Raw genomic sequence first — 57,671 nt, forward strand, 5'->3', positions numbered from 1 at the left:
CCTGCGCATCCTCGCCGACGAGGACAGCGGCCGAGGCGTCGTCAGGGAGGCCAACAAGGCCCTCGACGGCACCGTGGAGGACATGCGCGCGTTCCTGAAGACGGGCTACCGCCTCGCCCAGGCCGAGGACGACCGCGTCGCCATCTTCCGCATCCTCGCCGACCCGGACTCCGGCCGAGGCGTCAAGCGCGAGGCCACCAAGGCCCTCGACACCAACACCCCGGAAGCCCTCCGCGCCTTCCTGGAGACCGGCTACCGCCTCGCCCAGGCCGAGGACGACCGCGTCGCCATCGCCCGCATCCTGGCCGACCCGACCATCAGCCCGGCACTCCGTGCGGCCGCCGAGGAAGCCATCGACGGCACTCCGGAGGAGCTGCGGTACTTCCTCGAGGTCGGACGCTACGAGGTCGACGGCTGACGCGCCGGAGCGGGCCGGAGGCCCGGCGCCGGCCCGCTCCGTCACCCGGTTCTCAGTGGAAGAAGTGCCGCGTCCCGGTGAAGTACATCGTGACGCCGGCCTTCTGCGCGGCCTCCACGACCAGTTCGTCGCGGACCGATCCGCCGGGCTGGACCACGGCCTTCACCCCGGCCGCGGTGAGGATCTCCAGGCCGTCGGGGAAGGGGAAGAAGGCGTCGGAAGCCGCGTAGGAGCCCTGCGCACGCTCGGCGCCCGCCCGCTCCACCGCGAGCTTGGCGGAGTCGACGCGGTTGACCTGCCCCATGCCGACGCCGACCGAGGCACCGTCCTTGGCGAGCAGGATCGCGTTGGACTTGACGGCCCGGCAGGCCTTCCACGCGAAGGCCAGCTCGCTCAGCTCCTCGGCGCTCAGCGCCTCACCGGTCGCCAGCGTCCAGTTCGCCGGGTCGTCGCCGTCGGCCTGGAGCCGGTCGGTCACCTGGAGCAGGGCGCCGCCGTCGATCGGCTTGACCTCGACGGGCGCCGACGGCCCCTCGGGGCAGCGCAGCACACGGATGTTCTTCTTCTTGGTGAGGGCCTCCAGCGCGCCGTCCTCGTAGTCCGGCGCGACGATGACCTCGGTGAAGATCTCCGCGACCTGCTCGGCCATCTCCTTGCTGACCGGCCGGTTGGCGGCGATCACGCCGCCGAACGCCGACAGCGGGTCACAGGCGTGGGCCTTGCGGTGCGCCTCGGCGACGTCCGCGCCGACCGCGATACCGCAGGGGTTGGCGTGCTTGATGATCGCGACGGCCGGCTCGGTGTGGTCGTACGCGGCACGGCGGGCGGCGTCCGTGTCCGTGTAGTTGTTGTACGACATCTCCTTGCCGTGCAGCTGCTCGGCCTCGGCGAGGCCGCCGGTGCCGGACACGTACAGGGCCGCGGGCTGGTGCGGGTTCTCGCCGTAGCGCAGGGTGTGCTCGCGCTCCCAGGTGGCGCCGAGGAAGTCGGGGAACTGCGACTCGTCCACGGGCGCGTAGGAGGAGGCGAACCAGGAGGCCACGGCCACGTCGTAGGCGGCCGTGTGCTGGAACGCCTCGGCGGCGAGCCGCTTGCGGGTGGCGAGGTCGAAGCCGCCGCTCTGGACGGCCTTGAGCACGTCGGCGTACCGGGCCGGGCTGGTGACGACCGCGACCGACGGGTGGTTCTTGGCGGCGGCCCGGACCATCGACGGCCCGCCGATGTCGATCTGCTCCACGCACTCGTCGGGCGTGGCACCGGAGGCGACGGTCTCGCGGAACGGGTAGAGGTTCACCACGACGAGGTCGAACGGCTCGACGCCCAGCTCGGCGAGCTGCCGCTGGTGGTCCTCCAGGCGCAGGTCGGCGAGGATGCCCGCGTGGACCCGGGGGTGCAGGGTCTTGACGCGGCCGTCCAGGCACTCGGGGAAGCCGGTGAGCTCCTCGACCTTGGTGACGGGGACGCCGGCAGCGGCGATCTTCGCGGCGGTGGAGCCGGTGGAGACGAGCTCGACCCCGGCCTCGTGGAGCCCGCGCGCGAGGTCCTCAAGCCCGGTCTTGTCGTAGACGCTGACGAGCGCCCGGCGAAGGGGCCGCTTGTTGCTCTCGGCGGTCACTGGATAACTACCTTTCGTCCCTCAATGCGATAGCCGTTGCGGGCGAGCCGCCCCACGACCTCGACGAGCAGCCTTCGCTCGACTTCCTTGATGCGCTCGTGCAGAGCGCTCTCGTCGTCCTCGTCCCGGACCTCCACCACGCCCTGCGCGATGATCGGGCCGGTGTCGACGCCGTCGTCGACGAAGTGGACGGTGCAGCCGGTGACCTTGGCGCCGTACGCGAGCGCGTCCCGCACACCGTGGGCTCCCGGGAAACTGGGCAGCAGGGCGGGGTGGGTGTTGACGAACCGCCCGCCGAACCGCGCGAGGAACTCCTTGCCGACGATCTTCATGAACCCGGCGGAGACGACGAGGTCGGGCTCGTACGCCGCGACGGCCTCGGCGAGGGCGGCGTCCCACTCCTCGCGGCTGCCGTGGTCCCTGACCTTGCACACGAAGGCCGGCAGTCCGGCGCGCTCGGCGCGGGCCAGTCCCTCGATGCCCTCGCGGTCGGCGCCGACGGCCACGATCTCGGCCCCGTACGCCTGCGCGCCTACGGCGGTGATCTCGTCGAGCAGCGCCTGCAGGTTGGTGCCGGATCCGGAGACCAGCACGACGAGGCGCTTGGCGCGCTGGGCCACGGGCTTGGCGGCCACGGTGGGGGCCTTTCTCGGGGGAGCGTCTGTCCAGGCGGCCGACGCTTGACGTGCGGCATGGCGTTTGTGCATTCATACGAATGCTTCGCGCCCCCGGATACGGGGAAGCCTACGAACCGGTCGGCCGTCAGCAACGATACCGGCACTCCGGACGGCCCCCACGGGACGGGGGCGCGGCCGGAAGGTAGCGTCTGGGCGGAGCCGGTTCGGGAACGTCGTCCGGATGTGGTGCGTTCAGAAGGTGACGGACCCGGATCCGACACCTTCCAGTCCTGTCCACTCGTTCCTACTCACCAACGGGAAGACGCTCACTTGATGCCGGACCGCAGCCTGCGACTCCTCACGTTCCCCCCGCTGTCGGCACAGGGAGGGAAGCGCGGCGCCGTGCTGCTGCGGGAGCGCCCCAGCTCGCCGCCCGACGCGCCTTCCGACGGTGACAGCCGCCGCGGGCGCGGCCCCCAGGAGGACAACCCGTTCGCCCCGCCGCCCGAGGGCACCCCGGACCGGCCCTGGCAGCCGCGGCACCCGTCGGGCGACGACTCCGGGGACGGCGGAGGTGGAGACGGCTCCCGGGGTGACGGCGAGGGTGGCCGCTCGCCGTGGGGCGGTCAGTGGAGCGACCGCCAGCCCGGCCGCTCCCCTGGCGGTTTCGGCGAGCGCCCGCGCGGCGGCCCCGAGGGCCAGGGCGGCGGCCCCCAGGGCGGCCAGAACCCGCGCTGGGACCCGACGGACCCGGCCCAGCGCCGCGCGCGTTACGCCCTGCTGTCCGGCATGTGGGCCTTCTTCTTCGCCCTGTTCAGCTGGCCGTACGTGGCGCTGCTGCTCGGCGCGCTCGCCCTCTACTGGGGTATCAGCGCCCTGCGCGCCAAGCCCCGCAGGCCCGACCCGGACTCCCCCGCCCCCGAACAGCACGGCCGGCCCCAGACGACGGCGGCGGTGAGCGGCCTGGTCACGGCGTCCCTGGCCATCGCCCTGGTGGCCGCGACCTTCACGGCCCAGCTGGTCTACAGCGACTACTACACGTGCACGAAGGACGCCCTCACCAACGAGGCCAAGCAATCCTGCACGCATCTGCTGCCGGACGAGCTGCGGGGCCTGCTGGGGACGAACGACTGACGGGTCGCCGCCGCCCTCAGGGGCCGTCCCGCCCGGGGGCCGCGTCGCCGGGCGAGGGCCGGAAGCCGTACGACTCGGGGGACGGGTCGGCCGGCAGGAAGTCGTACGGTTCGAACTCGGCGTCGTCCTGGCCCCGGTGGCCGTACAGGTCGTCCTGCCCGAAGGAGACGTGGGGCGCGATGGGGACGTGGGGGGCGAAGGGGGCGTAGGGCTCTTCCGGTCGGGGGTCGGAGGTCCGCTGTGCCGTGCCCCTGCCGGAGGTCGAGGCACCGCCCGCGGCGGCTCCGGCACCTTTGGGGTTCCGGCTTCCGCCGGACCGCAGACCGCCCCCTGTCCCGGTGGCTTCGGTGCGTCCGGACCCGCCCCGGCCGAGGCGTGAGCGCTTGCGAGGCCGACCGTTCTGGTGAGCGTCACCCTCGGGCCTCCTCTCCCGCTGCCTGCCCATGGCCGCTCCGTCCGCCCCGGGCGTCCGGCACCGCCAGGCCCGCACTCCGAGTGCCGTCGGGACCGCCACCAGCACCATCCAGGCCAGCGCCGCCGCCCCGACCTGCCACCACACCGGCCCGAAGCGGGCCAGTACGGCGACCCCGAGCGGCCCGCCCGACAGCGCGGCGAGACCGGTGAGCACGGCCGCGCACAGCACCGCGGCCAGCCCGGCCGCCCGGGCGGTGCGCCACGGTGACCAGACGGCACCCCGTCCACCGCCGGGTCGCGTCCCGCCGCTCTCCCCCGCGGCCGCCCCCTGCGCCACGACCCGGCCGACGACCACCCCGGCAGCCATCGGCACGACTCCGGCCACCCAGTGCACCAGCCGCCCCTCCCCCGCCCCCGGCACCGCCGCCAGCAGCGGGAACGGCGGCAGGAACGGCGCCGGGGCGGAGGACAGCGGGCTGACGACGTGACCGGCGCCGAGGGCGAAGCCCGGCCCGAGGGCGTAGGCGGCACCCCACACCGCCGCGTTCGGCAGCAGGGCCGCACACAGCAGCAGCACCGCAGCCCGCCCCGACCACCCCTCCGTCAGCCGCAGCAGGGCCCCCTGGGCCGTCGCCCCGTGCCCCACCAGCGACACCGCCACCAGCAGCGCGCCGCCCCCGAGGAGCACCGCGAGCCCGGCCGCCACGGCCCGGGTGGCCACACCCGGGCGCCCGTCGCGGCCGACAACCAGCGGCCGTACCCACGCCGGCAGCACCCCGAGCAGCGGCCGCAGCGGCCCGCCCGGACGGCCGTACGCCGACCACACGCCCGTCCCCGCCGCCACGACGGCGACCAGCGGGACGCACACTCCCGCCCACACCCACGACGGCCGCAGCGGACCGCCGGCCGCGTACAGGGCGGCGAGCGAGGCGACGGCGACGTAGCCGAGGACGACCCCCGTCCACGCCGTACGCGCGGAGACCGGCGGCGGCCCCGGAACCACCTCGACGGCCCCGGCCTCCTCGACGAAGCCGGCGTCGCCGTCCCCGGGCCCGCCGTCGGTCGTGTCGCGCGCCGCCCGGTGCAGCAGCCAGACCGGCAGGGCGAGCAGCAGCAGGGGCGGGACGCCCACGGGGGTGGGGACGCCGGAGAGCGTGTCGGTGCGGACCAGCTCGGCTCCGTGCGCCAGCAGCCACAGCGCCGCCGCGACATGCATCGCGCCGCCCGGACCGCTGTCGGGGTAGGGCGAGCTGATCCACAGCAGCAACACGAGCACGGCAAGCGAGGCGAGCCCCAGAGCCGCCGCGACCGCACCACCCACGAGGGCGTCGACCAGTTCGGGCGAACGGTCGCGCAATCGGGTGAGCAGGGGCGACTGCGAACGTCGGCGAGCGGTCATCTCGATCACGCCCGCCATGCTCCCAACGACACGCGCTTTCACCTCGTAACAGGCGAACCATCGTTGTGTCGCCCAATATACGGTTATGTACTTTTCCGCATCGAGGGGCGCCCTGTGACGCAGAGCCCTGCCGCCCCGCTCCCCCCGCCCACGGAACGCCGACGCCTGCGCGAGGCCGCCTCGTTGACGCGGGCTCAGCTGGCTTCCCGGGTGGGCGTCACGAGCGAGAAGGTGCGCCGGTGGGAGACCGGCCGCGCCACACCGCGCGGCCGGAAAGCGGCTAAGTACGCGAGGCTGCTGAACTCACTCGGCAGGGGAAGGGAACTGACGTCTCCTCATGCCCCGCATGTGACCGCCCCCGAGCCTGACGAACCGGCGCGCCGCAGCGCGGTCGCCGTACGGCCCGGCCGAAGTCGTGGTCGTGGCTGGGTCCGCGCCCGCACCGTGGGCCCGCGACGGTACGGCGACGCCGCCGACGCCCTGACCCCTGATCAGGCCTTCGACGCGCTGTACTCCTTCTGCGCCCCGGCACTCGTCCGGCAGACCTACCTGCTGACGGGCCGCCGGGAGCTCGCCCGGGAGTCGGTCGAGCGGGCCTTTCACATCGCCTGGCAGCAGTGGCCCGAGGTGGCCTGCGACCGCGACCCGGCGGGGTGGGTGCGCGCGGTGGCTTACGACTGCGCCCTCTCCCCGTGGCACCGGTTCCGCCTCCGCCACCGGCACCCCGAACCACCACCCCCCGACGCGTTCGACCGCGCGCTGCTGGACACCCTGCTGAAGCTCCCGCCCTCGTACCGCCGCACGCTTCTGCTGTACGACGGTGTCGGTCTCGGCCTGCCGGAGACCGCGGCGGAGACGGAGGCCAGCACCCGCGCGGCCGCGAACCGGCTGGTGCACGCGCGTGAGGCGGTCGCCGAGCGGCTGCCGGAGCTGGCGGATCCGGAGGTGCTCCACTGGCGGCTCGTCGAACTGGCCTCCATCGAGCGGCTGCGGGCCGCCAAGCCGCTGGTCGTGCGGCGCAGCGGGGAACGCCGGGCCCGCTTGTGGACCCGGGCCGCCATCGCCTTCACGGTGGCCCTGATCGGGACCACGGTGCTCACCGTGCGCACGGCCCCGGCCCGCTACGAGCCCCCCGTACCGGCGGGAGAGACCGTCCAGGGCGTGCCCCCGCGGGTCGCGCCCGGACCGCTGTCGGAGAAGGAGCAGAAGCTGCGGAAGAAGCTGCGCAAGGAGCAGCAGCGCGGGCCGGACCGGTTGCTGCCGCAGCCGCGCTGACGCCGGACCGCACGGTGAGACAGCGGTGGGCCCGCCCCCGTACCGGGAGCGGGCCCACTGCCAGCCGGGAGTGGCTCAGCCGGCGAGGATCTCGCGCGCCAGCTTGGCCGTCTCGGTCGGCGTCTTGCCGACCTTGACGCCGGCGGCCTCGAGGGCCTCCTTCTTGGCGGCGGCCGTGCCGGAGGAGCCGGAGACGATGGCGCCGGCGTGGCCCATGGTCTTGCCCTCGGGCGCGGTGAAGCCCGCGACGTAGCCGACGACCGGCTTCTTCACGTTCTCCTTGATGAAGGCCGCGGCCCGCTCCTCGGCGTCGCCGCCGATCTCGCCGATCATGACGATCAGGTCGGTGTCGGGGTCGGCCTCGAACGCGGCGAGCGCGTCGATGTGGGTGGTGCCGATGACCGGGTCGCCACCGATGCCGACGGCCGACGAGAAGCCGATGTCACGCAGCTCGTACATCATCTGGTACGTCAGCGTGCCGGACTTCGAGACCAGACCGATGCGGCCCGGCTTGGTGATGTCGCCCGGGATGATGCCGGCGTTGGACTGGCCCGGGGTGATGAGACCGGGGCAGTTCGGGCCGATGATGCGGGTCTTGTTGCCCTTGGACACGGCGTACGCGTAGAACGCGGCCGAGTCGTGGACCGCGATGCCCTCGGTGATGACGACCGCGAGCGGGATCTCGGCGTCGATGGCCTCGACGACGGCGGCCTTGGAGAAGGCCGGCGGCACGAAGAGGACGGACACGTTCGCGCCCGTCTTCTCGATCGCCTCGGCGACCGTGCCGAACACCGGGATGTCGGTGCCGTCCACGTCGACCGTGGTGCCCGCCTTGCGCGGGTTCACGCCACCGACGATGTTCGTGCCGTCGGCGAGCATGAGCTTGGTGTGCTTCATGCCCGTGGAGCCGGTCATGCCCTGGACGATGACCTTGCTGTCCTTGTTGAGGAAGATAGCCATGGCTGAGTGTCCTCGTCCCTTACTTCGCAGCCGCGAGCTCAGCGGCCTTGTCGGCCGCGCCGTCCATGGTGTCCACGCGCTGCACCAGCGGGTGGTTGGCGTCGGAGAGGATCTGACGACCCAGCTCGGCGTTGTTGCCGTCCAGACGCACGACTAGCGGCTTGGTGACGTCCTCGCCGCGGTCCTCCAGGAGCTTCAGCGCCTGGACGATGCCGTTGGCGACCTCGTCGCACGCGGTGATGCCGCCGAAGACGTTGACGAAGACGGACTTGACGTCCGGGTCGCCGAGGATGATCTCCAGGCCGTTCGCCATGACGGCCGCGGAGGCGCCACCACCGATGTCGAGGAAGTTGGCGGGCTTGACGCCGCCGTGGTTCTCACCGGCGTACGCGACGACGTCCAGGGTGCTCATGACGAGACCCGCGCCGTTGCCGATGATGCCGACCTCACCGTCGAGCTTGACGTAGTTGAGGTTCTTCTCCTTGGCGGCGGCCTCGAGCGGGTTGGCCGCGTCCTTGTCCTGGAGGGCCTCGTGCTCCGGCTGACGGAACTCGGCGTTCTCGTCCAGGGAGACCTTGCCGTCCAGGGCGATGACGTCACCGGAGGCGACCTTCGCCAGCGGGTTGACCTCGACCAGGAGGGCGTCCTCCTTGATGAAGGTGTCCCACAGCTTGACGAGGACGTTCACGACCTTGTCGGCGACCTCGGCCGGGAACTTGGCGGCCTCGACGATCTCGCGGGCCTTGGCCTCGGTCACGCCCTCGTTGGCGTCGATCGGCGTCTTGGCGACGGCCTCCGGACGGGTGGCCGCCACCTCCTCGATCTCCATGCCGCCCTCGACGGAGGCGATGGAGAGGAAGGTGCGGTTGGCACGGTCGAGGAGGAAGGAGACGTAGTACTCCTCCACGATCTCGGGCGCCGTCTCGGCGATCATCACCTTGTGGACCGTGTGGCCCTTGATGTCCATGCCGAGGATGTTGGTCGCGTGCTCGACCGCCTCGTCGCCGGTGGCGGCGAGCTTCACGCCACCGGCCTTGCCACGGCCGCCGACCTTCACCTGGGCCTTGACGACGGACTTGCCACCGAGGCGCTCGGTGGCTGCGCGGGCCGCCTCAGGCGTGTCGATGACTTCACCGGCCAGCACCGGTACATCGTGCTTGGCGAAGAGGTCCCTCGCCTGGTACTCGAACAGGTCCACGCGCTTCCGTCCCTATCAGTGATCGCGGTTCGTTCAATGCGTGGGCGTGCCGCGAAGGGCAACGTGACGTCCGCATGTGTCACAAGGGAGGCGCACACGGTGTCCGAGCGCGCGGCATGTCCGTCTCGCAGGTTATCGCCGCTTGCGGAGCCGCTCTAAATCGAGGGTCACACCTGAGCGGTGATACCTGTCACATGATGCCGCACTCTCTGGCACGGCGTGCCTGGGGTGAGGGGCCTCACCGGGCTGGGGTTGACCCGGTGAGGCCCGCCGAACACCCCCGAAGGAGCACGAAAACCCAGTTCAGGGTCCCGCTCTTCGAGGCGCGGGTCGGTTGGTCCCCACCCCAATGGGGACCAACCGACCCGATCCACGAGGTTTCGGCCTCGGCGGCCGACGGCTTTCGACCGCCCTGGGCCGATGCCTCGCGGAGTCGGTGGGGTGAGGGTGCGGTGGGCACCCTTCGGTGGTGGATCAGGGGGTTCGCGGGTGGTGCCGCGAGGTCCGCGGGTGGTGCCGGGGGCTGCGCGGACGGCAGCGACAGCGGGGAGCGGTGGTCCGCTCGTGCTAGCCGGGGAAGAGGGGGACGTCCCGGTGGCTGTCCCGGGTGTCGGCCGCCTGGGAGCGGGCGACGACTGCGGGCAGGAGCCTCAGCGGCGCTCGCAGGCTCAGCGTGACGGCGTGCACGTCGCCGTGCCGGGGGGTGCCGTTGTCGACGGTGGCCCGGTTGCCGAGCGTGCCGCCGGGGCGGTCGGGGTGCGTGGGGGCGCCCGGGGCGGGTGCGACATGGACGGCGGACGGGGCGGCGGACGGGGCGGCGTGGTGTGCCCGTCTGTCGCGGTCCGGCTGCCGCACGAGGTATGCGTCGCTTGTCCGCGCCGGACGGTGCTCTTCGCCGCGTGCCTTGGCGTCCGCCCTGGCCTCCGCCCCGGCATCGGCGATCTCCGCCACGGCGGTCCGACCGGCCGAGGCGGGCACGTCGGCCGACGGTGCCGTCACCCGGCTCGGGGCCGGGTCGTACGTGGCCGGGGCGGGGAGGGTGTCGGCCGGGAGATCAGGTTGGCCGGGGAGGGTGGGCGCTTCGGGGAAGGGGACCTCGCCCGAGGGGGGTGCGGGCAGGAGGCCGGGCAGCGCGGGGAGCTCGACGAGGGACGGCAGCTCGGACACGACCGGCAGCTGGGGCAGCTTGGGCAGCACCGGCGGGTTGGACAGCACGGGCAGCTTGGGGAGCACCGGCAGCTTGGGGAGCGCCGGCGGATTGGGCAGGCCCGGCGGGTCGGACAGCGCTGGCAGCTTGGGGAGCACCGGCAAGTTGGACAGCGCGGGCAGTTTGGGCAGACCCGGCGGGTCGGACAGCACCGGCAGCTTGGGCAGGCCCGATGGATGGGGCAGCGCCGACGGGTTGGACGGGGTCGGCTGTGTCGGTGGCTCGGGCCGCTGCGTTGGTGGCTCGGTCGGCTGCGGCGGGGAGGACGGCGACGGTTTCTTCGTCCGCGCCTCTCCCAGCCCCCGGCTCACTGCCTCCCCGGCATCACCGACCACCCGCACGACCCGCTGCCCCACGGCTCCCAGGCTGTGCCCACTGCCGCCTCGCTCGGAGAGGGTCCGGGCGTCCACCGGCTCCCGCCGGTCGGCCGGTGCGTGCGCGCCGGGCCGGACCGGAGGCCGCTGGTCGTTGACGACCCGCCCCACCGCACCGTCCGTCAGCCCCCGCACGCCCTCCGCCGCAGACGCCCGCTGGCCGCACAGCAACCCGATGACGAGCACCCCGCCCACCAGCAGCACCACGTGGAGGACACGCCGCCCGGCCGCCGCGCGCAGCATGCGCAAGGCGGCACCGGACAGGGCTGCTGACCAGGTCAAGTGGGGGAGCTTCCTCCCGTGCGACGGAACCAGCGCGGAACGCTCCACGCGTCACGAGCAACGCGTCGGCACAACGCGGTACTGCCCGGCGCAGCACGACGCATCGCCGAGCAGGCGCCGATCCTCGCACGGGAGTGCGCAGGTTGCGCAAGCCCTTGCGAACCGATGGGCCGTCATGTCCGTTTTGGCACCACCGGGGTGGACGACGACGCATCGACAAGTCGCCATCCGCCCCTCCCCCGTCAGCCCTGCCCTCGGCTCGTCAGCTCCACCTTCGGCTTCTCATGCCGCGTCAGGTATCGGCAGCGGCCGCTTCTCGATCGCCGCCGCCATCACCTCCGGGAACAGATCGGGCGTACAGGCGAACGCCGGTGCCCCCAGGGCGGCGAGCGCGGCCGCGTGCTCCCTGTCGTACGCCGGCGCCCCCTCGTCCGAGAGCGCCAGCAGCGTCACGAACTGCACCCCCGAGGCCTTCATCGCCGACACCCGCTTGAGCATCTCGTTCCGGATCCCGCCCTCGTAGAGGTCACTGATGAGCACGACCACCGTCTCCGCGGGCCGGGTGATCTGCGACTGGCAGTAGGCGAGCGCCCGGTTGATGTCCGTGCCGCCGCCCAACTGCGTCCCGAACAGGACGTCGACGGGGTCGTCGAGCTGGTCCGTGAGGTCGGCGACCGCCGTGTCGAAGACGACGAGTCGCGTGGAGATCGTCCGCATCGAGGCGAGCACCGCTCCGAACACCGATGCGTACACGACCGATGCCGCCATGGATCCCGACTGGTCGATACAGAGGATGACCTCCTTCTTCGTGGACTGGGTCGCCCGCCCGTACCCGATGAGCCGCTCCGGCACGATCGTTCGGTACTCGGGCAGGTAGTGCTTGAGGTTGGCCGCGATGGTGCGGTTCCAGTCGATGTCGTGGTGGCGGGGCCGGCTGATGCGCGCACTGCGGTCGAGAGCACCGGTGAGGGTGGCCCGGGTGCGGGTGGCGAGCCGCTTCTCGAGGTCCTCGACGACCTTGCGCACAACGGCCCGTGCCGTCTCCTTCGTGGTCTCCGGCATGGCCTTGTTGAGCGACAGCAGCGTCCCGACCAGATGCACGTCGGCCTCCACGGCCTCCAGCATCTCCGGCTCCAGCAGGAGTGTGGCGAGACCGAGCCGGTCGATGGCGTCCCGCTGCATGACCTGCACGACGGAGGACGGGAAGTACGTCCGGATGTCCCCGAGCCAGCGCGCCACAGACGGCGCCGACGCCCCGAGCCCCGCCGAACGGTCCCGGCCGCCCGGCGACTTGTTGTCCCCCTTGCCGTAGAGAGCGGTGAGCGCTCCGTCCATCGCCGCGTCCTGCCCCGACAGCGCGCACCCGGTGCCGTCCGCCGCGTCACCGCCAAGCACGAGCCGCCACCGCCGCAACCGCTCCTGCGCCGGGTCCGTCTCGGCCACCTCGGCCGTCATCCGCGTCCTCCCCTGCTCAGCCGCTCCCACAGCGGCATCACCGGCACGGTCGTGGTCGGGGGCCGGCCTTCGGCCCCCGGTCCGGTCCTCACGGTGTCCTCCGCCTCCGTCACCCTCGTCGTCGGCTTCCTCAGTGCGTCGGTCGTCATCCGGTCACCCCCGTCAAGTCCTGGCCTGCCGTCTCCGCCACCTCGTCCAGTCCCAGCAGCAGCCGCACGACCGGCAGTACGGCATCCGCGCGCACCTGGTCGAGTTCCGCCGCGAAACCGGGTATGCCGGAGCCGGCCGTTGCCGCACCGCCCCCGGCTGCCGGTCCGCGCCGGACCAGTTCGCCGAGGGTGCGGCGCACCCCGGGCTCGTACGCCGAGAACGTCCGCCGCAGCAGGGGCAGCACGTCCGTGAAGGCCTCCGCCGGCACCCCGGTCAGCCACGCGTCGACCAGCCCGAGCAGTCGCTCGTCGTGCACCAGGAGCATTCCGCCGCCGGAGCCTCCTCCGACGAAGCCCTCGATCCATGCGGCGGCGTCCGCGGGTGGCGTGCCCGGGGAGAGGACGAGCCCCATGAGCCGTGCCGCCTCGTCCTGCGCCAACTCCCCGTCGTCGAGCAGGAGCCGCACAGCCCGCCCCCGGATCACGCCGGGCACGGTGTCCCGCGCGCACAGCACACGCAGCACCGCATGCCACCGGGTCCTCAGACGGCCCTGTGCCGCCGCGGGTGCGTCTCCCAGGAGGCCCACCGCCCCGTGCACGGCGTCGACATGCCCCCGCATCTCCTCCGCGGCGTCCGCGTCGAGCGCGGCGCAGGCCGGGAGCAGACCGACGAAGACGCGCTCGGCCAGACCCGCGGCGACCTCGCCCAGCGCCCCGGTGTCCGCGCCGCGCACATCGCCGTAGCGCAGGGAGCGGACCAGGGCCGGGAGCGCCTGGGCGAGGTGGCCGACGTCCGCGTCGAGGGCCGCCCGGTCGGCGAGGATCCGCATCACCGTGGGCAGCGCGTCGGGCAGTTCGGCCAGCAGGCAGCGCTCGGCGAGCGCGGTGACGTCGGCGAGTCCCTGCGCGGCGACGGCGTCGGCCTCGGCCTTGGCCGTCGCGGCGGACAGGACGGTCGTCCCCCACACCCCCGCTTCGGCGACCCGCACGGACAGCTCGGGCTCCCAGCGCAGCCGCCACGTCTCCCGGAACGTGCCCGTGCTGCCCCGCGAGGCGGCCGGTTCCCCCCAGGCGATCCCGAGCAGTCTCAGCCGGTGCAGCAGCCTGCTGCGGGCGGCGTCGTTCTCCTTGCGCAGGTCGAGTTCCAGCTCCCGTTCCAGCGCCTCCGGTTTCAGGCGCAGGCGGCGCTGGAGCCGGGCGAGGTCCCGCTGCAACGGAACCGCCGGCGCCGCCGACGGCACCTCCCCCAGCACGTCCCCCACGACCAGCCGCTCCCGCACCAGCGCCAGCGGCACGTCCGAGCCCTCGCACATCACCGCCCGCACCGCGTCGGTCGTCTCGCTCAGCCCGGGCAGGGGACGGCCGCGCATCGCGGCGAGCGTCTCGGCCAGCCGCACGGCCTCGATGACGTGCGCCGAGGAGACGATCCGGTCCTCGGCACGCAGCAACCCCGCCACCTTGGTCATCCACCGCTCCACCGGCCTGTCCGGGGCGCTGAACAAGTGCCCGTACCAACCCGGTGATTCGATGCCGGCCCCGTACCCGCTGGTCCGGGACAGCCTGCGGTGGGTCCACGGCACCCAGGTCATGTCCGTCTTGACCTTGGCCAGCCCCTTCAGCAGCGCCCTGTCGGCGGCGACGGTGGTCTTCCGCCGCAGTGCGGGTACGTGCCAGGCCCCGCAGACGACGGCCACACCGTCCTCGAACTCCCGCTGCGCGGCCCGCACCTGGAGCCGCATGTGGGCCTCCCGCACCAGGTCCCGGTCGTGTCCCCCGCTGCCGTAGGTCTCCCGCAGTGCCGCCATGGCCTCCTCGAGCACGGTGAACGGCGCGAGCGCGTCCCCCTTCCCCGCGCCCCGGTGCTCCACGACGTCCTCCCACCACCGCTCCGGGTCGTCGTAACCCGCGGCCTCCGCCAGCACACCGAGCGGGTCGATCCGCACGTCGGCGGGGTCGGGGGCGGAATCGGGAGCGGTGGCGGGCGCGGAACCGGGAGCCGGGTCCTTCGAGGTGGCGCCGGCGGTCCCGGCGGCCTCTGCGTCCAGAGGACGTTCGCCCGGGACGCCTGCCTCGTCCTCCTGCCTCCCCCAGGCCAGCGTGTGCGTGGCCGGCAGGTCGATGAAGCGGGCCGGGACGTCGTGCGCCAGGGCCCAGCGGACGGCGACCCACTCCGGGGAGAACTCCGCCAGCGGCCAGAACGCCGAGCGGCCGGGCTCGTCCACGGCATGGGCGAGCAGGGCGACCGGCGGCCGCATCTCCTCGTGCGCGGCGAGCGGAACCAGGGCATTGGCCTCCGGCGGCCCCTCGATCAGCACCACCCGCGGCCGGACCTCGTCGAGCGCCGCCCGCACGGCCCGCGCCGACCCCGGCCCGTGGTGCCGCACCCCGAGCAGCAACGGCCCCGCTCCGGCCCCCCGGCCCACAGCACTTGCCACGCTCGTCACTTCCTCCCCCTCTCATCCCCGACGTCCCGGCCGAACCCGTCAGCGACCGCTGCCCCGCCGGCCAAGGCCCCCGGCCCCGTATCGCTCACACGCTCACCTCCCGGCAGGCCCGGTAGAAGTCCTTCCAGCCGTCCCGCTCACGGACGACCGCCTCCAGGTACTCCTGCCAGATGACCCGGTCCGCCGCCGGGTCTCGGACCACCGCGCCGAGGATGCCCGCGGCGACGTCGCTCGGCCGCAGCACGCCGTCACCGAAGTGAGCGGCCAGGGCGAGCCCGTTGGTGACGACGGAGATGGCCTCGGCCGTGGACAGCGTGCCGCTGGGCGACTTCAGCTTCGTCCGGCCGTCGGCGGTGACGCCGTCGCGCAGCTCGCGGAAGACCGTGACGACGCGGCGGATCTCGTCGAGGCCGTCGGGCGCGGCCGGCAGGTCGAGGGACCGGCCGATCTGGTCGACGCGGCGCGAGACGATGTCGACCTCGGCTTCGGGACTCTCCGGCAGGGGCAGCACCACCGTGTTGAAACGGCGGCGCAGGGCGCTGGACAGGTCGTTGACCCCGCGGTCCCGGTCGTTGGCCGTGGCGATCAGGTTGAAGCCGCGGACCGCCTGCACCTCCTGTCCCAGCTCCGGTATCGGCAGGGTCTTCTCGGACAGGATCGTGATCAGCGTGTCCTGCACGTCCGCCGGAATACGGGTCAGCTCCTCGACGCGGGCCGTCATGCCGTCGGCCATGGCCCGCATGACGGGGCTGGGCACGAGGGCGTCACGGCTCGGGCCGTGGGCGAGCAACTGCGCGTAGTTCCAGCCGTAGCGGATGGCTTCCTCGGGTGTGCCGGCGGTGCCCTGCACCAGCAGTGTGGAGTCGCCGCTCACCGCCGCGGCCAGATGCTCGGACACCCAGGTCTTCGCCGTGCCCGGTACGCCGAGCAGGAGCAGGGCGCGGTCGGTGGCGAGCGTGGTGACGGCGACCTCGACGATGCGGCGCGGGCCCACGTACTTCGGTGTGATCACCGTGCCGTCCGGCAGTGTGCCGCCGAGCAGGTACGTCGCGACGGCCCACGGCGACAGTTTCCAGCGGGCCGGGCGCGGACGGTCGTCCTGCGCGGCCAGCGCGGCGAGTTCACCGGCGAAGGCGTCCTCGGCGTGCGGTCGCAACGCCTGGGTCGATTCCGTCTCCCCCGCTTCGACGGACGTCGGCTCAACGGACACAGTCATGGCAAAGTCCCCCTCCAGCTCAGCCGGTTCGGATCTGGCATCCACGTTGCACCACACCACTGACAATGCGTTCTGACCTGCACAAACGCTCTGCCGATGCCGCTCGCGGACTCGATTGTCAGTGGTGGGATCTACCTTCGGTGACATGACTCAGCAGGGGGTGCGCTGGACCGCGGACCAGGTGCTGGCACTGGCGCCTGACACCGCGTCACGCAAAGCGGGAAGCAAACTCGGCGCGGCGGGGCCGTGGTCCGAGGCGGGGAGTTCCGACGAGGGGACGGTGTGGGGGCTGTGCAAGGGCAGCGGAAGCAAGCCGTATCAGACGGTCGTCGACATCGCGGACGCCTCCGGGCCCGCGTACAAGTGCAGTTGTCCGAGCCGCAAGTTCCCGTGCAAACACGCCCTCGGCCTGCTGCTGCTCTGGGCGGGCGGCGACGGAGCGGTGCCGCGGGGGGAGGCGCCCGAGTGGGCCGGGCAGTGGATAGCGGGGCGGCGCAAGCGCACGGAGGAGAAGAGGTCCGGGGAGAGCCCCGGGTCCCCGTCCGGGCCCGCTGATCCGGAGGCGGCCCGGCGCCGGGCGGAGCGCCGGGCCGAGCGGGTCACAGCGGGCGCGGTGGAGCTGGAGCAGCGCCTGGCCGATCTGCTGCGCGGCGGTCTGGCGGCGGCGGAGCGGTCCGGTTACGGCCTCTGGGAGGAGACGGCGGCCCGGATGGTCGATGCCCAGGCGCAGGGCCTGGCCGGCCGGGTCCGGGAGTTGGGTGCCATCCCGTCCACGGGGCCGGGCTGGCCGGTGCGGCTGCTGGAGGAGTGCGCGCTGCTGCATCTGCTCGGTCAGGGCTGGCTGCGCCGCGAGCGGTTGCCGGAGGGCCTCGCCGCCACGGTCCGTTCCCGGATCGGCCTGCCGGCCTCCGCGGACGGCCCGCCGGTGCGGGACCGCTGGCTGGTGCTCGCCCAGTACGACACGGCGGACACGCGCCTGACGACCCGCCGGATCTGGCTGTACGGCGCCGAATCCCGCCGCACGGTGCTGCTCCTCTCCCACGGCGCCGCCGGCCGCGCCCCGGAGCTGGCGCTGCCGGTGGGTCTGGCTCTGGAGGCCGAGGTGTCCTCCTATCCGGGTGCCGGGCAGTTGCGAGCGGCGTTGGGCGAGCAGTTCGCACCACCCGCACCGGCTGAGACCCGGCCGCCCGGGGTGACGACGTCCGAGGCGGCGGCCCGCTACGGCGACGCCCTGCGCGACGATCCGTGGCTGGAGTCGGTCCCGGTGACGCTGAACCGGGTCGTGCCCACCCCGGACGGCGACTCGTGGCAGCTGGCGGACGCCGACGGGGACACGGCGCTGCCGCTCACGCCGGCCTCGCGGTCCCGGCCCGGTCTGTGGCGGCTCGTCTCCCTGTCGGGCGGCGCCCCGGTCAGGGTCTTCGGCGAATGCGGCCACCAGGGTTTCGCCCCGCTGACGGCCTGGCCCGAGGGCCCGGGCGAGGCGGTCGCGTTGTGCTGAGCCGAGCGCAGCGCTCCCGCTCCTTCGGCCGGAGTCGCACTTCTCACGAATGCACGCATCTTTCAGGCATCACGGGACAACCGATCAGGGTGAGTCTTCAACCACCCCCGGGCGCCCCGCGGAAAGGACCCGTATGAACAGGACTTCCGCTCCTGTGGACGCGCCCGCCACGGGCGCCTGGGAGGGGCTCGTCACCACGGCACTTCTGGGCACGGATCGGCGCACCCCGCCGGGGGCCGGGCCGGGCCCGGAGGCGCCGGTGGCCCTGCTGGACGCGGCGGCCGTGGAGACCGTACGACGACGGGCCGGTCTGCGTCCGGCGCGGGCGGCGGAGCGTCCGCGGCCGGCTCCGGAGGATCCGCGTCCACCGCTGCCGCCGGCGGCCGCCCGCAGACTGGCGATGCTGCTGGCCGATCGCCCCGGCGCGTCCGGCGGCGGACGCCGTGGCACCGCGCCCGACCTGATGGAGCTGCTTCCCCAGTGGCTCGCGGCGGCGAACGCCCGTGGTTTCGCGCCGCCTCCGCAGGTGCTGCCCGCGCTGCTGGACGCGGCTCGGGGGCGGACCGATCTGCGTCCGGCGGCGCTGGAGTTCGCGGGTCCCCGGGCCCTGTGGCTGGCGCGGCTGAACCCGGACTGGCGGTTCGCCCTGCGTTCGACACCGGGCGGTGGAGCGGCCCTGCCGCAGCTCGAGGACGACGGCAGCATCCGGCAGTTGTGGCAGGAGGGCCTGTTCGCCGAACGCGTCGCTCTCCTGTCCGCCCTCCGCTCCCGCGAACCCGCAGCCGCGCGGGAGCTGCTCGCGACGACGTGGACGACGGAACGGGCCGAGGACCGGCTGATGTTCCTCGACTCGCTGCGCACGGGCCTCGGCCCGGACGACGAGCCGTTCCTGGAACAGGCCCTGGCCGACCGCAGCCGCAATGTCCGGGCGACGGCGGCGGAGCTGTTGTCGGCGCTGCCCGGTTCGGCGCTCGCCGCGCGAATGGCGGTCAGGGCGGAGGCGTGCGTGGCGATCGACCGCACCCTGAGCACGCCGGCCATCGCCGTCGAGGCTCCGCACGAGTGCGATCCGGGCATGGAGCGCGACGGTGTCGTGGCGAAGGCGCCCGCGGGCCGGGGTGAGCGGTCGTGGTGGTTCGGCCAGTTGGTGGAGGCGGCACCGCTCGGGACGTGGTCGCGGCGGCTGGGCGGGCGGACGCCCAGGGAGATCGTCGCACTGCCGGTCACGGACGACTGGCAGGGCGAGCTGCACGCGGCCTGGTGCCGGGCCGCGGTGCGTCAGCGGGACGCCGCGTGGTCGCGCGCCCTGCTGGGAGAGCCCTCGGCGCCGGAAGCGGGAGGTCCGGGTGCGGTGTCCCTGGCCGAGCGCGCCAAGCTGCTCGGCACGCTGGACGCCGCCGAGCGGGCCGAGTGGGTCGCCGGTTTCATCGCGGCGCACGGCCTGTCCGAGGCCTTCCAACTGCTCGGGGTGTGTGCGGTGCCGTGGGCGGCGCCGCTCGGCCGGGCGGTGGTGGACGCGCTCAACATCGCCCGGGACGCGGGGAGTTATCCATGGAGTTTCAGCGGGGTCATGGGCCTGGCGGAGCGCTGCCTCGACCCGTCCGAGGCCGGCCGTCTCGACGCGCTGCTGGCCGTACCGGACGAACCGGAGAACGCGTCACCCGGAGCCGGCGGCTACTGGGCGGAGTCCTTCCAGCGCCTGTCCACGACACTGCGCCTGCGCGCGGCGATGACCGAGGAACTGCGCATGCAGTAGCGCCAACGGGCACACCCACCGACACCCGTGCCGACGCCACCGGCTCGAAGCCGGTGACCCTGCTGGGCCGCAGTTCCGCCGGCCCACCCGCCGGAGGCCTACGCCTCAGCGGGCTGCCGGGCGTTCGCGCGGACCCAGTCCACGATCGACGCCGTCGTCGCGCCGGGCGTGAAGATCTCCGCGACGCCCTTCTCCTTCAGCAGCGGGATGTCCGCCTCGGGGATGATCCCGCCGCCGAAGACCAGGATGTCCTCGGCGTCCCGCTCCCGGAGCAGCTCGATCACGGCCGTGAAGAGCGTGTTGTGCGCGCCGGACAGGATGGAGAGACCGATCGCGTCGGCGTCCTCCTGGAGCGCCGTGTCGACGATCTGCTCGGGAGTCTGGTGGAGCCCGGTGTAGATGACCTCCATACCGGCGTCGCGCAGGGCCCGCGCGATCACCTTGGCTCCGCGATCATGGCCGTCGAGCCCCGGCTTGGCCACCACCACGCGGATCGGACCGGCTGCCACACCCATCACTGCCTCCATGAAGCGACTACATCCATCCGTACCGACAAGTACCGCACATATCGCGTAAGCGGTACACACCGCACCGCACGGACACCCCGCCCCGAACCGTCCGAGCAAGTGAACGAACGTTATCTCCAGGATCCCGTAACCGGCAGTTTCGCGGTGCGGAGGGAGGGGGAAATCACACGCAGGGACACGTTCGCCGCGCATCGTTCCGAGCTTTCGCGGCAGGGGAGCCGCACCCATCCGCGGCACCCGAACCGCAGCGGAACCGAGCGCAACGGGAGCCGCGACGAGGTCGCCCTACCACCGCCCCACCCACCACGCACAGCGGCGGTACGGCACTTCGGCGAGGGCACGCGGGACTCGCAGGGCACGCACAGCAGCACGCAGGGCAGGCACGGCGCAACAGCGGGGAACCTCGTCACCACGCCGACAGGGGACCCCGTCGCATCACTGGCGTCACACACGCCACACGCCGCGCTCCGTCCCCGCGGCTCACGTCGCTCGCGCGGTCGTCGTCGGCCGTCTTCGCAGCTGCTTTCCACGAGGGCACACGGGGGGCGGCTGCCCTCCCGCGTGCCGACAGGAGGTCGGCCATGAAGGTCACCGGGGCCGTTCTGCCCTTTCTCCCGTTCTGCCGGCGCCTGCTGCCGAGCCGGCCGGCCGGATTCTCCATGGCGCTGTTGAAGGCCACCGCCCTGGAGGTCGCGATCCTGGCCGGGCATCTCCTCCTCTATCCCTCCGGCATCACCCAGGAGCGACGGGTCCCCGCCCCGGCACTGCCCACGGACGGCACCGCCCAACTTCCGACGGAGGCCAAGCCCCCGGTCGTCCTGCTGCACGGCTTCATCGACAACCGCTCGGTCTTCGTCCTGCTGCGCCGCAGCCTCGCCCAGCACGGCAGGCAGCGGATCGAGTCCCTCAACTACTCGCCGCTGACCTGCGATCTGCGCATCGCCGCCGAGCTGCTCGGCCGGCACATAGAGGAGATCTGCGAACGCACCGGCGCCGAGCGAGTGGACGTCGTCGGGCACAGCCTCGGCGGCCTGATAGCGCGTTACTACGTGCAGCGGCTCGGCGGGGACGCCCGCGTCCGGACCCTGGTCACGCTCGGCACGCCGCACTCCGGAACCCGAGCGGTGCCCCTGGCCGACGCGCACCCCATCGTGCGCCAGATGCGCCCCGGCTCACCGGTGCTCGAGGAGCTCACTCAACCGGCCCCGGGCTGCCGTACGCACTTCGTCAGCTTCTGGAGCGACCTGGACACCGTGATGGACCCGGTGGAGACGGCCCGCATCGACCATCCCGATCTGACGGCGCAGAACGTGCACGTGACCGGCATCGGCCACCTCGCCCTGCCCGTGCACCCCACCGTCGCCAACGGGATACGACAGGTCCTCGACACGGCCCACCCGGGGGAACCGTCCACCGGCGACACCGACGGCCACACCGACGGCCTGACGGTGGCGTGACGGTGGCCTGAAACCGTCCACGTCCCGCCGCAGGAACTCGTCGTACAACCGACCTTCAGTGCCGAAGCCCCGATCAACGTCGAACAAACTTCGAACACAGGGCCAAACCCGTGCCCGCAGTCCGCCAAAACACGGCCGAATGCCCGTTTCCTGCGCGCGCGAAACCTGCCGAAGATTGTCGTGCCCGCGTACCGCCGGGTACAGTCGCCGCACTGCTCTGGCAGCCCCTGTTGTCGAGGCGAAAGAGAAGTTGGTGAACGACCGTCACCCGTCGGGGACCATGACCCCGGCTCCGGCTTCCGACGCCGACCCGGCGCACTATGCGTCGTACGGCACCCAGGAAGCCCAGTACGGCGACTTCACCACGTACGGCGACTACGCCGCCACCGGTTTTGACGCCACCGCCACCGGCCACACCACCGCGACCTTCGCGGCCGACCCCCTCTTCGGCGATCTGCCGGACAGCGGTCAGCACACGGGCTCGTACGACACCGGCCACTGGCCCACCGGCACCCACGAGAACGTGCACTACGACGCGTACGCGGCCCAGCACCACGCCGCCTACGACACCGGCGTGTACGACACGACGAGCTGGACGACAGGGCAGCCGCTCTCGGTCATCCCGCCGCAGGCCTCCTCCCCGGACGCGACCGGGCAGTGGGACACCGGCGCCTGGCACCAGCCCGACCAGTCCGGCAACCCGGCCGACCAGACCCAGCAGTGGGACTGGGGCACGCAGGCTTTCGACACAGGCGCCTACGACGCCACCCAGTGGAACTCCGACGGCACCGCCGCGACGGCCCCCGAGGCGTACGAGCAGCACGGCGAGACCTTCGACCAGCACGAGACCGCGACGTTCGAGCAGGTCGGCTACGACGAATCCACCGGCGCCCTCCACCTCGACCCCGCCACGGACGGCGATGAGCCGGCGGCCACCGGTGAACTGCCCACCGTGGCCCCCCTCCTGGACGGCCAGGAGGAGGCCTCCCCGCCCCCGGGCTCACGGGCGGCCTCCCGCGCCGCGTCCCGTTCCCGCCGCCGTACGCCCCCCAAGCGCTCGGCGCTGATGACCATCGCGGTGCCTTCCGCGTGCGTGATGGGCGTCGCCGGGATCGCCGCGGCCTCCGTCGGCAGCCTCACCGAGGACAGCGCCGCGGAGGCGCACACGACCGCGGCGGACGCGCAGCCGGTCAAACCGGCCGCCGCCAACAACAAGCTCGACACCCAGCTGCAGAGCCTCTCCGCCGGAGCCGACGACTTCGCCGACCGGGCCAGCCGTACGCAGGAGCGCATCGACCTCAAGGCCCAGCAGGCGGCGGAGCGGAAGCGTGCGGCTGAGGAGGCGGCCCGCAAGGAGCGGCTGCGCCCGAAGTTCGCCATGCCGGTCGCCCGCCACGGACTCAGCGCTCAGTACGGCCAGTCCGGCATCAACTGGATGTCCCTGCACACCGGCATCGACTTCCCCGTCTCGTACGGCACGACCGTGATGGCCGCGACCGACGGCACCGTCCGCACCCAGTGGAACAGCGCGTACGGCAACATGCTGATCCTGACCGCGAAGGACGGCACGGAGACGTGGTACTGCCACCTCTCCACCTACACGGTCCCCTCCGGTACGTCCGTGAAGGCCGGCGATCCGATCGCGCGCTCCGGCAACTCCGGCAACTCGACCGGCCCTCATCTGCACTTCGAGGTGCGCCCGGCCGGCGGCTCACCGATCGACCCGCTCCCGTGGCTGCGCAGCCACGGCGTCGACCCGACGTAACGTCTCAGCAGCCCCCGCCGCGTGTGCGAGCGGGGGCCGGCATCCGACCGGGCTAGAGCTTCTCCACCGGCGCGTACCGCAGCAGCAGCCGTTTCGGCTTGGTGTCCCCGAAGTCGATCGTCGCCTCGGCGTTCGCGCCCGTGCCCTTGACCGCGACGACGGTTCCGAGCCCGAACTGGTCATGTGTGACGCGGTCGCCCACCGCCAGCGCCACGACCGGCTTCTCGGAGGTCCGGCGAGTGGCGAAACCGGAGGCGCCCGAGGCCGACGAACGCGAGCGGGACGACGACAGCGAGGCCGCCACCGCCGAGACCGGCCCGGAGGACGCGGGCGCGGTCGCTCCGGTCCGCTTCCACTCCATGTGGGCCGGCGGGATCTCCTCCAGGAACCGGGAGGGCGGGTTGTACGACGGCTGGCCCCAGGCGCTGCGCATCGTCGACCGCGTCAGGTACAGCCGTTCCCGGGCACGGGTGATGCCGACGTAGGCCAGGCGGCGCTCCTCCTCCAGCTCCTTGGTCTGGCCGAGGGCGCGCATGTGCGGGAAGACGCCGTCCTCCATGCCGGTGAGGAAGACGACCGGGAACTCCAGGCCCTTGGCGGTGTGCAGGGTCATCAGCGTGATGACGCCGTCGCCGTCCTCCTCGTCGGGGATCTGGTCGGAGTCGGCGACCAGCGCGACCTGCTCGAGGAAGTCCGAAAGGGAGGGCTGTTCGTCCTCGCCGCGCTCCTGCTCGAACTCCATGGCGACGGCGGCGAGCTCCTGGAGGTTCTCGATCCGGGTCTCGTCCTGCGGGTCGGTGGAGGCCTGCAACTCGGCGAGGTACCCGGTGCGCTCCAGCACGGCCTCCAGCACGGTGGCCGGTCCGGCGCCGGACTCGACGATCGTGCGGAGGTCCTCCATCAGCGCGTTGAACCGCCTGACCGCGTTGGTGGAGCGCGCGGCCATGCCGTACGCCTCGTCGACGCGCTTCAGGGCCTGCGGGAAGCTGATCCTCTCGCGCTGGGAGAGGGCGTCGATCATCGCCTCTGCACGGTCGCCGATGCCCCGCTTGGGGACGTTGAGGATCCGGCGCAGCGGCACCGAGTCCTCCGGGTTGGCCAGCACGCGCAGGTAGGCCAGGACGTCCCGGACCTCCTTGCGTTCGTAGAAGCGGACACCGCCGACGACCTTGTAGGGCAGTCCGACGCGGATGAAGATCTCTTCGAAGACACGGGACTGGGCGTTGGTGCGGTAGAAGACGGCGACGTCGCCCGCCTTCGCCTCGCCCGCGTCGGTCAGACGGTCTATCTCTTCGGCGACGAACTGCGCCTCGTCGTGCTCGGTGTCGGCGACGTACCCGGTGATCTGCGCACCGGTGCCCGCGTTGGTCCACAGGTTCTTGGGGCGGCGGGACTCGTTGCGCTCGATGACCGCGTTGGCGGCGCTCAGGATGGTCTGCGTGGAGCGGTAGTTCTGCTCGAGCAGGATCGTCGTCGCGTCCGGGTAGTCCTCCTCGAACTGGAGGATGTTGCGGATCGTCGCCCCGCGGAAGGCGTAGATCGACTGGTCGGCGTCACCCACCACGCACAGCTCGGCGGGCGGTACGTCATCCGGTCCCGGCGGTACGTCGACGGGATGCTCGGAGGTGCCGACGAGTTCCCGGACGAGGGCGTACTGGGCGTGGTTGGTGTCCTGGTACTCGTCCACCAGCACGTGCCGGAAGCGGCGGCGGTAGTGCTCGGCGACGTCCGGGAAGGCGCGCAGCAGGTTGACCGTCGTCATGATCAGGTCGTCGAAGTCGAGGGCGTTGGCCTCGCGCAGTCGCGACTGGTACATGGCGTAGGCCTGGGCGAGGGTCTTCTCGAAGCCGTCGGTGGCCTGGGCGGCGAAGTCCTCCTCGTCGATCAGCTCGTTCTTCAGGTTGCTGATCTTGGCGCTGAACGACTTCGGCGGGAAGCGCTTGGGGTCGAGGTCCAGATCGCGGCAGACCAGGGCCATCAGACGCTTGGAGTCGGCGGCGTCGTAGATCGAGAAGGAGGACGTGAAACCGAGCTTCTTGCTCTCCCGGCGCAGGATGCGCACGCACGCGCTGTGGAAGGTCATCACCCACATCGCGTTCGCGCGCGGGCCCACGAGCTGCTCGACGCGCTCCTTCATCTCGCCCGCGGCCTTGTTGGTGAAGGTGATCGCGAGGATCTGGCCCGGGTGGACGTCCCGCTCGGCGAGCAGGTGGGCGATGCGGTGCGTGAGCACGCGGGTCTTGCCGGAGCCGGCACCGGCCACGATGAGCAGCGGGGAACCGGAGTGGACGACGGCGGCGCGCTGGTTGTCGTTCAGCCCCTCCAGGAGGGCGGCGGTGTCCACCACCGGGCGGGGGGCGCCGTCCCGGTAGTACGTGTCCCGGTCCGGCGGTACGTCGAACTTCCCGCCGAACAGATCGTCCGGAACCGGCTCCGGTACGTGATCGCCCTCGGGCGGCGGCGGGGGCTCGTCCGCGGGGCCCCGCTGGGCCTGGAGGTCCGCCAGGAAGCTGTCGTCAAAGAGGCTGCTCATCGCTCTCCGAGTCTAGGGCGCCCCACTGACAGCCCGCCGCCGCCCTGAGAACATCGCCGGAACGACCCGCCCGTCACCCTTCAGGACCGGGCGATCACGCCCCGCGACGATCGGCATAATTCCGGACGATTGACGATCAATCCTCACGAGTAGATCACTTTCAGCAACGCTCCGGGATAAGGTCACGAAAATGTATCGGGCATATCACCCATCAACCTTCACAAGGGCCACACGAGTTGGCTACCGTGCGGGCAGGCCGTACGACCCCCACCGGCGAACGTCGCCGGGCCGCGCGGCCTCCGCCGAGTCCGGCGCGCCGTAGCGGCAGCCGGAGCCGGGGACCCACCGAGACCTTGGGGTGAATCGGCCCGACCCCTTCGGGGATGGCCGTAGGGCAACCCTTCCGAACCACCCGCCCGAACCCGACAGCTAACCCGGTAGGCGGAGCACGGAAGGAGTCGCCTCCCTTGGCGTCGCACCGCAAGTCGCGTCCCTCTGGTACGCGCGTAGCAGGCATACGGACCCCCGCCCTCGCGACGGCGGCCCTCACCTCCGTGGCCCTGCTGTCCCAGTCGGCCAACGCCGCCCCCGAGGCCGACGACAAGCCGAGCCTCGAGGAAGTCGAGAAGAAGGTCGACGACCTGTACCGCCAGGCCGAGTCGGCGACCGAGAAGTACAACTCGGCCAAGGAGAAGACCACCAAACAGCGCAAGCGCGTCGACACCCTCCTCGACGACGTGGCACAGCGCACCCAGAAGCTCAACGAGGCCCGCGAGGAGCTCGGCTCCTTCGCCGCGGCCCAGTACCGCACCGGCGCCTCCGCCCCGGACACGGCGACGTTCCTGCTGGCGGACACCCCGCAGGACTACTTCGACCAGACCCAGCTGATGGACCGGATGACCGGCCGTCAGAAGGTGGCGGTCGACGACTTCGTCACCCAGCAGTCCGAGACGATGAAGAAGCGCAAGGAGGCCACCGAGAGCCTCGAGACGCTCACCGAGTCGCAGAGCGACCTGAAGACGGCCAAGTCCACCGTCCAGCGGAAGCTGGCCGACGCCCGCGACCTGCTGTCGAAGCTGACGGCCGAGGAGAAGGCGCGGCTCGCGGCGATCGAGAAGAAGAAGCAGGAAGAGGCCGCACGCAAGGCCGAAGAGCTGGCCCGGCAGCAGGCGGCGCAGCAGAAGGCGCGGGAGGAGGCCGCCGCCCAGCAGCAGGAGAGCGGTACCTCGTCGTCCTCGGACTCGTCCTCCTCCTCGGCCCCCGCCGACTCCTCGTACGCCACCAAGGCCGACAAGGCGCTCGCCTTCGCCCGCGCCCAGATCGGCAAGCCGTACGTGTGGGGAGCCGTCGGCCCCGGCTCCTACGACTGCTCCGGCCTCACCCAGGCCGTGTGGAAGGCCGCGGGTGTCACCCTGCCGCGCACGACCTACGACCAGGTCAACGCCGGCACCACGGTCCCCGTCTCCCAGGCGCTCCCCGGTGACCTGGTCTTCTTCTACGACGACGTCACCCACGTCGGCATCTACATCGGCAACGGCATGATGATCCACGCCCCGAAGCCCGGCGCCTACGTGCGCGAGGAGTCGATCTACTACGACGGCGCGTCGGCGATCCACAGCGTGGTGCGGCCGGCCTGAGGGTCCGGCCCGAAAGACCCCAGAGACCCCAGAGGCCCCGGAGGTCCCGGAGGTCCCGGAGGTCCCGGAGGTCCCGGCCCGAGAGGTCTCCCACGTTTTTGAGGGGCACGCGCGCGTGCCCCTCTCGTAACGTGCGCGTCGCTGCCTAGCATCGGCGCTATGTCCGGTCCCTCCCCCTTCGCCACCCTGTGGGCGATGTACGCGCTGGCGACCGGCACGTTGTCGGTCGGTCTCGACTCGGCGGGGTACGAGGTCCTCTCCCGTATCACCCTCCTCCTGGCCTGCGGGGCCTGGCTGGTGTCGGTCGCGGATGTCCTCCGGCGGACGACCTGGCGGACGGAGACGCCTGTCGCGGTCACGGTCCTGGCGTCGACCGCCCTCCTCGGCACCGGTTTCTCCGCGGCCGGCCGGGAGGCGCTCGCCGAGGCGCTGCTGGCGGTCTCCGCCGTGCTCTGGGCCGCGCTGCTCGTCGTAGAGGACAAGGAGCGGGGCGGAACCGCGTTCCTGCGCTGTGTGGTCACCCAGGGGCTCGCCGTGCTCGCCGCCACGCTCGCCGCGGCCGCGTCGGCGGCCTGGCTCGCTCAGGCGGCCCTGGTGGTCTTCTGGCTAGGGCTGCTGCTGTGCGGCCTCGCTCTGCCCCGTTCAGACCCGCGACAGGTGGCCAGGGGGGCCGGGGACCACTGGCTGGGCGGCGGCGCGCTCGCCGTCTCGGCCCTCGCCGGGGCGAAGCTCCTCAGCGCCGACAGCGCACGCCTGTATCTGTGGAACGACGAGAACCGGAGCGTCCTGCGCACGACCACCGTCACGCTGCTCGTGCTCGCACTGACCTGCTGTGTCGCCCTGGTCGTCGCCGAAGTCGTGTGGCCCCGGCACCGCTACGACGTGCGGCGCTGGGCGACCGTGTTCGGCGCGGCCGCGTCGGCGACGGCCACCCTCGCCGTCGCCGCCGCCCTCGACGTCACGTGGCTGGACGACCTGGGGGAGGCACTGTTGTGGATCGCGGTGGCGGCGTGGCTCGGGTGCGCCGCCTGGACGGTTGACTCGGCCCGGGCCGGCGACCGGCCCGGCGGGGTCAGGTCCAGAGCACGGCGATGAAGACGTTCGCCGCGGTCAGCGCCCCGACCAGGCCGAACAGGCCCTTGTCCACCTTCTCGTCGTCCCGTTTCACGTAGACCAGGCCGAGGATCACGATCAGCAGGGCCAGCTTCACGCCGATCTTCACGTTGTTCACGGACTGGTCGTCGGCCTGGTTGAGGCCGACCAGGATCACCCCGGTGACCAGCATCGTCAGCGCGCCGTGCAGCATCGCGGGGGCGTAGCGGGCGGTGCCCTCGCCCATCGCCTTCATCTGGGTGAGGAAACCGCCCAGGAGCGACGCGATGCCGATGATGTGGAGGCCGACGACGAGGTGGATGAGTATGTCCATGAGGCCGGAGCCTAATGAGGGGCCCAGGAGCCGCCCGACACCGGCCCGTCTCCTGCATATATGCGCCCCATAGCACCCGGCCGCCGTCCTTCGCCCGTGGTTTCGGCGCATCGGTCATCACGCTGAGTCAAGGCGGCGGCGCCGGGGTGAGATCGCGACCACATACGGTCACCGTCGGTCCTCTCGGGACACTTCCGCGCACCCGCCACCGGCCCACCGCGGCGAGGTTTAGCGTCCTCCTCCAGGTGACCGGCTCCCCACCGCCGCCCGGGCCAGGGGCGGCAGTCGGGCACCACCGCCGAGAAGGTCCGGCGGCGGTCCGCTTCCCCTGTGCGGGCCGTCGCCGGACGCGCAGGCCGCCCGTCCGCTCCCCCAGGCGGCCGCACGCACCCACCGGCGGTCGAGGAAAGGACGTGGCCTTCAGGTGGCAGCGCACCGCAAGCCCCGCCAGCGCTCGGCGAGCGGCAACACGGCCCGTACGGCCGCCACGATCGCCCTCGCCGGCGCGGCGACCGCGACGGGCTTCGACGGCACCGGACACGCCGAGCCACAGCTCACTCCCGGTCAGGTCAAGTCCCGGGTGGACGAGCTGTACCGGGAGGCGGAGGCCGCCACCGAGAAGTACAACGGCGCGCAGGAGAAGGCCGAGGCGGCCGGACAGCGGCTGAAGGACCTCCAGGACCGGGCGGCCCGCAAGGAGGACCGGCTCAACACGGCCCGCGAGGCCCTGGGTTCCGTCGCCGCCGCGCAGTACCGCGAAGGCGGCCTCGACCCCGCGCTGCGGCTCGCCCTGTCCGACGATCCCGACCGGTACCTCGAGAACGCCGAGTTCGTCGAGCGGACCGGCAACCGGCAGAAGGCCGCCGTCGCGCGCGTACGCGAGCAGCTCCGCGAGATCGAGCAGCTGCGCGGGGCCGCCCACATCGAGCTGACCTCGCTGAAGTCGCGGCAGCAGGAGCTGAAACGGCACAAGAAGACGATCAGCGCCAAACTGGGCTCCGCACGGCAGCTGCTGTCCCGGCTCAGCGCGCAGGAACGTTCCAGGATCGGTGAGGCGCCGGGCACGGACCGCGCCTCACGCTCCTCGACCGGCCCACGCGACACCCTCACGGCCCTTGGATCCGCCGCGTCCCAGGCGCCCAACTCCCGTGCGGCCGCCGCCGTGTCCTACGCCCATCAGAAGCTCGGCAGCCCCTACGTCTGGGGCGCGACCGGCCCGAACGCCTTCGACTGCTCGGGCCTCGTCCAGGCCGCCTACCGCTCCGCGGGCGTCTCGCTGCCCCGCACCACGTACTCCCAGATCGACGCCGGACGCCGGGTCTCCCGCTCCGAACTCCTCCCCGGTGACCTCGTGTTCTACTACGCCGGCATCAGCCACGTCGGCATCTACGTGGGCAACGGCCGGATGATCCACGCCCCGAATCCCTCCGCCCCGGTACGGGTCGCCCCGCTCGACGAGATGCCGTTCGTGGGCGCCACCCGGGTGGTGTGAGAGGGCCGCCGCCCGTGACCGGCCGACAGCAGATGCCCGGGCTTACGCCTCACACCAGCCGTCGCGCCGTCGCCCACCGCGTCAGCTCGTGCCGGTTGGAGAGCTGGAGCTTGCGCAGGACCGCCGAGACATGCGACTCGACCGTCTTCACCGAGATGAACAGCTGTTTGGCGATCTCCTTGTACGCGTAGCCCCGGGCGATGAGCCGCAGCACCTCCCGCTCGCGCTGGGTCAGGCGGTCCAGGTCCTCGTCGACCGGCGGCGCGTCCGTGGAGGCGAAGGCGTCGAGGACGAACCCGGCCAGCCGCGGCGAGAAGACCGCGTCGCCCTCCTGCACCCGGAAGACGGAGTCGACGAGATCCGTACCGGTGATCGTCTTGGTGACGTACCCACGGGCCCCGCCGCGGATCACGCCGATCACGTCCTCCGCCGCGTCCGACACGGACAGGGCGAGGAAACGGACGGGGCGCTCGGCGTCGGCCATCAACGCGGCACAGCGGCGCAGCACTTCGACGCCGCCGCCACCGGGCAGGTGCACGTCGAGGAGAACCACCTCGGGCCGGGTCGCCGTGATGACCGTGACCGCCTGGTCGACGTCCGCTGCCTCGCCGACGACCTCGACACCGGTCTGCTCGGTCTGCCCTATCTCGGCCTGGACCCCCGTGCGGAACATGCGGTGGTCGTCCACGAGGACCACGCGCACGCGACGCCCGCCGGTGCCGCCGCCCGCGTCCACGGGCCCGGCCCCCTCCGCCGATCCCGCCGTACCGTTCGCCTCGGTCGGGTCGCTCATGACGTCTTCTCCGCCCTCTCCATCTCCAGCTCGACCTCCGTGCCGCCGTCCGGCACCGCGCGAAGCCGCGCCGTGCCGCCGTTGCGCTCCATGCGGCCGATGATCGATTCTCTGACACCCATCCGGTCGGCGGGTATCGAGTCGAGATCGAAGCCGGGGCCGCGATCCCGGACGGACACGAAGACCGTCTTCCCCTCGACCTCGGCGTAGACCTGTACGGCGCCGCCCTCGCCACCGTACTTGGCGGCGTTCACCATCGCTTCTCGCGCGGCCTGCATCTGTGCGCCGACCCTCTCGTCGAGCGGGCAGTCGCCCACGACCACGACCTCGATGGGCACACCGTGCTTGTCCTCCACCTCGGCCGCGTTGCGCCGCACGGCGTCGGCGAGGGTGGTGGGCTCGTCGGCCTCGTCCTTGCCGGTGCCCTCGGGCTTGTAGAGCCAGGTGCGCAGGTCACGTTCCTGGGCGCGGGCGAGGCGGCGCACCTCGTTCGCGTTCTCCGCGTTGCGCTGGATCAGCGTGAGCGTGTGCAGTACGGAGTCGTGCACATGGGCCGCGACCTCCGCCCGCTCCTGGGCGCGGATACGCATCAGGCGCTCCTCGGAGAGGTCCTGCGTCATACGCACCAGATACGGCCCGGCGAGGAGCGTTATACCGACGAGGACCGCGAGCGCCGCCTGGAGGACGGAGCCGAGGTGAGCGGCGGAGCCCTGCATGACGAAGATGCCGGAGACACCGGCCGTCACCAGCAGCACTCCGCCCACGGCGCGCAGCAGCGTGACCGTGCGCCGTCGGCGGCCCACCTCGACCCAGCGGGCCCGGCGGGCGTTGTCCGCCTGCCGCCAGACCAGGGCGACGCCCGCGCCGACGAGCACGGCCGGCCAGAGGTAGGCCCTGGCCCCGCCGCTGAGGTTGACGTTGCCCACGAAGACCATGGCCACGACGACCATGAGGAGCAGGGCCACCATCTGGCCCTTGTCCGGTCTGCGGGCGACGAGTCTGCGGCGGCCGTCCGGCGAGGTCTCCGAGGTGACCAGCGACGGCGGCTTCTGCGTCTCGACTCCGCCGACGCCGAGCGGGACGAAGAACCAGAAGGCGGCGTACAGCAGCGCACCGAGGCCGTCGGCCATGAAGAGGCCGACGAAGACGAGCCGAACCCAGATCACGGGCAGCCCGAGGTGCCCGGCGAGCCCCCGCGCCACCCCACCGAGCCAGCGTCCGTCACTGCTGCGGTAGAGCTTGCGCGGCGGCCGCGGTTCGGCGAGTGGCGCTGCTGCGGCTTCCGACATGCCATTGATGGTCACACGGCCGGAAGAGGGGAGCATCAGGGTCGGCCCCGGAGACTCCCCTGATCTCCGGAAACCGTCCGGTCGAACGCTTCCCGAGCCGTCCCTCAGGGCCGATATCAGGGTCCGGCCAGGGTCGTTCCGACTGCCGCCGCGGCACCGCGCCCGTCACCATGGACCCATGACCGATCACGAGCACGCCGCGACGGGTCCGGGACCCGGCTCCGGCCCGCGCCCCGCACCGGGCGCCGGGCCGCAGGATGCCGCGCCCGCCGCGGGCACCGCGCCCACGGACTCCCCCGCGCCCCCGAGCGCACACGGGCGCGCGGACGCGGGTGAAGAGAGGGGAGCGCCCGACGCGGCGGGTCCGGCCGGGGACGTCACCGCGTCCGGGCTGCCCCGGAAATTCCGGCGCGACCGCCACCACAAGACACTGGCCGGTGTCTGCGCCGGGCTCGGGCGGCAGTGCGACATGGACCCGGTGATCTTCCGGATCACCCTCGCGGTGCTCTCCGCCACCGGCGGCATAGGTCTCCTCTTCTACGGCTTCGCCTGGCTCTTCGTCCCGTACGACGACGAGGACGAGAACGAGGTGCGCAAGCTGCTGACGGGCCGTGTCGACGGCCAGGCCCTCACGGCCGTGCTGTTCGCGCTGGTCGGCTGCGGGGTGTTCCTGACCCTGCTGAACAACGGCGGGGTGCTGACCTTCGCCGTCGTCCTCTCCCTCCTCCTCGCCGGCGCGGGTTACTGGTCCCGCCGGCGCGACGCCCCCGGCCCCGACCCGCTGGCCGCCCAGGCCGTCGCCGACGCGCCGCCGGAGCCCCAGGCGCCGCCGGTGCCCGCCGCCTTCCCCTCCTGGTGGCGCGACCCCATCGTCAAGGACGGCAGGCACTTCGGCGGCACCGGCTATCTGTGGGGCCCCCGCGAGTACCGCGATGTCGATGTCGCGGCAGCCATCAGCATCAGCCTCGGCCTCGTACCGGGCGACCGCCAGGACATACCCGCTGCGCACACCCGGCCGTCCAAGCCGCGCGCCCCCCGCTCGATCGGCGGCTGGATCTTCCTGCTGGCGGTGTTCGCCGGCTCCATGGGGACGAGCCTCACCTGGGACGAGCACCCCCTCGGCACCAGCCTGCAGACCGGTCTGGCCTGCGCGCTCGCCGTCTTCGGCCTGGGTATCGCCGTCAGTGCCTTCCTGGGGCGGACCGGCGCGGGCTCGATTCTCCTGGCGATCGTCACGGCGGGTCTGCTCGCGGGTTCGGCGGCACTGCCCAAGGACATCGGCACCCAGTGGAACCGCACGACCTGGCAGCCGGCCACGGCGGCGGACGTACGGGACTGGTATGAGCTGGGCACCGGCGTCGGCACCCTGGACCTGACCCGGCTGGACCTGACCGGACGACAGACCGTGACGACGGGGGCCGATGTGGGCGTGGGCCGGGTGAAGGTGCTCGTGCCCGCGGACGTGACGGTGCGGCTGAACGTCGACGTAGGGGTCGGAGACCTCCAGCTGCCGGGCGACGACCCGAAGGACGTGGACGTGAAACCGGGCCGGCACAAGGAGATAACCCTCTCCCCCGCCCAGAGCGTCAAGAAGTCCGGCACGATCGACCTGAACCTCCAGGTCGGCATGGGACAGGCGGAGGTGACCCGTGCTGCGTCATGAGCTCCAGCCCGGAAAGCTGGTCGCCGGCCTCGTCCTCATCGCGGCGGGCGTCCTCTACGCGGGGGATGCGAGCGGCGCCTGGGAGACGCCCTGGTTCGTGGCGATTCCCCTGGTCACGGGTGGGCTGTGCCTGGCCGGCGTGGTGGCGTTCCTGACGGGCCGCATACGCCGACGGCGCTCGGTGGGCCGCACCACGGCCGACGAGCCGGGCCCGGACATGGCCGGCTGACAGCGAGCCACACGCGCCGGCCGCCGTCGGGGCGCTGTCAGTAGCCTGCCCGCTGCCGTCGTCGCGACCGCAGTGCGGCATCCATGGAGAGCAGGGGTGCGCCCGCCAGGACGAGGGGGATCCAGGCCATGAGGTAGGCGAGGTCGTTGCCGTAGTAGTACGGGTCGGAGGCCCAGCTCACGGTGAGCCACAGACTGAGGGAGATCAGTGCACCGCCGAGTGCGGCCAGACGGGCGAGCAGCCCGAGCAGGGTGCCGATGCCCACGGCCAGTTCTCCGAAGGCGATGGCGTAGCCGAAGCCGACAGGGTTCTTCAGGGAGAGGTCGACCAGGGCGGGGATGGCGGAGGAGTCGCGAACGGAACGCATCATGTCGCCGATCGAGCCCGCACCGGCGTCCTTCATGAAGGCGCTGTCCGTGAGTTTGTCCAAGCCGGCGTAGATGAAGGTGACGCCGAGGAAGATACGCAGAGGGAGGAGGGCGTAGCGGGCGGCGCTGTCACGCCGGCCTCCGTCGCCGTGGTGATAGGAGGAGTACGTGTCCGTCCGCATACTGTGAGTCACCGCCGCTAGCCGCCTCTCGCCCGCCGATGCCGAGCCCCCTCAGAGAACCATACGTATGACGAACCGACCCCGCTCAATCCTGTTGCTGCGGCTTTTGCTGACTTGCCCGGTCGGGCCGTAGGTGCGAGCCGTCCGACCGGGGTTCCGGCGCCCCGGCCGGTGCCGGAGCCCACCTTCACTCCGTCACATCTTCATTCCGTCACATCGACCGCGTACCGATTCGTCTCGGCTCCGGCCGCCGTGACCACCTGCACCTCCACCCGCCCGGGCTCCACGTCGGCCGGCACCGGCACCGTCAGCACCGTGTCCGTCGGGTTGCTGAAGCCTCCGGGGACGGGCACCAACGGCACGTGGACGTGGACCGTGCCGACCCGGACGACCATCCGGGCCAGCCGGTCGGCGCCCTGCGCACCCGGCGGCACGAACCCGGCGCCCCGGATCTCGATGTCGTCGCCCGTACGGATCGGCGCGTCCAGGTCGCCGGCCTCGCGTGACCGTACGACGGAGAGGATGACCGGGCGGCCGCCCTCCGCGTACTTGCCCGCCAGGTACGTCATGGCCGACACCAGGACCACCACCGCCAGCCCCCACGGCAGGTCCGGCAAGTGGTCCGGCCGCCTGGCCAGCCGTACCGCCGCGAAGACCAGGGCGACAGCGCTGACGACGACGTACTGGATGTCGGCGAAGGTGCCGCGCCCCGCGTCGTCGGTCAGCAGGTCGGCCGCTCGCGGGCGGTCGGCGCGTACCTTCTGCAGCCGTTGACTCAGCACCCGCAGTCCGACCACCCGCCGCACGAGGACGGCGATCCCGCACACCACGGCCAGCACGGTCACGACCCCGGCGCCGCGGGCGAGTTCCAGCCCGGAGACGAGCGCGTCCCGCTCCTCGGGCCGGGAGGCGGCGGCCAGCCGTCCCGCGAGGACGAGCACCGAGTAGGCCACGAAGAGCACCCATGCCGCGGCGACCGTACGGGAGGTGGACAGACGGTGGTCCTCACCGATCACGGGAGCGAGCGCGCCGCCCTTCGCGCGGTGGAACCACGACGCCGCCGTCAGCGCAACGGCGACGGCCAGCGCGGCGGCCAGCCCGGCCGTTCGTGCCGCCGTCCAGCCCGCGCCGACGGCCGTGAGGGACTGCCCGAGCAGCAACAGCACGACGGCCGCCCAGACCGTACCCGCGGTGCGGCCCCACAGACCTGTCAGCCAGGCCTGGCCCTCGGCGCGTCCGCGCTCGGCGACGAGTCCCGCGGACTGCGCCAGCTCCTCCGAGACCCACTGGCGGGAAGCGGAGGCGGAGTGGGCCACCGCGGCCGGCAGGCCCTGCCCGGCGGCGAACTCGTCGCGTCTGCGCAGGAACGCGGCGACAGCCCGCCGATGCCCCTCACGCGCCCCGTGCGGGCAGTCCCCGCAGGTGCACCCTCCTCCGTGCTCCCCGCCGGGCGCATCGCCGTGCCCGCCCGGGTAACCGCTCACAGCACCACCGGAGTACCCGCCCGCGGCCCCACCGGAATAGCCACCGCCGAGGCCATCGGCGTACCGACCCGCATACGCTCCGACACCCGTCCCCGCATCCGCGTACGCGCCCGCATCCGCGCCACCCTGTCCCGCCTCGCGCACCGCCACGCCCGACGCCCGCCTTCCCGCGACCCCATCACCGCCGGCCTTCCGGACCCCGGAAACACCGCTGTGCAACTCCCGTGCGACGAAAGCGAATTGTGCCCTATACCACCCGGTCCACGACCGTCCCCGTGGTCAGCACGAGTGAAGTTCGGCGTGCCGTGTTGACCTGACTGCAGAAATCCCCATATGGCCGAGACCATCCAGCAGCGCCGCCCAGCCCAGCCCAGCAGCGCCGCCCGCCCAGCACAGCCGCCTAGCTGAGCAGGTCCGGCTCGCTCCGGCTGACCTCCTGCCACATCGGCTGGTAGTTGATCCACGCCACCAGGTCGCCGCCCAGCTGCTCCCGTGTCGCCACCGCCATCCGGTGGTCGATCCGGAACGGGCGCCCGGCGGCCTGCGCCGTCAGCTGCACCTGGCAGGAGCGTTCCATCGACACGAACCACCAGGCCGCCGCGTCCACCGAGTCGCCGACGGTCAGCAGCCCGTGGTTGCGCAGCACGAGCGCCTTGCGGGAGCCCAGCGCGGCCGCGATGCGCCGCCCTTCCTCGGCGTCGACGGCAACGCCCGTGTACGAGTCGTACAAAGTGTGGTCCTCGTAGAAGGCACAGCTCTCCTGGGTGATCGGCTCCAGCAGCTCGCCGAGCGTGGAGAGCGCCCGGCCGTGCACCGAGTGGCAGTGGGCGACGGCGACGACGTCGGGACGGGCGGCGTGCACCTGGGCGTGCACGGTGAACGCCGCCTGGTTGACGTGGTAGGCGCCTTCGACGACCTGGCCGTCCTGGTTGGCGAGCACCAGGTCGCTCACGGTGACGTGCCGGAAGGGCATCCCGAAGGGGTTGACCCAGAAGCAGTCGGTGAACTCCGGGTCGCGGGCGGTGATGTGCCCGGAGACACCGTCCTCGTAGCCGAGCCGCCCGAAGATCCTGAGGGCGCCCGCCAGCCGTTCCTTGCGGTGCCGGCGTTCGTCCTCGACCGACTCGTGCATGGGCGGCATCGCGAACCGCAGCCGCTCGGTGGGCAGGGGCAGGGGCGGGGTGGGCCCGTGCATAGGTCCTCCAGCGTGTTCCACGTACGGGGCGGAAGTTACCGTCGGTGAGGCAGGGAAGAACAGAACCGTTTCGTGAAGATGGAGACGAGCGCCCCCTGAACACCCCACGCATACCCGTGTGCCCCCGGGCGCCCGGACCCCACGAATAGCCGACAGCAGATGTCGGGTTTCGGCGCCAGACTCGTCCTCATGACAGCGAACTGGGCGACCTTCGTCACCGCCGAACCCGAGCTGGCCGGTCTCGTCGAGAAGCGCTTCGGCGCCTACACGCACCACGTCCTCGCCACCCTCCGCAAGGACGGCTCGCCCCGTACCACCGGCCTGGAGGTGCGGTTCCTGGGCGGCGAACTGTGGCTCGGCATGATGCCGGACTCGCTCAAGGCCCTCGACCTGCGCCGCGACCCGCGCTTCGCGCTCCAGGCGAACCCCGGCGAGGGCACCGGCATGGGCGGGGGCGACGTCCGGATCGGCGGCCGGGCGATCGAGGTCGACGACGTGGAGACCAAGGCCGGATACGCCGAAGAGGTGGAACCGCCGGAGCCGTTCCACCTCTTCCGGACCGAGCTGACGGAGGTCGTGCGCACCTACGTCGAGGACGACAAGTACCTGGTCGTCCAGGTCTGGAAGCCCGGCACCCCCCTGCGCACGATCAAGCGCGCCTAAGAACCCTGAGGCCCGTGGAGCCCGTGGAGCCCGTGAGGGCTTACTCCCACTCGATCGTGCCCGGCGGCTTCGAGGTCACGTCGAGGACGACGCGGTTGACGTCACGCACCTCGTTGGTGATCCGGGTCGAGATCTTCGCGAGGACGTCGTAGGGCAGGCGCGACCAGTCGGCCGTCATGGCGTCCTCGGACGACACGGGGCGCAGGACGATCGGGTGACCGTAGGTCCGGCCGTCGCCCTGGACGCCGACGCTGCGGACGTCGGCGAGCAGGACCACGGGGCACTGCCAGATGTCCCGGTCGAGGCCGGCCGCGGTCAGCTCCTCACGGGCGATGGCGTCGGCCTCGCGCAGCAGGTCCAGGCGCTCCTTGGTGACCTCGCCGACGATGCGGATGCCGAGGCCGGGGCCGGGGAACGGCTGGCGCTGGACGATCTCGTCCGGCAGGCCGAGCTCCTGGCCGACCATGCGGACCTCGTCCTTGAAGAGCTTGCGCAGCGGCTCGATCAGCTTGAACTCGAGGTCCTCCGGCAGGCCGCCCACGTTGTGGTGGGACTTGATGTTGGCGGTGCCGCTGCCGCCGCCGGACTCGACCACGTCCGGGTAGAGGGTGCCCTGCACGAGGAACTCCACCGCCGGGCCCTGGTCCGCGATGATCTCGGCCTGGGCCTGCTCGAAGACCCGGATGAACTCGCGGCCGATGATCTTCCGCTTCTCCTCGGGGTCGGAGACCCCGGAGAGCGCCTTGAGGAACCGCTCCTCGGCGTCCACGACCTTCAGCTGCACGCCGGTCGCGGCCACGAAGTCCTTCTCGACCTGCTCGGTCTCGCCCTTGCGCATCAGGCCGTGGTCGACGTACACGCAGGTCAGCTGGGAGCCGATGGCCTTCTGGACGAGGGCCGCGGCGACAGCGGAGTCCACGCCGCCGGACAGCCCGCAGATGGCGCGCCGGTCACCGACCTGCTCGCGGATGGCGGCGACCTGCTCCTCGATGACGCTGCCGGTCGTCCAGTCCGGCGTGAGACCCGCGCCCCGGTACAGGAAGTGCTCCAGCACCTGCTGTCCGTGCGTGGAGTGCATCACCTCGGGGTGGTACTGGACGCCGTAGAGCTTCTTCTCGTCGTTCTCGAAAGCGGCCACGGGCACGACGTCCGTGGAGGCCGTGACGGAGAAGCCCTCGGGGGCGGCGGAGCAGGCGTCGCCGTGGGACATCCAGACGGGCTGCTCGGTGGGGGTGCCCTCGAAGAGGGTGGAGGACGCCTTGGAGACGTGCAGGTCGGTGCGGCCGTACTCGCGGGCGCCGGTGTTGTCGACGGTGCCGCCGAGGGTCCGCGCCATCAGCTGGAAGCCGTAGCACATGCCGAAGACGGGGACACCGGCCTCGAAGATCTCGCGGTCGAGGCTCGGAGCGCCCTCCTCGTACACCGACGAGGGACCGCCGGAGAGGATGATCGCCGAGGGGTTCTTGGCGAGCATCTCCCGGACCGGCATGGTGCTCGGCACGATCTCGCTGTAGACCCGCGCCTCGCGGACGCGACGGGCGATGAGCTGGGCGTACTGCGCGCCGAAGTCGACGACCAGGACGGTGTCGGCGGCGCTGGCAGCGGGAGTCGCTGATGACACGGGGTGCCTTCCGGCGGTGGGGCGGGGGTCTTGTGCCACCCGATTCTACCGGGGTGCCACCGGGCGTCTTCCGGGCGCCGGGTAACGGGCCCGTCTCAGGATGCGAGCCGTGTTGGACACCTCCGGGGCGCGGGGCATACTTGCCCCATGCTCACGCACCAGACGTTCGTCTTTACCTATGGCACCCGGCCCGCCGGCTGCCATGGTCGTGCTGCTTGAGCATCTGACAAGCGACTTCCCAGGCGCCCCGGGCCGACAAGGCCCGGGGCGTCTGTCGTCGTCCGGGCCTTGCCGCTCCGGGGCACCCCTCGACAGACCAGGAGCCCCTCCATGAACGCCACCGACGTGACCGGCGCCCGCACCCCCGAGGCCGCCGACGTGATCACCGGCGCGCGCGAGCGCATCGACGCGCTCGACGACCGGATCATCGGCCTGATCCAGGAACGAGCGGCGGTCTCCGCCGTGATCCAGGACGCCCGGATCTCCTCCGGCGGCCGGCGCGTGAACCTCTCCCGCGAGATGGAGGTCCTCGGCCGCTACAGGGAGGCGCTGGGCAAGCCGGGCACCGCCCTCGCGATGACCATGCTGGAGCTGTGCCGGGGCAGGATCTGAACCCCCGTGCGGGGGACACACGTACGCCCCCCTCTCACCCGCACGGCGCGTGACCGCCCCCGTGCCGCCTCGTTGGTCCCGGTGTCCGCGCCAGCCAGGCGCGGGCCCGAGAGAACCACGCGTGGCTCCCTGGGGTGATGAGACGTACGGATCGCTCCGTGCGTCGTGGGACCTCGCTCCAGGGAAGTGACCGGACGGCAGGGGACAGCAGCCCGGTCACCCAAGAGAACGGCCGGCTCCGGGGACGCCCGGGGCCGGCCGGCGGACCGTGCGAGAACGACGAGCAGGAACGCACGAGCAACAACGCACGAGGCCGGGTCGAACGGTTGCGGGCACCGCGTTCATCCAGCACGATGCGCATACGGGCCAAGTCTCCCCGCGGACACCCGCATCGCCCGACTGCCACAGGTCGAGACCAGCGGCGCAACCCCCCGGCGCCGCTTCCTGGCACCGGCGCTGCCCTGACGTCGGTGCTGACGAGAAGAAGGGCCCCGCGGCTCTCCCGCGGGGCCCTTCCCTCTGCGCCGACCGTCGTCCGGCCGTCACCAAGCCGTCGTCAGGTCGTCAGACTGTCGTCAGGTGCGCGACACCGTCCCGCAGGCGTCGCCGTCGGCCAGGCTCCTGCTGCGGTCGTACGGATCGGTCGTCGGGCCGGTGGGACGGCTCCCCTCGTCCCGGCTCGACGGGAACCCCGGGTGCAGATAGCCGTCGTGGACGTCGCAGGAGGAGTTGCCGATCTCCTCGTCGTACTTCAGAAGGAGCAGCCGGCCCTCCGTGACGCGGTACCGCGCGGGATCGGCGAGCTCTGCGTCGACGACCCGGCGGACGATGGTGCGGGCGACCTCGGTGGAACCGTCCGCGCGCATCACCGGGTAGACGAAGGTGTAGTCGGCGTGCACGGTGACGCCCCCGTGCGAGCCCTTCTCGAACGTCATGCGGCCGCGCGTCTTGATCACGTCGCCGACCAGCCGTACCCGATCGGGGTCGAAGCGGCTGAACAGGGTCAGCGGGTCGTGCTCCCTGCTGGGTGAGCGCAGGGCGGTTTCGAGGTCGTCGAGGGTCTTGGGCTGCCGCGGGTCGAGCAGCGAGAGCGCGGCCTCGGGGCGTTCGCCGCGTACCGTCCCCAGGTCGAGATTGGCGCCCACCAGAAGCTTCTTCGTGAGCTTCAGAGCCTGTTCCACGCGCCCCTTCGAGACCGCGCCGACGGCCTTCGCCTCGGGCAGGACGATGCCGGCCTCCCCGTCGGCCCAGCGCAGGGCCGGGGAGCCGGCGAACGGCTCGTCCAGGGTGGGCGTTTCGGGGTCCGACGCTCCGGGCGCGGCGGTGGGCGCCGCGGTCTCGGCGGGCAGGGGCGACGCACCGGCGGCCTGTGGCTCCCCCGTACCGAAGGGGTCGCCGGGCAGCAGCGACGGCTTCAGGGCCACCAACGCCACGACGACCGCGACGGGCACGCCGACAAGGGCCCACAGTTTGCGGCGCCGCGCGCTCCTGACGGTCCTCTCCTGCCGGGCGGGATCGGTTCGCCACCCCGGCGGCGACTCGCCCCGGGCGTCCTGCTGCCGCAGCCGCTCGGTCACCATCCGGGCCCGGGCTGACGGCTCCTTCGGGGCGGAGGCACGGATGTCCCGCTCGGTGTCACGGGTGAACTGCTCCCAGACGTCGTCGGGGATCTCCGAGTCCGATGACTGGTCATCGGACGGCTTGTCAGACACGAATCAAAGATCTAAGCGGGCGGTGAGCGCCTCCACAAGAAGGTCATGGATGTGACTCAGCACACATAAAAATCCTGTGAATGCCAGCACAACCATTCACAGGTTTCACGGATCAAACCTGCCGAACCATGGGCCACTCCCGCGCCCCACACGCGGAGGCCTCCCCCAACGTTCGTACCGCAGCCCGCGGTACGCCGGACTCTCCGAGGTCTTCATGAAGCTTCGCCGCGCCATGGCAGCAGCGGCCGCCACGGCGGTCATAGCCCCGGTGGCACTGCTCGCGGCACCGGCCGCGTACGCGACCGACGAAACGACGCCCACGCCGAGCGCGTCCGTGAGCGAGTCCGCTCCCGAGACGTCCTCCTCGCCGTCGGCCACCGAGTCCACGCCGGCCGAGACGACGCCGACTCCGAGCGCGTCCGTGAGCGAGTCCGCTCCCGCGACGTCGAGCGCGCCGAGCACGTCCGCGAGCCCGTCCACCCCGGCGCCCACCGCCTCCGAGCCGGAGGAGTCGGAGTCCCCGGACCCCGAGCCGTCGGTGTGCAAGGACACCAAGGTCGACGTCAGCATCACCGGCCTGCCCGGCAAGATCGCGGCGGGTAGCGGCTGGCACAAGTTCTCGCTGAACGTGCTCAACAACTCCGACTCCACGCTGAACGACCTCGACTTCTTCGCCGGGGCCTCCTCCGACAAGGACGGCGAGAACCTGTTCGCCAGCAAGCAGGTCCAGCTCCAGGCCTGGGACCCCCAGGACAAGATCTGGGTCGACCTCAACGAGGGCGGCTACGCGGTCGGTTACGTCGGTTACACCGACGAGCTGAAGCCCGACTACGAGGTCGACATCCCGCTGCGCCTCAACGTCAAGAAGTCCGCCCCGGTCGGCGCCGGCTTCTCGCTCGGCGCGACGATCTACGGCGACAACGACGCCGAGTGCACCGGCTTCGGTCAGATCTCGTACAAGTTCCAGATCGTCTCCGCCGGTACGGACACCGAGGGCACCAAGCCGCAGGAAGGCGGCAAGGCGCCCGTCACCGAAGAGAAGCCGAGCGGCAACACGCCGGAGGTCACCGGCAGCCTCGCCGAGACCGGCTCCAGCTCCGCCCTGCCGATGATCAGCCTCGTCGGCGGTGCCGCGGTCGTCGCCGGTGCCGGTGCGATCTTCGTGGTGCGTCGCCGCAAGGCCGGTGTGGAGGCGTAAGCCATAGCGGCCGGCAGGCCGTAGCACCAAGCAGAAGAGGGACCTGCGCTCGGAGGGGGGTGCAGGTCCCTCTTCTGTGTGCCGGGTCGGGTTACTTCTTCGGCGGCACCGCCGGCATCCCCAGGAACGGCAGCCGCAGCGCGCCGAACGCGTCCGCCGGGACGGCCGGGGACTTCGGCTCGACCGGCTGGAGACGCTCGTAGGCCGTGCCCTGCCTCGGGCGCGGGTCGGGCTCTCCCTTGTTGGGCCAGTACGACATCGCCCGCTCGGCCTGGGCGGTGATGGTGAGGGACGGGTTGACGCCCAGGTTCGCGGAGACCGCGGCGCCGTCGACGACCGAGATGCCGGGGTGGCCGTAAAGGCGGTGGTACGGGTCGATCACACCGGTCTCGCGGGAGGCGCCGATCGGGCAGCCGCCCAGGAAGTGGGCGGTCAGCGGGGTGCCCATCAGTTCGCCGACGTTCGAGCCCGCGAAGCCGTTGATCTCGGCGGCGAGCGCCGACGCGTTCTCCGTGGCGGCCTTGATCTGCTTGGGGTTGGGGGCACCGTGCCCCTGGCGGGCGGTGAGCAGACCCCGGCCGGCTCCCGACGGTTTCAGGTACGTCGTCAGGGAGTTGTCCAGCGACTGCATCACCAGGCTGATGATGGTCCGTTCCGACCAGCGGCGGTTGGACAGGGAACGCAGCACCAGCAGGGGATGTTTCGCCGCGTGGGCGAGGAAGCCCAGGACCCGTGAGGCGCCCGAGCCGCCGCGGGCGTAGGGGACCTGGAGGATGGACAGGCCGCCCATCGCGTTGGAGCCCTTGCCGTAGCGGACCGGCTCGATGTGGGTGTTCTCGTCGGGGTGGATCGAGGACGTGATGGCCACACCGCGTGTGAAGTCGGCCTTCGGCGCGCCGTGTGCCCTGCGGTAGCGCCGGTCGTCGGTCTGGGCGCCGACCAGGGCCTCTGAGTTGGTGCGGGTCAGCTCACCCAGCTTGTCCGAGACGTACCGCAGTTGGCCGCCGGTCTTCATACGGTGCAGCAGTGTCTGGGTGCCGTACGTGCCGGCGGCGAGGACGACCTGGCGGGCGGTGTAGGTGCGGCCCTTCGCCTTGCGGCGGTCGTCGGTGGGGAGGGTGGCGACGGCGTATCCGCCGCGCGAGTCGTCGGTGACCGAGACGACGGTCGTCAGCGGGTGGACGACCGCGCCGGCCTTCTCGGCGAGGTAGAGGTAGTTCTCGTTGAGGGTGTTCTTCGCGCCGTGGCGGCAGCCGGTCATGCACTCGCCGCACTCCGCGCAGGCCCTGCGGGACGGGCCCGCCCCGCCGAAGTACGGGTCGGGCACCTCCTGGCCGGGCTTGGCCTTCACCGCCCCGTCGGCGTCCTCGCCGTCGCCGAAGAAGACACCGACGGGAGCGAGGTGGAAGGAGTCGCCGCAGCCCATGCGTTCCGCCGCGGCCTTCAGGTGGACGTCCGAGGGGGTCATGGTCGGGTTGAGCCGGACGCCCAGCATCCGCCGGGCCTGGTCGTAGTACGGCTTCAGTTCGTCCTGCCAGTCGGTGATGTCCCGCCACTGCGGGTCCTCGAAGAACGGCTTCGGCGGGACGTAGAGGGTGTTGGCGTAGTTGAGGGAACCCCCGCCGACGCCCGCGCCCGCCAGGACCATGACGTTGCCCAGGAGGTGGATGCGCTGGATGCCGAACATGCCGAGCTTCGGGGCCCAGAGGTAGTTCTTGAGGTCCCAGGAGTTCCTGGGGAGGGTCTCGCGGGTGAAGCGGCGGCCTGCCTCCAGGACACCGACCTTGTAGCCCTTCTCCGTGAGGCGCAGGGCGGTTACCGAGCCGCCGAAGCCGGAGCCGACCACGATGACGTCGTAGTCGTAAGCGTCCTTTGGCACGTGCCGTCTCCCCTTTGAGTGTCCGTGCGGGCCGTCAGTGGTGTTCGCGCAGTTCCCCGCGCCCCTGAAGAAGGTCGGCTACCGGAACCGGAATGCCTTCATCAGGCGGAGACTCCTGCTCATGAACTGGGCGTACTTCTCGTCGTCCATGCCCAGGGAGGGGGCCATCGGGAGGACGCGCTGGTGGGCGACCGTCTGGGCCTCGGTGTACTTGAGGATGCCCTCGGAGCCGTGGCGGCGGCCGAGGCCCGAGTCCTTCATGCCGCCCATGGGCGACTGGACGCTGCCGTAGGCGGGTGCGTAGCCGTCGTTGATGTTGACGGTGCCGGTGCGCAGGCGGGCCGCGACCTCCTGGCCACGCCGGCCGTTCCTGGTCCACACCGAGGAGTTCAGGCCGTACGCCGTGGCGTTGGCGCGCTCGATCACCTCGTCCTCGTCCTGGAAGCGGTAGACCGAGACGACCGGGCCGAAGGTCTCCTCCTCGCAGACCGACATGTCCGTGCCGACCCCGTCGAGGATCGTCGGCTCGAAGAAGTACGGGCCGATGTCCGGACGCGCCACGCCGCCCGCGACGACCTTCGCGCCCTTCGCCACCGCCTCCTCCACGTGCCGCGTGACGGTCTCCAGTTGGCGTTCACCGACCAGGGAGCCCATGTCGGCGCCGTACGCCAGGGACTTGCCGAGGCGCATCGCCCTGGTGCGGGCGGCGAAGCGCTCCAGGAAGGCGTCCGCGATCGACTCGTGGACGTAGAGCCGCTCGATGGAGATGCAGAGCTGGCCGGCGGAGGAGAAGCAGGCGCGGACGGCCCCGGCCGCGGCCTTCTCGATGTCGGCGTCCTCCAGCACCAGCATGGCGTTCTTGCCGCCGAGTTCGAGGGAGACGCCGACCAGCCGGGCGGCGGCGCCCTGGGCGACCTCACGGCCGGTGCGGGTGGAGCCGGTGAAGGAGACGTAGTCGGCGTGCCGGACGACCTCCGGGCCGATGACCGGGCCGTCGCCGAGGACGACCTGGAAGACATCGGCGGGCAGGCCGGCCTCGATCAGCAGGTCCCGCGCCCAGAGTGCGGTGAGGCAGGTCTCCGTGTCCGGCTTCATGACGACCGCGTTGCCCGCGACGAAGGCGGGGAGCGCGTCGCCGACGGACAGCTCCAGGGGGTAGTTCCAGGGGGCGATCTGGCCGACGACCCCGCGCGGGTGGCGCAGTTCGGTGACCTTGGTGAGGGTCGGCATGGCACCGGCGTGCCGCTTGGGCTTGAGGTAGGCGGCGGCCCTGCGGCCGTAGTGCCGGGCGGCGACCGCGACGGCCTGGACCTCCTCGTGGGCGTGCAGGCGGGCCTTGCCGGTCTCCAGCTGGATGAGGTCGAGCACCTCGGCCTGGCGTTCCAGCACCAGGTCGTGGAAGCGGAGCAGGACGGCGGCGCGCTGCCGTACGGGGGTCTGCGCCCACACGGCCTGGGCGGCACGGGCCAGTTCGAAGGCCCCCGCCACGTCCTCGGGCGTCGACTCGGGGAGGTCGGCCAGCTTCTCGCCCGTGAACGGCGAGTGGTTGGCGGTACGACCGGAGCCGGCCACGCCCTTGGTGAGCTGGGCGACCAGCTCGGGGGTCACCACGTCGGCGGCGGTGCGGGCGCCCTCCGGGGCGGGGGCGAGGGGGTTGGTGCCGGTCTGTGCCGTGCCGGTCTTCTCCGGGGCGTGCGCGTCCGTCATGAGGCGCAGGGTATGCCTCAGGGGGGCCTTTGGGTACCCGTCGGTAATACGGCTTCACCGACTGCACACACGACGCCAGTGGCTGCTGGCAACGAACGCCCTGATCAGGGCGTTGTGGGGTGCGGGTCGGTGTGATTCGGCCTTTTACGATCCAGCGCCGATACCGAGCCGGTCGAGGGCCCCCTCGAAGACCGCGACGCCTTCCTTCTCCTCCGGCGTGCCGCTGGGCATGTCGACGCGCAGTTCGTACATGCGGTCGTCGTCGGTGCGGATCAGCACCCGCATGACCCGCCTGGGGGCGTCGTCCAGGTGGTAGGTGGTGTCGGTGAGGGCGGCGTCGTAGCCCTGGACGGTGGTCCGGGTGGATCCGGTGTGCGCCTCGCCGGCCTGGTTCGCCGGGGAGCCGGGCGCCTTGTCCCACTGGCGGAGGCGGACCTGGATCGTGCCGCCGCGGGCGTCGCCGTAGAGCGCCGTGCGGGGCTGGTCGGTCGCGCTGCCGGTGCGGTCGAGCGGGCGGTAGTGGCGCGGGAGGCGGAGTACGGCTGCCATGTCCGGCTCGGGGTGCGTGATCCAGGTGTCCGTCGTCCCGGCGGCCTGCTCGGCACTCTCCGCGCTGCTGGTGTCGGCGAGGTGGGTACCGGCCCCTATGCCGCCGGCGAGCAGTGCGCTGAGGAGGGCGAGGGGGGCCGGACGGAGGAGACTCTGGCGCTTGGGGGCTGCCCCGTCGCGCCGCGCCGCCTGCTCGTGCTGCGCCGCCGGGTCGGTCTCCGGCGGATCGATCTCCGCTGAGGCGGTCCCCGCCGGGCCGGTCTCCATCGGGGCGGTCCGCGCCGGGTCGGTCCTCGCCGGGTCGGCGGCCTCATCGGGGCGCCCGGTGCCGCTGTCCTCCGTGAACTCCCGTATGTGTTCCGCGCCCTGTTGTTCCTCGGCGGCCGACGGCCCCGCCACCGCCTCCAGTTCCTTCACGACCTCCTCGGCGTCCGGCCGCTCCTCGGGGTCCCGCGCCAGCAACCGTGCGATCAGCGGCCCGAGTGGTCCGGCCTGCTTCGGGTCGGGCGGCTCGGCTGCCAGGATCGCGGCGAGCGTGGCCTCCGGCGTGGCCCGGCGGAACGGGGACGAGCCCTCGACGGCGGCGTACAGCAGGACGCCCAGGGACCACAGGTCGGAGGCGGGCCCGGCGATGCGGCCGGACATCCGCTCGGGTGCGACGAACTCCAGCGAGTCGACGGGCTCCCCGCCGGAGGCGAGGGCTTCCTCCCCCGGCGCATGAGCGATGCCGAAGTCGGTGACGACGACACGGCGGTGCGGGCCGAGCAGCACGTTGGCCGGTTTCACGTCCCGGTGCACGATGCCGACGGAGTGCGCGGCACTCAGGGCGCCGACGACGGCGAGGCCGATCCGGGCGGCCTCGCGCGCCTCCACCGTCCCGCGCCCGAGCACCTCGCGAAGGGACTCGCCCGGCACCCACTCCATGACGATCCAGGGAAGTCGGTCGAGCGTGTCGACCGCTTCCAGGCCGTCGCGTTCGTCCGGCTGTTCCGCCTCGACGACCACGTCGTGGATGGTGACGGCGGCGGGGTGGTCGACGCGGGCGGCGGCGCGGGCCTCGCGGTAGAGCAGGTGGGCGGCCCGCCGGTAGCTCTCGTCGTCCGGGTGGCCCGGCAACCGGGGCTGTCGCACGGCGACTTCGCGCTGCGCGAGTTCGTCGTGGGCCCGCCAGACGGTGCCGGTCCCACCGGAGCCGATGCGCTCGATCAGCCGGTACCGCCCGCCGACCAACCGCCCCCGGGCATCGCTCGCCCCGCCCCCGTCGTTGCTCATGCCCCATCAGTACCCCGCGAAGCGGCCGCTTGTCGACGCGGGCCGATTCCGGTCGGCCGGGGCGCGTCAGGTCCCGTCGATGTCCAGGTTCGCGATCGCCGTCCTCGCCACCTCACGCCCGCGGTCCGTGAAGTCGCCCTTGCCCGGGTAGCTGACGGTGAGCTTGTACATGTCGCCGCCGGTCGCCTTGTAGTAGAAGATCCTGAGCTCGCGTGGGCGGGGGTTCTCGCTGTCGTTCGTGTCGTAGACGACGGTGTTCTCCGCGGCCTTCCTGCCCCTGTAGGTGGTCTCCTCGGGGCGCGTCCTCGGGTTCTCCGGCATGTTCAGGTCGTAGCTGCCGCTCTTCTTGAACTCGCCGTCGTCGTCGTACATCTCGGCGGCCGCGGAGCCGGCGATGTTGCCGCCCGTGTCCTCCGCCTTCTTGTCGAGGGTCAGGCCGATCCAGATGCTGCCGCTCGCGTCGGTGTACGTGACCCGGTGCTCCCGGCCGTCCGACTCCGGGCCGGGCACGGTCCGCTCGTAGCCGCCGGGGAACGCCGGCGACGCGGCGAGGTCCTTCTCCCGCTCGGTCTTCCAGCCGTCGGGCAACGGCCCGGCGAACGGGTTCGCGAGCACCAGGTACGCCGTCACCGCCACCGCGACGACCGCCGCGCCGAGTCCGAGCCACGCCGCGCGGCCGAGCCGGAGCCGCCTGCCGCCGCTCTGGCCCGTGACCTGGACGGCCTGTGTGGGCTGGGGGGCCGGCGGGTTCGCGGCCGTCTCCAGCAGGGCCCGCACCCGGGCGGCGTCCGGACGGCGGGCCGGGTCCTTGTGCAGCAGCCCCGTGATGACCTCGGCGAGCGGGCCCTGGGCGGAGGTGGGCGGCGCGGGCGTGGCGTTGAGCACGGACTGGAGGGTGGCGGGGGTGTTGCTGCGGCGGAACGGCGAGACGCCCTCCGTCGCCGCGTACAGCACCACGCCCAGGGACCACAGGTCGCCGGCCGGGCCCGGGCGCCGGCCCAGCACCCGCTCCGGCGCGATGTACTCGGGCGAACCGACGAAGCCGCCGGTGTCGGTCAGACTGGTCTCGCCCTCGATCTGCGCGATGCCGAAGTCGGTGAGGACGACCCGGCCGTACCGGCCGAGCAGTACGTTGTCCGGTTTCACGTCCCGGTGCAGGATGCCCGCCGCGTGCGCGGCCTCCAGCGCGCCGAGCACCTCCAGACCGATCCGGGCCGCCTCGCGGGGGGACAGGGTGCCCTCCTGGAGCTCATCGCCGAGCGAACGGCCCCGCACGAGTTCCATGACGATCCAGGGCTGCCCCTCCACGACCGCGACGTCGTGGACGCCGACCACGGCCGGGTGGTCGAGCCGGGCCGCGGCGCGTGCCTCACGGCGCATCCGCTCGAAGGCGTTGGCGCGTTCTCGCTCGGGAAGACCGTCCGGTACGCGGGGTTCCTTGACGGCGACCTCCCGGTCCACCGTCTCGTCCTTGGCCCGCCACACGGTGCCCATGCCGCCGTGCCCGAGCTTGGCGATCAGCCGGTACCGCCCGGCGATCAGCCGCCCGGCGCCGGGATCCTCGGCCGCTGTGGCCGCTGTCTCCGGCTGGGGCGGCACGGCCTGGGTGGGGGTCGCGTACGGGTTGCCCGGTACCGGCGCCCGCGGGTTCGGCGGGCGCAGAACATAGCTCGTCGGCTCTTCTGCCCCGGATGGGGCTCCCCCGTTGCTGCTCATGGGTTCATCCTTATCGCGCCAACCGCTTACCCCTCCACTACGGAGGCATTTCAGTCGCAGATCCGTGACGCGGAGCGGGGTCCGTCCCGGTGGGGCCGGTCCCGGCGGTGGGGCCGGTCCCGGCGGTGGGGCCGGTCCCGGTGGCGCTCGGGGTGCCGGCTCCGGGCGAGGTCGTGCTGCTCGGGGAGGGGGTGCCGGTCCTGGGTGTCTCCGGCGCCGAAGTCGTCGGCGCGGGCCCGCCGCCGTCGCCGTCCCGGTTCATGAGCAGCGCCGCCGCGGACACCCCCGCCCCGGCCATCGCGGCGACCAGCAGCGCGGCCACGAGCATGCCCCGCGTGGACTGCCGGGCGGGCAGCTCCGACGTGTGCGGAGACGGGGGCGGCTGCGGCTGCCGGTCGGTGACGGCCTGCCGGGCAGGCGGCTGCCGGCCCGTCGCGGCCCGTTGCTCCGCAGGCGGGTACTCGGGCGGCGGCGACTGCGGCGTACGGCCCGTGTCGCGGAACGCCCGCAGCATCCGTTCGGCCCGGTCCGCGTCCAGCCGCCGGTCCGGATCGCGTTCCAGCAGGCCCCGCACGACGGGCAGGAGCGGCCCGGCCTGTGCGGGTGGCTGGATGTCGCCGACGACGACCGCGTGCAGGATGCCGCCCAGCGAGTCGCGGTGGAACGGCGACTCGCCGCTGAGGGCCGCGCACATCAACGCGCCCAGCGACCACAGGTCGGACTCGGGCCCGGTCCTGGCCCCGGACATCCGCTCGGGCGCGGTGTACTCGGGCGAGCCGACGAAGGAGCCGTTCTCGGTGAGCGTGGGGGTGCCGGGGATCTGGGCGATGCCGAAGTCGGTGAGGACGACCCGGTCGGTGCCGGCCTCCAGCAGCACGTTCTCGGGCTTGAGGTCGCGGTGCAGCACCCCGGCCGCGTGCGCGGCGCGCAGCGCGCTCAGCAGGTCGATGGCGATGCGCGCGGCCTCGGCGGCGTCGACCGGGCCCTGTCCGGCGATACGGTCCGCGAGCGAGCCGCCCTCGATCAACTCCATGACGATGTACGGGCGTTCGTCGTCCTCGACGACGTCATGGACGACGACGATGTTCGGATGGCTCAGCTGGGCGACCGCCCGGGCCTCGCGCAGCGTACGGTCCCGCTGCCGGCGGGCGTCCGCCGCGGAGAGCGTCTCGTCGTACGGGAGTTCCTTGACCGCCACGCCCCGGCGGAGCAACTGGTCGGTCGCCCGCCAGACCACGCCCATGCCACCGCGCCCGAGCCGCGCCTCGAGCCGGTAACGGCCCGCGATGACACGCATGTTGTGCCCCTCGGTCACCATGCGGCAATCATGCCCCACCGGACGGATCCACTCCGGGACGGCGCTCACCAGTGGCCGAAACAGACGGCCCGGGTCAGAAGGGACGGACGCCGGGAGGCACCTGGGTCAGGAGGTCTTCTCCTGCCAGCCCTGGAGCAGCAGGGTGAACTGTTTGCGCGCCTTCGCCCAGTCCCGCGCGGGCGACGACATGTAGAGCGCGTACTCGGTGCCGTCGCGGGCGATGTACGTCTCCTCGATGGCGCGGCGCGGGCCGGGGAACTTGGTGTCCTTCGCCCGCGCGGTCCAGGTGTACTCCCACAGGGCGCCGCCCCGGTCACGGTAGACGTTGCGCTCCAGGGTGACCCGCCTGTAGTCGACGAGATCCTTCAGTTGCTGCTCCAGGTCGAGCTGGTGCGCGTACGGGTCGCCGAAGTCCGGGGAGGTGTCGACGGCGATCCGGACGAAGTGCCGACCGCCGTCGGGCGTGTAGTCGATCTGCTTGAGCTCGCCCTGCGGGCCGAAGGGCTTGCGCTTCCAGCCCTTGGGCAGGGAGAGGCTGAAACCCGCGGGGTCGTCGTGGCGGACCCAGCCGTCGGGTTCCGACCCCCCGGACTGCTGTGTGCTCGCGGGATTCACGGAGCCGGAGGTGCCGCCCGGCGTCTGCCGGCCCTCGTTCCACTGCTGGAGCACCACTGCGGTGGTCCCACCGATGATGGCCGCGAGCGCGACCACGAGGGCGACGGTACGCAACCGGCGGCGCCGGCCGGAACCGGCCTGCTGCGGCCCTGACGGCTGCGGGCCCGTCGCCACCGGGCCGACCGTGGTGGGACCGGTCGTCGAAGTGCCGGTGACGGGGGTGCCCGTGGCCGGGGTGCCGGCGAGCGGCGGGAGCGGCGTGCGGGTGTGCGATCCCGAGCCGGTGCCGACCGTGCCCGTACCGCTGTGGACGTCCTGGTACGTGCCTCCGTACTGCGTCGGGACGTACGCCTGCGCCCCGCCCGGGCGTCGCCCCTCCGCCGCCTCGGCGAGCAGGTGCTCGGCCTCGGACGCGTCGGGCCGGGTGGCGGGATCCTTGCGCAGCAGAGCGGTGATGACGGGGCCGAGCGGACCGGCGTGCTGCGGCTCGGCGGCTTCTTCCTCGACCACGGCCTGCATGGTGGTCAGCGGTGTGGTGCGGCGGAACGGCGAGCGGCCCTCGGCCGCCGTGTAGAGCGTCGCGCCGAGCGCCCACAGGTCGGAGGACGGGCCGGGGTCGTGGCCGCGCACCCGCTCGGGCGCCAGGTAGTCGACCGAGCCGACGACCTCTCCGGTGCGGGTGATGGTGGTGTCGCCCTCGATCTGGGCGATGCCGAAGTCGGTGAGCAGGACGCGTCCGTCCCGGCCGAGGAGGACGTTGCCCGGCTTGACGTCGCGGTGCAGGACGCCGGCGGTGTGCGCGGCGCGCAGGGCCCGCAGTACCCAGAGGCCGATGCGGGCGGCCTCGCGCGGCTCGACCCGTCCGTCCTCCTTGACCGCGTCCGCCAGGGAGCGGCCCTCGACCAGTTCCATGACGATCCACGGGCGGCCGTCGTGCTCCAGCACGTCGTGCACGGTGACGACCGCGGAGTGGTTGATCCGCGCGGCGGCCCGCGCCTCCGCCCGGGTGCGGGCCAGCAGGATCGCCTGCTCGCTCTCGGAGACGTAGAGGGCCGCCGTCAACTCCTTGATGGCGACGGACCGGTGCAGCACCTCGTCATGGGCGCGCCACACCCGGCCCATGCCGCCGCTGCCGATCGAGTCGGCGAGCCGGTAGCGGCCCGCGACGAGCTGGCCCTGCATCTGATTCACGTTGCCCCGCAATGGTCTTGACAGGGTCAGCGTAAGGACCCGCCCTTCCTCAGGGAACAAGCGGGGTACCACGGTGACCGCACTGTGACGGTTGTCGCCTGCCGGGACGGGAGGCAACCAGAGGTTGAACTACCGCGTACAGTCGGCGCGCCGACTCTCAGCCCGTCGCCTTGTAGGTCGCCGCCGCCTGCTCGTACAGTCGCGTCACCTCGTCCCGCTCGGCCTCCGGGCCGCGTACCTGCACCACGTGGTACCGCCCGCCGATCAGCATCGCCAGGTTGCGCACGTACAGCTCGCCCCCGTCGCCGCCGGTCCAGGTGAACTGCCCCTCGGCCATGGTCCGTCCGCCCACCTCTATGGTCTTCAGGCCGGTGGAGGTGGCCCAGCTGGAGTCGCGGTAGGGCTGCAGCTCGCGCTCCTTCTCCCGCTGGTAGGCCATCGGGTCGCTGCCGTACCGCGACGCGCTGTCCCGGCCCGGTACGACGATGAGCTCGAAGTCGCCCTTCGTGTAGACGACCTGGCCGCTGCTGCTCCCCGAGGTGCGGTCCCAGCCCTTGGCGACGGCGACCTGGAAGCCCGCCGGGTCCTTGCGCAGGGTGAAGCCGTCGGCGGTCCCGGGGCCGGTGGTCTGTGTCTCGGTGGAACCGGATGACGTCGAGGGGCTCTGCTCCGGGGCGGGGGACGTCTGGTCCGGCCGGGGTTCGCTGCTGGCGTCGGGCTCGGGCGCCTGGCTGACCTCGCCGGCGGCCCCGGTGCGGTCCGTGCCGTTCGCGCCGTCGGTCTGCGACTTGGGCATGAAGAGCATGGCGTAGGCGATCGCGGCGGCCATGGCGAGCAGGACCAGCAGGAGCAGGGTGCGGCCGAGGCGCTTGGGCGACCCGGACTCGCGTTTGGCCCGCTTGTGCCGCCCGTGGTGGGCGGGCAGCCCGGCCCGCCGCCTGCGCACGAGCTCGCCCCGGCGGCGTACGACGGGCAGCCTGCTGGCGTCCGCGGGCGGTGCCGCGATCACGTGCACACCGGCTTCCGGCTCCGGCGCCGACCGTACGAGCGAGCGCAGCCAGCCGCGCAGTTCCTCGAAGTCGAGGCGCTCGGTGGGGTCCTGACGCAGCAGCGACTCCACGACCGGCCGGAGCGGCCCGCACTCCTCGGCGTAGGCGGGCGGTTCGGCGCACACCATCTGCACCAGCTCGGCCGTCGACTCCTCCGGGTAGGGCGCATGGCCCTGTACGGCCCGGAAGAGCAGCGCGCCGAGGGCCCACAGGTCGGTGGCGGGGCCGATCGGCGCGGCCAGCTGCCAGTTCTCGTGCACGGGTCCGGCCTGCTCCGGCGCCCAGCGTTCCGTCACGGGCCCCACCACGGCCATGCGTGCCTGCCGGGCCCGCTCGGCGGCGAGTGCCGTGGCCGGGCCGCGCCGGGAGGCAGGGGTGTGGGCGGCCAGGTCGTCCCACCGGGTGGGAGCGCTCGGGTCGGCGGTGTCCGCCACCGGCGGGAGGGCCGCCTGTTCCTGGCTCGGCGGCGTGGGTGCGCCGCCGGGGCCGCCGCGGGGGGTGGCGCCGTGCCATGCGGTGGTCCGGGGGGCGCCGCGCACGCCGTAGGGGTCGGCTGTCTGCCCCGGCGGGATCGCGCCGGAGCCCGTGCTCTGTCCGGGGACGTACGGCGACTGCGCCGAGCCGTTTCCGTGGGGCGCGGGCCCGTTGTCCGGGGCGGGCCGGGCACCGGGCAGCGCGGCCCGGCCGTTCTGCTGCGCCTCCTGGACCCGGGCGGCGGCCCTCGCGCCCGCCCGGTAGGCGGCGATGGCTCCGGCGCGCGCGGCGCGTGGGTCCGCACTGTCGTCCGTGCTCCGGCGGGCCGGCACCACCGAGCCGCCACCACCCGTCGTACCGCCCCCGGCCGTCGGCAGCCCCCTGGACTCCCGGGCCTCTATGGCGGCACGCCGCGCGGCCTCGGGGTCGCCCGGGCCACCGATGGCACCGGGACCGCCCGCGCCCCCTGAACCGCCGGCGTCGTTCGCCCTCCCGGACGCGCCGCCCTCCTGCCCCGGGCCCCGGCCGGGCTCGTCGGAGGTGGGCACGGGGTCGTACCCGCACAGCGCTTCCTCCGCCGCGCCCACCGCGAGCCCGGTCAGCATGATCCGGCCGTCGTCGCAGACGAGGACCGTCCGCGGGGTGATGTTGCGGTGCACCCAGCCGTGGGCGTGCAGCACCCGCAGCGCCATGAGGACGTCGGAGGCCACCTCGGCCGCCCGGTAGGGCGTCAGCGGCTGCTCGGCGAGGAGCGCCGCCAGCGGACGTGCGGCCACCAGCTCGCTGACGATCCACAGCGAACCGCCCTCGGCGAAGACGTCGAAGACCTGGTCGAGTCGCGGATGGTCGGGGATGGCCGCGGCAGCCTGAGCGGCCTCCACCGCGCGCCGTACCACCGGGTCCGTGGGCCACCGGAGGCCCGGACGCCCGCCGGGCCGCCGGGCACCGGCGTCACGCGCCGTGAATCCGTCGGGCAGCCCCTCCGCGTCGAGGACCTCCGCCTCGACCACTTCCGGCAACGGCACCTGCCGGACCAGGACTTCCTGCCCGCTGTAGGTGTCGAAGGCCCGGCTCTCGGTGAGTTCGTACTCGTCGGACGGCGGCAGCGGCAGGCGGTAGCGGTCGGCGAGTACCCGTCCCGCATAGTCGTCCACGATGCCTCCCCCGCCAGCCCGGTCGGTCACATCCGTTCGCTCCACGGCCCGTTCCGGCTGCGCACGGTCCGCAAATATTTACGATACGTGCCGCGGGCAACCCGCATCGTGAGGATGCGAGATCTGCCTCCCCAAACCCGGCACCGCTCACGCTCAGGACTTGGGTTCGAAGGTCTTCGTCAGCGTCCGCCACGTCTCCTTGCGCAGCTCACCGCTCCAGTCGGCCGCCTTCGCCGTGTACATCAGCGCGTAGCCCTGCCGGTCGTCGACGACGAAACCCCGGTCGATGGTCCGGTACCTGGTGCCGCCGTCGGCGTAGGTGAACTCCCAGTCGGCCGTGTTCCAGCCTCGGTAGCTCACCTTCTCTATACGGATCTTCTTGTACTGCGCGCGCTGCATGTAGCGCTCCTGGTTCCTCCAGTCCGCCACCGGGTCGCCCTTGGGCGTGGACGTCCAGGCGATGAGCAGCTTCTGCCCGTCGGGCCCGGTGAACCGGTCGCCGGCGGCGCCCGTGGACCGGTACTTCCATCCCTTGGGCAGTCCGATCGAGTACCCCTGGTTCCCCTGGTGCGTCGACTCGGCCGCGGTGCCCTTCCCGGCGGACCCCTCCTCCGCCTCGCCCGAAGTCCCGCCCGTCGGCGTGCTGTTCGAGGAGGGGGCGGACTGCGCGGGCTGCGACGACGCCGTGTTGTCGGTGCGCGTGCCGTCGCTCTCGTCGTTCTTGGTGTCGGGACCGCTCGACGCGGTGCTGACGGTCTTGCCGCCGCTGCCGCCCGCGGCGCCCTTCGAGCCCTTGTCGTCGCCGCTGAGGGCGATGGCGAGCACGGTGCCGACCACGGCGAGCGCCACGACCACCGCGATGATCAGCAGGGTGCGCCGTGGCACCACGTCGGTGAGCGGCGCCCTCGGCACGGGCCTCGGCGGCAGGTCCGGCGGCGGCACCACGGGCCATCCGGAACTCCGGCCCCCGGAGGCCGTCTTCGCCTCCTGCGCACTCCGCTCACCGGCGCCGGCGGCCGCACCCGGTCCCGGCTTGGCCGCGGACGCGCCGGCGGTCCCGGTGCGGGCCGTGCCGTCGTCCGCTCCGGAGGACGCAGTTCCGCTCTCGGTCCCGGTACGGGCGGCGGCCGACGCCCCGGCCGTTCCCGCCGCGGCCTTGCGCACGGAACGCAGCGCCCCGCGCAGCCGCTCCCCGGCCTCCTCGCCCCGCTTGCTCCCGGCCCCCGCCGGACTCCCCTTGCGCGAGGACCGGTCGGGCTGGGCCGGCAGCGGCACGACCTTCGTCGCGTCCAGCGGCTCCGGCTCGGCCCGCTCGGGTGCGTGGAGGACCGAGTTCAGCATCGCGCGGGCGCCCGCGTCGTCGAGCCGCTCGGCGGGATCCTTGGTGAGCAGGCCGCGGATGACGTCCGCCAGCGGGCCGGCGTTCTTGGGCTCCTCCAGCGGCTCGGTCATCACGGCCGTGAGAGTCGCTATGGCCGACCCCTTGT

General features: G+C 72.5%; 43 protein-coding genes and 1 riboswitch (2 of these 44 only partly in view). Of the genes, 15 read left to right on the top strand and 28 right to left on the bottom strand.

Annotation, left to right across the window (positions count from 1 at the left end; all coding sequences use genetic code 11):
* Positions 1-418, top strand: the 3' portion of a protein-coding gene (locus tag ABZ016_RS05000; protein WP_356915154.1) for an ALF repeat-containing protein. The gene continues 176 nt to the left of window position 1, outside the view; the window shows 418 of its 594 coding nt (coding positions 177-594); the start codon falls outside the window, past its left edge; the stop codon is at positions 416-418.
* A gap of 52 nt (positions 419-470) precedes the next feature.
* Here the strand turns inward: ABZ016_RS05000 and purH are convergent, their stop codons facing one another.
* Both purH and purN read right to left on the bottom strand, forming a co-directional pair.
* Positions 471-2,033 carry a bifunctional phosphoribosylaminoimidazolecarboxamide formyltransferase/IMP cyclohydrolase gene (gene purH, locus ABZ016_RS05005; RefSeq protein WP_356915155.1) on the bottom strand — a complete coding sequence of 521 codons (1,563 nt, stop codon included), beginning with the start codon at positions 2,031-2,033 and terminating at the stop codon, positions 471-473.
* Positions 2,030-2,668 carry a phosphoribosylglycinamide formyltransferase gene (gene purN, locus ABZ016_RS05010; RefSeq protein WP_356915156.1) on the bottom strand — a complete coding sequence of 213 codons (639 nt, stop codon included), beginning with the start codon at positions 2,666-2,668 and terminating at the stop codon, positions 2,030-2,032. The genes purH and purN overlap by 4 nt, the downstream gene beginning before the upstream one ends.
* Positions 2,669-2,983: 315 nt before the next feature.
* On the opposite strand from purN, the gene ABZ016_RS05015 reads away from it, so the two are divergent.
* Positions 2,984-3,784, top strand: coding sequence for a hypothetical protein (locus ABZ016_RS05015; RefSeq protein ID WP_356915157.1), 801 nt, complete (start codon positions 2,984-2,986; stop codon positions 3,782-3,784).
* Positions 3,785-3,800: 16 nt separating this feature from the next.
* On the opposite strand, the gene ABZ016_RS05020 is transcribed toward ABZ016_RS05015, so the two are convergent.
* A complete protein-coding gene (locus ABZ016_RS05020) occupies positions 3,801-5,615 on the bottom strand; it encodes a DUF6350 family protein (RefSeq protein WP_356915158.1) in 1,815 nt (604 codons plus the stop codon).
* Positions 5,616-5,711: 96 nt separating this feature from the next.
* Here ABZ016_RS05020 and ABZ016_RS05025 point away from each other — a divergent pair, with 96 nt between their 5' ends.
* On the top strand, positions 5,712-6,872 hold the full coding sequence (locus tag ABZ016_RS05025; RefSeq protein WP_356915159.1) for a helix-turn-helix domain-containing protein: 1,161 nt from the start codon (positions 5,712-5,714) through the stop codon (positions 6,870-6,872).
* Positions 6,873-6,947: 75 nt separating this feature from the next.
* On the opposite strand, the gene sucD is transcribed toward ABZ016_RS05025, so the two are convergent.
* From sucD to ABZ016_RS05060, 7 genes are all read right to left on the bottom strand, one after another.
* Positions 6,948-7,832 carry a succinate--CoA ligase subunit alpha gene (sucD, locus tag ABZ016_RS05030; RefSeq protein ID WP_356915160.1) on the bottom strand — a complete coding sequence of 295 codons (885 nt, stop codon included), beginning with the start codon at positions 7,830-7,832 and terminating at the stop codon, positions 6,948-6,950.
* A 19-nt stretch (positions 7,833-7,851) separates the two neighbouring features.
* The gene (gene sucC / locus ABZ016_RS05035) at positions 7,852-9,030 is read right to left on the bottom strand and encodes an ADP-forming succinate--CoA ligase subunit beta (RefSeq protein ID WP_356915161.1); all 1,179 of its coding nucleotides are present in this window, start codon (positions 9,028-9,030) and stop codon (positions 7,852-7,854) included.
* A gap of 567 nt (positions 9,031-9,597) precedes the next feature.
* The gene (locus ABZ016_RS05040; RefSeq protein ID WP_356915162.1) at positions 9,598-10,893 is read right to left on the bottom strand and encodes a hypothetical protein; all 1,296 of its coding nucleotides are present in this window, start codon (positions 10,891-10,893) and stop codon (positions 9,598-9,600) included.
* A 282-nt stretch (positions 10,894-11,175) separates the two neighbouring features.
* Positions 11,176-12,348 carry a VWA domain-containing protein gene (locus tag ABZ016_RS05045; RefSeq protein ID WP_356915163.1) on the bottom strand — a complete coding sequence of 391 codons (1,173 nt, stop codon included), beginning with the start codon at positions 12,346-12,348 and terminating at the stop codon, positions 11,176-11,178.
* Positions 12,345-12,497, bottom strand: coding sequence for a hypothetical protein (locus ABZ016_RS05050; RefSeq protein WP_356915164.1), 153 nt, complete (start codon positions 12,495-12,497; stop codon positions 12,345-12,347). Before ABZ016_RS05050 ends, ABZ016_RS05045 begins: the two co-directional genes overlap by 4 nt.
* Entirely contained in the window at positions 12,494-14,932 is a 2,439-nt protein-coding gene (locus ABZ016_RS05055) for a DUF5682 family protein (RefSeq protein ID WP_356915165.1), read from the bottom strand. Before ABZ016_RS05055 ends, ABZ016_RS05050 begins: the two co-directional genes overlap by 4 nt.
* 94 nt (positions 14,933-15,026) lie before the next feature.
* Positions 15,027-16,157 (bottom strand): AAA family ATPase, encoded by a 1,131-nt coding sequence (locus ABZ016_RS05060; protein ID WP_356915166.1) that lies wholly within the window; start codon positions 16,155-16,157, stop codon positions 15,027-15,029.
* 145 nt (positions 16,158-16,302) lie between these two features.
* Between ABZ016_RS05060 and ABZ016_RS05065 the strand changes: the two genes are divergently transcribed.
* Complete coding sequence (locus ABZ016_RS05065) at positions 16,303-17,658, top strand: SWIM zinc finger family protein (RefSeq protein ID WP_356915167.1); 1,356 nt, start codon at positions 16,303-16,305, stop codon at positions 17,656-17,658.
* A gap of 133 nt (positions 17,659-17,791) precedes the next feature.
* Positions 17,792-19,414, top strand: coding sequence for a DUF5691 domain-containing protein (locus tag ABZ016_RS05070; RefSeq protein WP_356915168.1), 1,623 nt, complete (start codon positions 17,792-17,794; stop codon positions 19,412-19,414).
* A 98-nt stretch (positions 19,415-19,512) separates the two neighbouring features.
* Here ABZ016_RS05070 and ABZ016_RS05075 read toward each other — a convergent pair whose 3' ends face one another.
* A complete protein-coding gene (locus ABZ016_RS05075; RefSeq protein WP_345660669.1) occupies positions 19,513-19,929 on the bottom strand; it encodes a cobalamin B12-binding domain-containing protein in 417 nt (138 codons plus the stop codon).
* A gap of 593 nt (positions 19,930-20,522) precedes the next feature.
* On the opposite strand from ABZ016_RS05075, the gene ABZ016_RS05080 reads away from it, so the two are divergent.
* Together ABZ016_RS05080 and ABZ016_RS05085 are read left to right on the top strand one after the other, a co-directional pair.
* Positions 20,523-21,398 (top strand): alpha/beta fold hydrolase, encoded by an 876-nt coding sequence (locus ABZ016_RS05080; protein WP_356915169.1) that lies wholly within the window; start codon positions 20,523-20,525, stop codon positions 21,396-21,398.
* A gap of 139 nt (positions 21,399-21,537) precedes the next feature.
* Positions 21,538-23,163 (top strand): M23 family metallopeptidase, encoded by a 1,626-nt coding sequence (locus ABZ016_RS05085; protein WP_356915170.1) that lies wholly within the window; start codon positions 21,538-21,540, stop codon positions 23,161-23,163.
* 52 nt (positions 23,164-23,215) lie between these two features.
* Here ABZ016_RS05085 and pcrA read toward each other — a convergent pair whose 3' ends face one another.
* Entirely contained in the window at positions 23,216-25,696 is a 2,481-nt protein-coding gene (gene pcrA / locus ABZ016_RS05090; RefSeq protein WP_356915171.1) for a DNA helicase PcrA, read from the bottom strand.
* Between the two features lie 304 nt (positions 25,697-26,000).
* Positions 26,001-26,155, top strand: a riboswitch (cyclic di-AMP (ydaO/yuaA leader).
* 8 nt (positions 26,156-26,163) lie between these two features.
* Here pcrA and ABZ016_RS05095 point away from each other — a divergent pair.
* Positions 26,164-27,333 carry an NlpC/P60 family protein gene (locus ABZ016_RS05095; protein ID WP_356915172.1) on the top strand — a complete coding sequence of 390 codons (1,170 nt, stop codon included), beginning with the start codon at positions 26,164-26,166 and terminating at the stop codon, positions 27,331-27,333.
* Between the two features lie 159 nt (positions 27,334-27,492).
* Positions 27,493-28,428, top strand: a complete 936-nt coding sequence (locus ABZ016_RS05100) for a tellurite resistance/C4-dicarboxylate transporter family protein (RefSeq protein WP_356915173.1) — start codon at positions 27,493-27,495, stop codon at positions 28,426-28,428.
* Here the strand turns inward: ABZ016_RS05100 and ABZ016_RS05105 are convergent.
* Positions 28,406-28,759, bottom strand: a complete 354-nt coding sequence (locus ABZ016_RS05105) for a hypothetical protein (protein ID WP_356915174.1) — start codon at positions 28,757-28,759, stop codon at positions 28,406-28,408. The two genes, ABZ016_RS05100 and ABZ016_RS05105, sit on opposite strands and share 23 nt — an antisense overlap.
* Positions 28,760-29,183: 424 nt before the next feature.
* On the opposite strand from ABZ016_RS05105, the gene ABZ016_RS05110 reads away from it, so the two are divergent.
* A complete protein-coding gene (locus ABZ016_RS05110; protein WP_356915175.1) occupies positions 29,184-30,251 on the top strand; it encodes an NlpC/P60 family protein in 1,068 nt (355 codons plus the stop codon).
* 49 nt (positions 30,252-30,300) lie between these two features.
* Here ABZ016_RS05110 and ABZ016_RS05115 read toward each other — a convergent pair whose 3' ends face one another.
* Both ABZ016_RS05115 and ABZ016_RS05120 read right to left on the bottom strand, forming a co-directional pair.
* On the bottom strand, positions 30,301-31,044 hold the full coding sequence (locus ABZ016_RS05115; RefSeq protein ID WP_356915176.1) for a response regulator transcription factor: 744 nt from the start codon (positions 31,042-31,044) through the stop codon (positions 30,301-30,303).
* On the bottom strand, positions 31,041-32,333 hold the full coding sequence (locus ABZ016_RS05120) for a PspC domain-containing protein (RefSeq protein ID WP_356915177.1): 1,293 nt from the start codon (positions 32,331-32,333) through the stop codon (positions 31,041-31,043). Before ABZ016_RS05120 ends, ABZ016_RS05115 begins: the two co-directional genes overlap by 4 nt.
* Before the next feature lie 178 nt (positions 32,334-32,511).
* On the opposite strand from ABZ016_RS05120, the gene ABZ016_RS05125 reads away from it, so the two are divergent.
* A complete protein-coding gene (locus tag ABZ016_RS05125) occupies positions 32,512-33,996 on the top strand; it encodes a PspC domain-containing protein (protein WP_356915178.1) in 1,485 nt (494 codons plus the stop codon).
* Entirely contained in the window at positions 33,983-34,225 is a 243-nt protein-coding gene (locus ABZ016_RS05130; protein WP_356915179.1) for a hypothetical protein, read from the top strand. The genes ABZ016_RS05125 and ABZ016_RS05130 overlap by 14 nt, the downstream gene beginning before the upstream one ends.
* Before the next feature lie 37 nt (positions 34,226-34,262).
* On the opposite strand, the gene ABZ016_RS05135 is transcribed toward ABZ016_RS05130, so the two are convergent.
* The 3 genes from ABZ016_RS05135 to ABZ016_RS05145 form a co-directional block, all read right to left on the bottom strand.
* Positions 34,263-34,787, bottom strand: a complete 525-nt coding sequence (locus ABZ016_RS05135; protein ID WP_356915180.1) for a DoxX family membrane protein — start codon at positions 34,785-34,787, stop codon at positions 34,263-34,265.
* A gap of 191 nt (positions 34,788-34,978) precedes the next feature.
* Positions 34,979-36,259 (bottom strand): hypothetical protein, encoded by a 1,281-nt coding sequence (locus ABZ016_RS05140; protein WP_356915181.1) that lies wholly within the window; start codon positions 36,257-36,259, stop codon positions 34,979-34,981.
* Positions 36,260-36,659: 400 nt separating this feature from the next.
* The gene (locus ABZ016_RS05145; RefSeq protein ID WP_356915182.1) at positions 36,660-37,454 is read right to left on the bottom strand and encodes a class II aldolase/adducin family protein; all 795 of its coding nucleotides are present in this window, start codon (positions 37,452-37,454) and stop codon (positions 36,660-36,662) included.
* A gap of 189 nt (positions 37,455-37,643) precedes the next feature.
* On the opposite strand from ABZ016_RS05145, the gene ABZ016_RS05150 reads away from it, so the two are divergent.
* On the top strand, positions 37,644-38,117 hold the full coding sequence (locus tag ABZ016_RS05150) for a pyridoxamine 5'-phosphate oxidase family protein (protein ID WP_356915183.1): 474 nt from the start codon (positions 37,644-37,646) through the stop codon (positions 38,115-38,117).
* 40 nt (positions 38,118-38,157) lie between these two features.
* On the opposite strand, the gene guaA is transcribed toward ABZ016_RS05150, so the two are convergent.
* Entirely contained in the window at positions 38,158-39,738 is a 1,581-nt protein-coding gene (guaA, locus tag ABZ016_RS05155) for a glutamine-hydrolyzing GMP synthase (RefSeq protein ID WP_356915184.1), read from the bottom strand.
* A 288-nt stretch (positions 39,739-40,026) separates the two neighbouring features.
* On the opposite strand from guaA, the gene ABZ016_RS05160 reads away from it, so the two are divergent.
* Complete coding sequence (locus ABZ016_RS05160; RefSeq protein ID WP_356915185.1) at positions 40,027-40,350, top strand: chorismate mutase; 324 nt, start codon at positions 40,027-40,029, stop codon at positions 40,348-40,350.
* Positions 40,351-40,925: 575 nt separating this feature from the next.
* Here ABZ016_RS05160 and ABZ016_RS05165 read toward each other — a convergent pair.
* Positions 40,926-42,062, bottom strand: coding sequence for a hypothetical protein (locus tag ABZ016_RS05165; RefSeq protein ID WP_356915186.1), 1,137 nt, complete (start codon positions 42,060-42,062; stop codon positions 40,926-40,928).
* A gap of 214 nt (positions 42,063-42,276) precedes the next feature.
* Here ABZ016_RS05165 and ABZ016_RS05170 point away from each other — a divergent pair, with 214 nt between their 5' ends.
* A complete protein-coding gene (locus ABZ016_RS05170) occupies positions 42,277-43,260 on the top strand; it encodes an LAETG motif-containing sortase-dependent surface protein (protein WP_356915187.1) in 984 nt (327 codons plus the stop codon).
* 91 nt (positions 43,261-43,351) lie between these two features.
* Here the strand turns inward: ABZ016_RS05170 and ABZ016_RS05175 are convergent, their stop codons facing one another.
* The 8 genes from ABZ016_RS05175 to ABZ016_RS05210 all read right to left on the bottom strand — a co-directional run.
* The gene (locus ABZ016_RS05175; protein WP_356915188.1) at positions 43,352-45,139 is read right to left on the bottom strand and encodes a GMC family oxidoreductase; all 1,788 of its coding nucleotides are present in this window, start codon (positions 45,137-45,139) and stop codon (positions 43,352-43,354) included.
* Between the two features lie 78 nt (positions 45,140-45,217).
* A complete protein-coding gene (locus ABZ016_RS05180) occupies positions 45,218-46,846 on the bottom strand; it encodes a succinic semialdehyde dehydrogenase (protein ID WP_356915189.1) in 1,629 nt (542 codons plus the stop codon).
* Positions 46,847-46,990: 144 nt separating this feature from the next.
* Entirely contained in the window at positions 46,991-48,667 is a 1,677-nt protein-coding gene (locus ABZ016_RS05185; RefSeq protein WP_356915190.1) for a serine/threonine-protein kinase, read from the bottom strand.
* 66 nt (positions 48,668-48,733) lie between these two features.
* Positions 48,734-50,383 carry a serine/threonine-protein kinase gene (locus ABZ016_RS05190; protein ID WP_356915191.1) on the bottom strand — a complete coding sequence of 550 codons (1,650 nt, stop codon included), beginning with the start codon at positions 50,381-50,383 and terminating at the stop codon, positions 48,734-48,736.
* A gap of 37 nt (positions 50,384-50,420) precedes the next feature.
* Positions 50,421-51,701, bottom strand: coding sequence for a serine/threonine-protein kinase (locus tag ABZ016_RS05195; protein WP_356915192.1), 1,281 nt, complete (start codon positions 51,699-51,701; stop codon positions 50,421-50,423).
* Positions 51,702-51,806: 105 nt separating this feature from the next.
* Positions 51,807-53,498: a serine/threonine-protein kinase gene (locus tag ABZ016_RS05200; protein ID WP_356915193.1), complete on the bottom strand. Its 1,692-nt coding sequence runs from the start codon at positions 53,496-53,498 to the stop codon at positions 51,807-51,809.
* A gap of 166 nt (positions 53,499-53,664) precedes the next feature.
* Positions 53,665-56,184: a protein kinase gene (locus ABZ016_RS05205; RefSeq protein WP_356915194.1), complete on the bottom strand. Its 2,520-nt coding sequence runs from the start codon at positions 56,182-56,184 to the stop codon at positions 53,665-53,667.
* A gap of 153 nt (positions 56,185-56,337) precedes the next feature.
* Positions 56,338-57,671, bottom strand: the 3' portion of a protein-coding gene (locus tag ABZ016_RS05210) for a serine/threonine-protein kinase (protein ID WP_356915195.1). The gene runs 703 nt beyond the window's last position; the window shows 1,334 of its 2,037 coding nt (coding positions 704-2,037); its start codon lies off the right edge, out of view; it ends in the stop codon at positions 56,338-56,340.

Origin of the sequence: Streptomyces sp. NPDC006372, assembly GCF_040612515.1 — a bacterium.
Lineage (GTDB): Bacteria > Actinomycetota > Actinomycetes > Streptomycetales > Streptomycetaceae > Streptomyces.

Bases quoted from the DNA above. Each gene is read 5' to 3' on its own strand.
- ABZ016_RS05015 (WP_356915157.1), top strand. From the start codon at position 2,984: ATGCCGGACCGCAGCCTGCGACTCCTCACGTTCCCCCCGCTGTCGGCA.
- ABZ016_RS05020 (WP_356915158.1), bottom strand. From the start codon at position 5,615: ATGGCGGGCGTGATCGAGATGACCGCTCGCCGACGTTCGCAGTCGCCC.
- sucD (WP_356915160.1), bottom strand. From the start codon at position 7,832: ATGGCTATCTTCCTCAACAAGGACAGCAAGGTCATCGTCCAGGGCATG.
- ABZ016_RS05045 (WP_356915163.1), bottom strand. From the start codon at position 12,348: ATGACGGCCGAGGTGGCCGAGACGGACCCGGCGCAGGAGCGGTTGCGG.
- ABZ016_RS05050 (WP_356915164.1), bottom strand. From the start codon at position 12,497: ATGACGACCGACGCACTGAGGAAGCCGACGACGAGGGTGACGGAGGCG.
- ABZ016_RS05060 (WP_356915166.1), bottom strand. From the start codon at position 16,157: ATGACTGTGTCCGTTGAGCCGACGTCCGTCGAAGCGGGGGAGACGGAA.
- ABZ016_RS05065 (WP_356915167.1), top strand. From the start codon at position 16,303: ATGACTCAGCAGGGGGTGCGCTGGACCGCGGACCAGGTGCTGGCACTG.
- ABZ016_RS05070 (WP_356915168.1), top strand. From the start codon at position 17,792: ATGAACAGGACTTCCGCTCCTGTGGACGCGCCCGCCACGGGCGCCTGG.
- ABZ016_RS05075 (WP_345660669.1), bottom strand. From the start codon at position 19,929: ATGGGTGTGGCAGCCGGTCCGATCCGCGTGGTGGTGGCCAAGCCGGGG.
- ABZ016_RS05080 (WP_356915169.1), top strand. From the start codon at position 20,523: ATGAAGGTCACCGGGGCCGTTCTGCCCTTTCTCCCGTTCTGCCGGCGC.
- ABZ016_RS05085 (WP_356915170.1), top strand. From the start codon at position 21,538: ATGCCCGTTTCCTGCGCGCGCGAAACCTGCCGAAGATTGTCGTGCCCG.
- pcrA (WP_356915171.1), bottom strand. From the start codon at position 25,696: ATGAGCAGCCTCTTTGACGACAGCTTCCTGGCGGACCTCCAGGCCCAG.
- ABZ016_RS05100 (WP_356915173.1), top strand. From the start codon at position 27,493: ATGTCCGGTCCCTCCCCCTTCGCCACCCTGTGGGCGATGTACGCGCTG.
- ABZ016_RS05105 (WP_356915174.1), bottom strand. From the start codon at position 28,759: ATGGACATACTCATCCACCTCGTCGTCGGCCTCCACATCATCGGCATC.
- ABZ016_RS05115 (WP_356915176.1), bottom strand. From the start codon at position 31,044: ATGAGCGACCCGACCGAGGCGAACGGTACGGCGGGATCGGCGGAGGGG.
- ABZ016_RS05120 (WP_356915177.1), bottom strand. From the start codon at position 32,333: ATGTCGGAAGCCGCAGCAGCGCCACTCGCCGAACCGCGGCCGCCGCGC.
- ABZ016_RS05125 (WP_356915178.1), top strand. From the start codon at position 32,512: ATGACCGATCACGAGCACGCCGCGACGGGTCCGGGACCCGGCTCCGGC.
- ABZ016_RS05145 (WP_356915182.1), bottom strand. From the start codon at position 37,454: ATGCACGGGCCCACCCCGCCCCTGCCCCTGCCCACCGAGCGGCTGCGG.
- ABZ016_RS05150 (WP_356915183.1), top strand. From the start codon at position 37,644: ATGACAGCGAACTGGGCGACCTTCGTCACCGCCGAACCCGAGCTGGCC.
- ABZ016_RS05170 (WP_356915187.1), top strand. From the start codon at position 42,277: ATGAAGCTTCGCCGCGCCATGGCAGCAGCGGCCGCCACGGCGGTCATA.
- ABZ016_RS05180 (WP_356915189.1), bottom strand. From the start codon at position 46,846: ATGACGGACGCGCACGCCCCGGAGAAGACCGGCACGGCACAGACCGGC.
- ABZ016_RS05185 (WP_356915190.1), bottom strand. From the start codon at position 48,667: ATGAGCAACGACGGGGGCGGGGCGAGCGATGCCCGGGGGCGGTTGGTC.
- ABZ016_RS05190 (WP_356915191.1), bottom strand. From the start codon at position 50,383: ATGAGCAGCAACGGGGGAGCCCCATCCGGGGCAGAAGAGCCGACGAGC.
- ABZ016_RS05195 (WP_356915192.1), bottom strand. From the start codon at position 51,701: ATGGTGACCGAGGGGCACAACATGCGTGTCATCGCGGGCCGTTACCGG.
- ABZ016_RS05200 (WP_356915193.1), bottom strand. From the start codon at position 53,498: ATGCAGGGCCAGCTCGTCGCGGGCCGCTACCGGCTCGCCGACTCGATC.